General features: G+C 65.0%; 56 protein-coding genes (2 of these 56 cut by a window edge). 15 read left to right on the plus strand and 41 right to left on the minus strand.

What is annotated here, in order from left to right:
• Positions 1 to 387: the 3' portion of a cyclic di-GMP-binding domain-containing protein, MshE-related gene (locus AC07PE_RS14765; RefSeq protein ID WP_498765654.1), read on the plus strand. 366 nt of this gene lie to the left of the window's left edge; only the last 387 of its 753 coding nucleotides appear in the window; its start codon lies beyond the left edge, outside the window; its stop codon occupies positions 385 to 387.
• Between the two features lie 59 nt (positions 388 to 446).
• Here the strand turns inward: AC07PE_RS14765 and AC07PE_RS14770 are convergent, their stop codons facing one another.
• From AC07PE_RS14770 to flgB, 12 genes are all read right to left on the minus strand, one after another.
• Positions 447 to 1,496 carry a hypothetical protein gene (locus tag AC07PE_RS14770; protein WP_498765656.1) on the minus strand — a complete coding sequence of 350 codons (1,050 nt, stop codon included), beginning with the start codon at positions 1,494 to 1,496 and terminating at the stop codon, positions 447 to 449.
• A 5-nt stretch (positions 1,497 to 1,501) separates the two neighbouring features.
• Positions 1,502 to 2,413: a flagellar hook-associated protein FlgL gene (flgL, locus tag AC07PE_RS14775; protein ID WP_498765658.1), complete on the minus strand. Its 912-nt coding sequence runs from the start codon at positions 2,411 to 2,413 to the stop codon at positions 1,502 to 1,504.
• Positions 2,414 to 2,425: 12 nt separating this feature from the next.
• Positions 2,426 to 3,796 (minus strand): flagellar hook-associated protein FlgK, encoded by a 1,371-nt coding sequence (gene flgK, locus AC07PE_RS14780; protein ID WP_498765660.1) that lies wholly within the window; start codon positions 3,794 to 3,796, stop codon positions 2,426 to 2,428.
• 47 nt (positions 3,797 to 3,843) lie between these two features.
• Entirely contained in the window at positions 3,844 to 4,188 is a 345-nt protein-coding gene (locus AC07PE_RS14785; RefSeq protein ID WP_498765662.1) for a rod-binding protein, read from the minus strand.
• Between the two features lie 2 nt (positions 4,189 to 4,190).
• Positions 4,191 to 5,243 carry a flagellar basal body P-ring protein FlgI gene (locus tag AC07PE_RS14790; protein ID WP_498766069.1) on the minus strand — a complete coding sequence of 351 codons (1,053 nt, stop codon included), beginning with the start codon at positions 5,241 to 5,243 and terminating at the stop codon, positions 4,191 to 4,193.
• Positions 5,244 to 5,383: 140 nt separating this feature from the next.
• A complete protein-coding gene (gene flgH / locus AC07PE_RS14795) occupies positions 5,384 to 6,052 on the minus strand; it encodes a flagellar basal body L-ring protein FlgH (RefSeq protein WP_498765664.1) in 669 nt (222 codons plus the stop codon).
• 14 nt (positions 6,053 to 6,066) lie between these two features.
• Entirely contained in the window at positions 6,067 to 6,852 is a 786-nt protein-coding gene (gene flgG, locus AC07PE_RS14800; RefSeq protein ID WP_498765667.1) for a flagellar basal-body rod protein FlgG, read from the minus strand.
• 19 nt (positions 6,853 to 6,871) lie between these two features.
• Positions 6,872 to 7,597, minus strand: a complete 726-nt coding sequence (locus tag AC07PE_RS14805; RefSeq protein WP_498765669.1) for a flagellar basal body rod protein FlgF — start codon at positions 7,595 to 7,597, stop codon at positions 6,872 to 6,874.
• Between the two features lie 3 nt (positions 7,598 to 7,600).
• On the minus strand, positions 7,601 to 8,785 hold the full coding sequence (locus AC07PE_RS14810; RefSeq protein ID WP_498765671.1) for a flagellar hook protein FlgE: 1,185 nt from the start codon (positions 8,783 to 8,785) through the stop codon (positions 7,601 to 7,603).
• Between the two features lie 16 nt (positions 8,786 to 8,801).
• On the minus strand, positions 8,802 to 9,470 hold the full coding sequence (locus AC07PE_RS14815) for a flagellar hook capping FlgD N-terminal domain-containing protein (RefSeq protein WP_498765673.1): 669 nt from the start codon (positions 9,468 to 9,470) through the stop codon (positions 8,802 to 8,804).
• Positions 9,470 to 9,874, minus strand: coding sequence for a flagellar basal body rod protein FlgC (gene flgC / locus AC07PE_RS14820; protein ID WP_498765675.1), 405 nt, complete (start codon positions 9,872 to 9,874; stop codon positions 9,470 to 9,472). The genes AC07PE_RS14815 and flgC overlap by 1 nt, the downstream gene beginning before the upstream one ends.
• Positions 9,875 to 9,876: 2 nt before the next feature.
• Positions 9,877 to 10,236 carry a flagellar basal body rod protein FlgB gene (flgB, locus tag AC07PE_RS14825; RefSeq protein ID WP_498765677.1) on the minus strand — a complete coding sequence of 120 codons (360 nt, stop codon included), beginning with the start codon at positions 10,234 to 10,236 and terminating at the stop codon, positions 9,877 to 9,879.
• A 160-nt stretch (positions 10,237 to 10,396) separates the two neighbouring features.
• Between flgB and flgA the strand changes: the two genes are divergently transcribed.
• Positions 10,397 to 11,023 (plus strand): flagellar basal body P-ring formation chaperone FlgA, encoded by a 627-nt coding sequence (gene flgA / locus AC07PE_RS14830; protein WP_498765679.1) that lies wholly within the window; start codon positions 10,397 to 10,399, stop codon positions 11,021 to 11,023.
• Here the strand turns inward: flgA and AC07PE_RS14835 are convergent.
• Genes AC07PE_RS14835 through fliE form a run of 17 tightly spaced genes read right to left on the minus strand, consistent with a single transcriptional unit; the run spans position 11,013 to position 24,480 of the window.
• Positions 11,013 to 11,747 (minus strand): glycoside hydrolase family 73 protein, encoded by a 735-nt coding sequence (locus tag AC07PE_RS14835; RefSeq protein ID WP_498765681.1) that lies wholly within the window; start codon positions 11,745 to 11,747, stop codon positions 11,013 to 11,015. The genes flgA and AC07PE_RS14835 overlap by 11 nt on opposite strands.
• A complete protein-coding gene (gene flgN, locus AC07PE_RS14840) occupies positions 11,734 to 12,162 on the minus strand; it encodes a flagellar export chaperone FlgN (protein WP_498765683.1) in 429 nt (142 codons plus the stop codon). The genes AC07PE_RS14835 and flgN overlap by 14 nt, the downstream gene beginning before the upstream one ends.
• A gap of 2 nt (positions 12,163 to 12,164) precedes the next feature.
• Positions 12,165 to 12,449: a flagellar biosynthesis anti-sigma factor FlgM gene (gene flgM, locus AC07PE_RS14845; protein ID WP_498765685.1), complete on the minus strand. Its 285-nt coding sequence runs from the start codon at positions 12,447 to 12,449 to the stop codon at positions 12,165 to 12,167.
• A gap of 29 nt (positions 12,450 to 12,478) precedes the next feature.
• Entirely contained in the window at positions 12,479 to 13,444 is a 966-nt protein-coding gene (locus AC07PE_RS14850) for a flagellar motor protein MotB (protein WP_498765687.1), read from the minus strand.
• A 15-nt stretch (positions 13,445 to 13,459) separates the two neighbouring features.
• The gene (gene motA, locus AC07PE_RS14855) at positions 13,460 to 14,350 is read right to left on the minus strand and encodes a flagellar motor stator protein MotA (RefSeq protein ID WP_498765689.1); all 891 of its coding nucleotides are present in this window, start codon (positions 14,348 to 14,350) and stop codon (positions 13,460 to 13,462) included.
• A gap of 26 nt (positions 14,351 to 14,376) precedes the next feature.
• The gene (locus AC07PE_RS14860; protein ID WP_498766070.1) at positions 14,377 to 15,108 is read right to left on the minus strand and encodes a FliA/WhiG family RNA polymerase sigma factor; all 732 of its coding nucleotides are present in this window, start codon (positions 15,106 to 15,108) and stop codon (positions 14,377 to 14,379) included.
• Positions 15,109 to 15,142: 34 nt separating this feature from the next.
• Positions 15,143 to 15,598, minus strand: a complete 456-nt coding sequence (locus AC07PE_RS14865) for a flagellar basal body-associated FliL family protein (protein ID WP_498765691.1) — start codon at positions 15,596 to 15,598, stop codon at positions 15,143 to 15,145.
• Positions 15,599 to 15,613: 15 nt separating this feature from the next.
• Positions 15,614 to 16,813, minus strand: coding sequence for a flagellar hook-length control protein FliK (locus AC07PE_RS14870; protein ID WP_498765693.1), 1,200 nt, complete (start codon positions 16,811 to 16,813; stop codon positions 15,614 to 15,616).
• Positions 16,814 to 16,815: 2 nt separating this feature from the next.
• On the minus strand, positions 16,816 to 17,109 hold the full coding sequence (locus tag AC07PE_RS14875) for a hypothetical protein (RefSeq protein WP_498765695.1): 294 nt from the start codon (positions 17,107 to 17,109) through the stop codon (positions 16,816 to 16,818).
• On the minus strand, positions 17,102 to 17,491 hold the full coding sequence (gene fliS, locus AC07PE_RS14880; protein ID WP_498765697.1) for a flagellar export chaperone FliS: 390 nt from the start codon (positions 17,489 to 17,491) through the stop codon (positions 17,102 to 17,104). Before fliS ends, AC07PE_RS14875 begins: the two co-directional genes overlap by 8 nt.
• A gap of 11 nt (positions 17,492 to 17,502) precedes the next feature.
• Entirely contained in the window at positions 17,503 to 18,912 is a 1,410-nt protein-coding gene (fliD, locus tag AC07PE_RS14885) for a flagellar filament capping protein FliD (RefSeq protein WP_498765699.1), read from the minus strand.
• A gap of 9 nt (positions 18,913 to 18,921) precedes the next feature.
• Positions 18,922 to 19,377, minus strand: coding sequence for a flagellar FliJ family protein (locus tag AC07PE_RS14890; RefSeq protein ID WP_498765701.1), 456 nt, complete (start codon positions 19,375 to 19,377; stop codon positions 18,922 to 18,924).
• Positions 19,374 to 20,690, minus strand: coding sequence for a flagellar protein export ATPase FliI (gene fliI, locus AC07PE_RS14895; protein ID WP_498765703.1), 1,317 nt, complete (start codon positions 20,688 to 20,690; stop codon positions 19,374 to 19,376). Before fliI ends, AC07PE_RS14890 begins: the two co-directional genes overlap by 4 nt.
• A complete protein-coding gene (gene fliH, locus AC07PE_RS14900) occupies positions 20,687 to 21,379 on the minus strand; it encodes a flagellar assembly protein FliH (protein WP_498765705.1) in 693 nt (230 codons plus the stop codon). Before fliH ends, fliI begins: the two co-directional genes overlap by 4 nt.
• On the minus strand, positions 21,376 to 22,398 hold the full coding sequence (locus AC07PE_RS14905; RefSeq protein WP_498765707.1) for a FliG C-terminal domain-containing protein: 1,023 nt from the start codon (positions 22,396 to 22,398) through the stop codon (positions 21,376 to 21,378). Before AC07PE_RS14905 ends, fliH begins: the two co-directional genes overlap by 4 nt.
• Entirely contained in the window at positions 22,379 to 24,118 is a 1,740-nt protein-coding gene (gene fliF, locus AC07PE_RS14910) for a flagellar basal-body MS-ring/collar protein FliF (RefSeq protein WP_498765709.1), read from the minus strand. The genes AC07PE_RS14905 and fliF overlap by 20 nt, the downstream gene beginning before the upstream one ends.
• Positions 24,119 to 24,135: 17 nt before the next feature.
• On the minus strand, positions 24,136 to 24,480 hold the full coding sequence (fliE, locus tag AC07PE_RS14915) for a flagellar hook-basal body complex protein FliE (protein ID WP_498765711.1): 345 nt from the start codon (positions 24,478 to 24,480) through the stop codon (positions 24,136 to 24,138).
• 349 nt (positions 24,481 to 24,829) lie between these two features.
• Between fliE and AC07PE_RS14920 the strand changes: the two genes are divergently transcribed.
• Genes AC07PE_RS14920 through AC07PE_RS14950 form a run of 7 tightly spaced genes read left to right on the plus strand, consistent with a single transcriptional unit; the run spans position 24,830 to position 31,129 of the window.
• Positions 24,830 to 25,684, plus strand: coding sequence for a FliM/FliN family flagellar motor switch protein (locus AC07PE_RS14920; protein ID WP_498765713.1), 855 nt, complete (start codon positions 24,830 to 24,832; stop codon positions 25,682 to 25,684).
• Positions 25,685 to 26,041 (plus strand): FliM/FliN family flagellar motor switch protein, encoded by a 357-nt coding sequence (locus AC07PE_RS14925; RefSeq protein ID WP_498765715.1) that lies wholly within the window; start codon positions 25,685 to 25,687, stop codon positions 26,039 to 26,041.
• Positions 26,038 to 26,826: a flagellar type III secretion system pore protein FliP gene (gene fliP, locus AC07PE_RS14930; RefSeq protein WP_498765717.1), complete on the plus strand. Its 789-nt coding sequence runs from the start codon at positions 26,038 to 26,040 to the stop codon at positions 26,824 to 26,826. Before AC07PE_RS14925 ends, fliP begins: the two co-directional genes overlap by 4 nt.
• A 15-nt stretch (positions 26,827 to 26,841) precedes the next feature.
• On the plus strand, positions 26,842 to 27,111 hold the full coding sequence (gene fliQ, locus AC07PE_RS14935; protein ID WP_498765719.1) for a flagellar biosynthesis protein FliQ: 270 nt from the start codon (positions 26,842 to 26,844) through the stop codon (positions 27,109 to 27,111).
• Positions 27,112 to 27,124: 13 nt separating this feature from the next.
• Positions 27,125 to 27,904, plus strand: a complete 780-nt coding sequence (fliR, locus tag AC07PE_RS14940; protein WP_498765721.1) for a flagellar biosynthetic protein FliR — start codon at positions 27,125 to 27,127, stop codon at positions 27,902 to 27,904.
• Entirely contained in the window at positions 27,897 to 29,039 is a 1,143-nt protein-coding gene (locus AC07PE_RS14945; protein WP_498765723.1) for an EscU/YscU/HrcU family type III secretion system export apparatus switch protein, read from the plus strand. Before fliR ends, AC07PE_RS14945 begins: the two co-directional genes overlap by 8 nt.
• Complete coding sequence (locus AC07PE_RS14950; protein WP_498765725.1) at positions 29,036 to 31,129, plus strand: flagellar biosynthesis protein FlhA; 2,094 nt, start codon at positions 29,036 to 29,038, stop codon at positions 31,127 to 31,129. The genes AC07PE_RS14945 and AC07PE_RS14950 overlap by 4 nt, the downstream gene beginning before the upstream one ends.
• A gap of 43 nt (positions 31,130 to 31,172) precedes the next feature.
• Here AC07PE_RS14950 and AC07PE_RS14955 read toward each other — a convergent pair whose 3' ends face one another.
• Both AC07PE_RS14955 and AC07PE_RS14960 read right to left on the minus strand, forming a co-directional pair.
• Positions 31,173 to 31,991, minus strand: coding sequence for a hypothetical protein (locus tag AC07PE_RS14955; RefSeq protein ID WP_498765727.1), 819 nt, complete (start codon positions 31,989 to 31,991; stop codon positions 31,173 to 31,175).
• Between the two features lie 137 nt (positions 31,992 to 32,128).
• A complete protein-coding gene (locus tag AC07PE_RS14960; RefSeq protein ID WP_498765729.1) occupies positions 32,129 to 33,001 on the minus strand; it encodes a flagellin N-terminal helical domain-containing protein in 873 nt (290 codons plus the stop codon).
• A 277-nt stretch (positions 33,002 to 33,278) separates the two neighbouring features.
• On the opposite strand from AC07PE_RS14960, the gene AC07PE_RS14965 reads away from it, so the two are divergent.
• Together AC07PE_RS14965 and AC07PE_RS14970 are read left to right on the plus strand one after the other, a co-directional pair.
• Positions 33,279 to 35,513, plus strand: coding sequence for a tetratricopeptide repeat protein (locus AC07PE_RS14965; protein WP_498765731.1), 2,235 nt, complete (start codon positions 33,279 to 33,281; stop codon positions 35,511 to 35,513).
• A gap of 4 nt (positions 35,514 to 35,517) precedes the next feature.
• Positions 35,518 to 36,315, plus strand: coding sequence for an FkbM family methyltransferase (locus AC07PE_RS14970; protein ID WP_498765733.1), 798 nt, complete (start codon positions 35,518 to 35,520; stop codon positions 36,313 to 36,315).
• Between the two features lie 20 nt (positions 36,316 to 36,335).
• Here the strand turns inward: AC07PE_RS14970 and AC07PE_RS14975 are convergent, their stop codons facing one another.
• A complete protein-coding gene (locus AC07PE_RS14975) occupies positions 36,336 to 38,273 on the minus strand; it encodes a family 43 glycosylhydrolase (protein WP_498765735.1) in 1,938 nt (645 codons plus the stop codon).
• 235 nt (positions 38,274 to 38,508) lie between these two features.
• On the opposite strand from AC07PE_RS14975, the gene AC07PE_RS14980 reads away from it, so the two are divergent.
• Together AC07PE_RS14980 and AC07PE_RS14985 are read left to right on the plus strand one after the other, a co-directional pair.
• On the plus strand, positions 38,509 to 41,628 hold the full coding sequence (locus tag AC07PE_RS14980) for a TonB-dependent receptor (protein ID WP_498765737.1): 3,120 nt from the start codon (positions 38,509 to 38,511) through the stop codon (positions 41,626 to 41,628).
• Between the two features lie 83 nt (positions 41,629 to 41,711).
• Positions 41,712 to 43,382 (plus strand): GH35 family beta-galactosidase, encoded by a 1,671-nt coding sequence (locus AC07PE_RS14985; RefSeq protein WP_498765739.1) that lies wholly within the window; start codon positions 41,712 to 41,714, stop codon positions 43,380 to 43,382.
• Here AC07PE_RS14985 and AC07PE_RS14990 read toward each other — a convergent pair.
• The 6 genes from AC07PE_RS14990 to AC07PE_RS15015 form a co-directional block, all read right to left on the minus strand.
• The gene (locus AC07PE_RS14990; protein ID WP_498765741.1) at positions 43,373 to 44,404 is read right to left on the minus strand and encodes a glycoside hydrolase family 43 protein; all 1,032 of its coding nucleotides are present in this window, start codon (positions 44,402 to 44,404) and stop codon (positions 43,373 to 43,375) included. The genes AC07PE_RS14985 and AC07PE_RS14990 overlap by 10 nt on opposite strands.
• A 37-nt stretch (positions 44,405 to 44,441) precedes the next feature.
• The gene (locus AC07PE_RS14995) at positions 44,442 to 45,926 is read right to left on the minus strand and encodes an MFS transporter (protein WP_498765743.1); all 1,485 of its coding nucleotides are present in this window, start codon (positions 45,924 to 45,926) and stop codon (positions 44,442 to 44,444) included.
• A 225-nt stretch (positions 45,927 to 46,151) separates the two neighbouring features.
• The gene (locus tag AC07PE_RS15000; protein ID WP_498765745.1) at positions 46,152 to 47,969 is read right to left on the minus strand and encodes an EAL domain-containing protein; all 1,818 of its coding nucleotides are present in this window, start codon (positions 47,967 to 47,969) and stop codon (positions 46,152 to 46,154) included.
• A 99-nt stretch (positions 47,970 to 48,068) separates the two neighbouring features.
• Complete coding sequence (locus AC07PE_RS15005; protein ID WP_498765747.1) at positions 48,069 to 48,482, minus strand: putative quinol monooxygenase; 414 nt, start codon at positions 48,480 to 48,482, stop codon at positions 48,069 to 48,071.
• A gap of 49 nt (positions 48,483 to 48,531) precedes the next feature.
• The gene (locus AC07PE_RS15010) at positions 48,532 to 49,383 is read right to left on the minus strand and encodes a VOC family protein (RefSeq protein ID WP_498765749.1); all 852 of its coding nucleotides are present in this window, start codon (positions 49,381 to 49,383) and stop codon (positions 48,532 to 48,534) included.
• A 133-nt stretch (positions 49,384 to 49,516) separates the two neighbouring features.
• The gene (locus AC07PE_RS15015) at positions 49,517 to 50,122 is read right to left on the minus strand and encodes a hypothetical protein (protein WP_498765751.1); all 606 of its coding nucleotides are present in this window, start codon (positions 50,120 to 50,122) and stop codon (positions 49,517 to 49,519) included.
• Between the two features lie 193 nt (positions 50,123 to 50,315).
• Between AC07PE_RS15015 and AC07PE_RS15020 the strand changes: the two genes are divergently transcribed.
• The gene (locus AC07PE_RS15020) at positions 50,316 to 50,474 is read left to right on the plus strand and encodes a hypothetical protein (RefSeq protein WP_498765753.1); all 159 of its coding nucleotides are present in this window, start codon (positions 50,316 to 50,318) and stop codon (positions 50,472 to 50,474) included.
• On the opposite strand, the gene AC07PE_RS15025 is transcribed toward AC07PE_RS15020, so the two are convergent.
• Both AC07PE_RS15025 and AC07PE_RS15030 read right to left on the minus strand, forming a co-directional pair.
• Positions 50,461 to 51,444, minus strand: coding sequence for a proline iminopeptidase-family hydrolase (locus AC07PE_RS15025; protein WP_498765755.1), 984 nt, complete (start codon positions 51,442 to 51,444; stop codon positions 50,461 to 50,463). The two genes, AC07PE_RS15020 and AC07PE_RS15025, sit on opposite strands and share 14 nt — an antisense overlap.
• Positions 51,445 to 51,515: 71 nt before the next feature.
• Positions 51,516 to 53,537, minus strand: a complete 2,022-nt coding sequence (locus AC07PE_RS15030; protein ID WP_498765757.1) for a M13 family metallopeptidase — start codon at positions 53,535 to 53,537, stop codon at positions 51,516 to 51,518.
• 191 nt (positions 53,538 to 53,728) lie between these two features.
• Between AC07PE_RS15030 and AC07PE_RS15035 the strand changes: the two genes are divergently transcribed.
• A complete protein-coding gene (locus tag AC07PE_RS15035) occupies positions 53,729 to 54,661 on the plus strand; it encodes a LysR family transcriptional regulator (protein WP_498765759.1) in 933 nt (310 codons plus the stop codon).
• A gap of 4 nt (positions 54,662 to 54,665) precedes the next feature.
• On the opposite strand, the gene AC07PE_RS15040 is transcribed toward AC07PE_RS15035, so the two are convergent.
• Positions 54,666 to 55,311: the end of an ATP-binding protein gene (locus tag AC07PE_RS15040; protein ID WP_498765761.1), read on the minus strand. 2,216 nt of this gene lie beyond the right edge of the window; only the last 646 of its 2,862 coding nucleotides appear in the window; the start codon falls outside the window, past its right edge — the gene reads right to left on this strand; its stop codon occupies positions 54,666 to 54,668.

The following is a 55,311-nucleotide window of genomic DNA, read 5'->3' on the forward strand; positions in this document are numbered from 1 at the left end:
GACGACGCCCTGCGCGACCAGGCGCGCCAGCTCGACCAGCGCCTGGCCACGCTGACCAGCATGGCCGGTACGCAGGTGGCGCAGAACACCGCGCACGCGCTGCCGGACGGCGGCGTGCGCGTGCTGGGCGAGCTGGCCCAGGTCTTCAATCCGCTGGCCATGTTCCTGTCGGCCGATACCACGGTGCGCGACGTGACCTACGACGCCGCGAATTCGCATGCGGTGGTGAACAAGGACGGGTCGATCACGCTGCGCATGCCGAGCACGATCGGGGAGATCGCGTTCCGGAATATCCGGGTGGGCAGCGCGCCGGGGCCGAGCTTCGGCAGCGTGGAGATCAAGGATATCGACTTGCGGGGAACGACGATCAGCGTGAAGCCGCGCTGAAAATCGATGGCTCAAAAGTCGTCATCCCCGCTTTCGCGGGGACGACGGTATATTTAGTATTACTTCAAGCCCAACAAGGCCAGTACGCGCTCGCGGCTGACGCCGACGAGCGCCGAGGTCAGCGACAGCAGCGACTCGTAGTCGGGATTCGAGGCGGTGGTGGCGAATTCCTGTGCCGCTTCCGCGGCTTCCGGCGGCGGGGTGGTGGCCTGGGTCATTTCGACGGTGGCGGCCGACAGCGCGTTGCTGGCGGCGTCGCGCGAACGGCGCACGCGTTCCAGCGCCTGCACCACTTCGCGCAGGCTGGAGCGAAGGCCGTCGTTGCCGTTGCCATTGCCGGTCCACTGCTGCGGCGCGAGTTCGGCCGGGACTTCTTCGGTGGCCACTCGGCCGCGGCCGCTGATCGCGATGCTGTCCTTCACCGCCGGCCAGCTGGCTTCCGGCGTGCTGAACACAAAGCCGCCCTGGCCATCGAGGCCGGCGTTCACGCCCATCGGCGCCAGGGCCTGGTTGACGGCGGCGGCGATGTCTTCGTCGCTCTGGTCCGGGTCGATGTTCACCGACAGCTGCGGGCCGCCGACGCCGCCCACCGAGAAGGCCAGGCTTTGCGGGCCGGCGCTACGCAGCGAAGCCAGGTCCAGGCCGCGGATGCGGAAGCGCTGGGTGGCCGGCTTGCTGGTGAACGTCAGGTTGCTGTCGACGCTGCCGCCCGCTTTCCTGCGGCGCGATGCGAGGGTCGAGACCAGCTGGCGCACCTGGGTGTTCAGCTGGGCATCCGAGGCTTGCTGGCGGGAGGCGCTGCGGGCGCCGGCCAGCCTGGAACTCAGCTCGCTTTTCACGGCTTCCAGCTGGCTCGCCACCTGGTCGAGGTAATCGAGGGCCTGCTGGGCGCGCGCCACCTGGTCCTGCAGCGCCCCGCCGATGCTGGCGGCGTTGCTGCGCAGGGAAGCGGGGGCGGGCGCGTTGCCGCTTGCAGCTGCCTTGTCGGTGCTGTTTTCCGTCGTGGGTTCGGCCGCGCGGGACTGCACCAGTCGCGCCGACGCGTTGGCGCGCGTGCCGAGGGCGCTGCCGGTAGCGCCGGCAGACGTTGGTCGTAGTGTTGTATCCATTGCCATTAAAGCGCCGCGAACAGGGAGAGATTACCGATCTTGCTGTATGCCTTGTAGCTTGCCTGAAGGGCGGTCGAATAGCCATTCAAATCGATCGCGGCGGCGCCGACGTCCAGCTGGCCGATGTTGGTGATCGCCATCTTGTTCGACAGGCTGACGTTTTCGTGGTTGGCGTCGATCGTCTTGAGGATGTTCTGCTGGCCGCCGAGCACGGCGACCTTGTTCGACAACAGGTCCATCGCGTCGTCGAAGCCATCCAGATTGTTCGAGATGACGGTGCGCACGGCCGGGTCGTTCGGGCTCACGCCCGGCGTCGACAGGGTCGCGATGCTCTGGTCGATCTGGTTCAGCAGCTTTTCCAGTCCGTTCACGTTCTGGTTCGCGATCTGGGTGATGCCGTTGCCGACCACCACGGTCTGGTCGTTGGTATTGCCGGCGTAGCTGTAGCGCGAGCCCACCGGGGCGCTGGCGTTGTAGGCGATCGGGCGGGTATTGGTGACGGTGCCGGCGAAGATGGTGCGGCCTTCCTGGTCGACCGAATTGGCGGTGTACATCAGGCTGTCGCGCAGCGCGGTCAGCGAGGTCACCATCGCGTTCAGGTCGTCCGGGGCATTCGAGCCGTCGGCGGCCCAGACCAGCAGGTCGCGGCCCGAGCCCATGTCGTTGACCATATTGGTCAGGTAGCCTTCGTTCTTCGACATGCGCTGGCTGACCGCGGCGATGTTGTCGCGGTACTGGTCGATGGCAGCTTCTTCGCGCTTCAGGCGCGAGATGCGCACGCTGTCGACCGGGTCGTCGGACGGCAGCTGGATGCGGTTGCCGTTGGCCATCTGCTCGGTCAGCTCGGTGATGCGGGTCTGGTTCTTCTGCAGCGATGCATTCATCATCGCCTGGTATTGCGCGGTTGCGATACGCATGATCTTCTTCCTTTAGCCCATCATCGCCAGGGTGGCGTCGAACAGCGCGTTCGCGACCGACATCACCTTCATGTTGGCCTGGTACATGTTCTGGTATTCGACCAGGTTCACCGCTTCTTCGTCCTGATTGACGCCGCTGGTCGACTGCCAGTCCGCCTCGGCCTGCTGGCGCATGGTCTGGAAGGTGTCGAGCGCGCCCTTGTTCTGCTGGCTGTCGACCGCCAGCTTGCCGACCAGCTGGGTGTCGGCGTCGCTCAGCAGCACCGAACCGAGGCCGGTGAGGGTGAGGGTCTGGTTCTTGATGTCGGCCAGCTTCTGCAGGTTGCCGGTGTCGCCGGGCGTGCCGTCGCCGGAGAAGGCCAGGTCGGCGGTCTGGAAGCCGCTCGCCACCTGCAGCATGTTCGAGGTGCTGCCTGGGGTGTAGACGAACAGCGGCTTGCCCGGGTTGCCGTCCATGGTCTTGCCGAGCGCGAGCTGGGCGTTGACCTTGTCGGCGATCTGCTTGGCCATCTCGGCCACGTTGTTCTGCATCGGCAGCAGCACGTCCTTCTCGTAGGCCGAGAGGCCGCCCAACTGGCCGCCGGCGCGGGTCACGTCGAGGTCGAAGGTAGTGCCGGCGAAGGTCAGGCTGAAGGCCTGGTCGGCGCCGCCGCTGACCGACAGCTTGCCGGCCACGCCGCCCAGCACCAGCGATTGGCCGCTCTTCAGCGAGACGTTGCGGGTGCCGTCCGGCTGGTCGCTGACTTCGAGCGCCATCTGGCTGGCCAGGCTGTCGATCGCCTGGTCGCGCTGGTCGATCAGCGAAGAGGCGTTGCTGCCGGTGGCGTTGGCGTTGGCGATGCGGGCGTTCAGCGTGGCGATCGCGGCGATCGAGGTGTTGGCCGAGTCGACGATCGCGGTGCGCTGCTGGCGCACCGACTGCAGCTGAGAGTTGTAGACGTTGTTCAGGCTATTGAAGCGCTGGGACAGCAGGCCGGCCGCGGTCACGACCTGCTGGCGCAGCGGGGTCGAGGTCGGGTCGACGCCGGCCACCGCGTTCAGGGCCGCGAAGAATTTGTCGATGCCGCCGGAGAGGTTGGCGTCGTCGTTGCCCATGACCGTCTCGAGCTGGGTCATGTAGGGCTGGGTCTGGGAATGCTGGCCCAGGTCGGACGCGGTGCGCCACAGCTGCTGGGTCTTGTAGTTGTCCGAGAAGCGCAGCAGCGAGCTGATGCGCACGCCATTGCCGGCCTGGGTCGAGCCGGCCGCCGGCGCGACGGCGCTCAGCAGCGCGGCCTGGCGGGTGTAGCCCTTGGTCTGCAGGTTGGCGATGTTCTGGCTGCTCGAGGAGAGTGCCAGCTGGGAGGCCAGGGCGCCGGACAGTGCGTTGTTCAGGATGCTCATGGTGCGCGTCTTTATGTGCGGGATCAATAACTACAGGCGACCGTAAATCAGCCTTTATTAAGTCCTTGCGGCAACAATTGTTTGAGAATCGCGTCCGCCACGCCAAAAGCGCGCTGGCCCGCCATGTGGCCGGACAGCAGCTTGTCGGCCATGTCCAGCATGTCGCTGTTGACCGGGTCCTTGGTCGGGCTGTCTTCGGGCGCCAGGGTCTTCGCGCTTTCGCGCATCTGGTGCAGCATGTTCTGGATGAAGAAGCTTTCGAATTCGACCGCGGCCTTGGTCGCCTGCTTGACGTAAGCAGGATCCGGCTTGTCGGCGGCGGGCGCCACTTTTGCCAGGTCGGCGTCGGCGGCTTGCGCCTGTGCGTTCAGCGGGTTCAGTTTGTCGAGCATGATCAGATCACCACCAGTTCGCCTTCGATCGCGCCGGCCTGGTCCAGCGCCTGCAGAATCGACATGATGTCGTCGGGGGACGCGCCCAGGCTGTTGACCACGTCGATGATGGTCTGCAGCTTGGCGCCGGCCGGCCAGTGGAACATCTGGCCCGAGCCCTGGTCGACGGAGACTTTCGATTGCGGCGTGACCTGGGTCTGGCCCTTCGAGAAGGGGCCGGGCTGGCTGACCGCCGAGCTTTCCGAGATCACGACCTTGAGCGAGCCGTGGGTCACGGCGGCCGACTTCACGCGCAGGCCGTCGGAGATCACCACGGTGCCGGTGCGCGAGTTGAACACGACCTTCGGCGTTTCGATGCCGGCTTCGATCGGCATGTTTTCCAGCTTGGCGACGAAGGCCACGCGCTCGGTCGGATTGACGGGAGCAACCACTTCGACGCTGGTGCCGTCGGCGGTGGTGGCTACCTGGCCGAAGCGGCGGTTGATGGCGTCGACGACGTTGGTGGCGGTGTCGAAATTCGGGTGACGCAGGCGCAGCACGATCTGCTGGCGGGTGGCGAAATCGGTCGGGATCTCGCGCTCGATCATGGCGCCGTTCGGGATGCGGCCGCCGGTCGGGGTGTTCACCGTCACCGAGGAGCCGCTCTTGCCGGAGGCCGACAGGCCGCCGACCACCAGGTTGCCCTGGGCCAGTGCGTAGACTTCGTTGTCGGCCGCGCGCAGCTGGGTCAGCAGCAGAGTGCCGCCGCGCAGGCTTTTCGCATCGCCCAGCGAGGACACGGTGACGTCGATCGCCTGGCCGCGGCGGTAACCCGGCGGGAACACGGCCGACACCATCACGGCGGCGACGTTCTTGTTCTTCGCATCCTGGCCTTCCGGCAGCTTGACGCCGAACTGCTTGAGCATGTTGACGACCGACTGGCTCGAATACTTCACCTGGGTCGAGTCGCCGCTGCCGTTCAGGCCGACCACCAGGCCGTAGCCCACCAGCGGGTTCTCGCGCACGCCTTCGACGCTGGCCAAGTTGCGCAGCGGCTGCACGCGGGTCTGCGGCATGGCGGCTGCTGCTGCGGCTGCCGGGCGCGCCACGGACGCGGCAGGCGCGGCCAGCGCGGGCAGGGCAAGCGCTGCCGCCAGCAGCGCGGAAGCGATACGGAAAATCGAACCTGTTGCGGAAATTCGAATCATGTTAAGCCTTAGAAGGGCATCAGCGGACCGGTGAAGAACCGGGTCAGCCAGCCGGGCTGGTTGGCATCGGCCAGCGAACCCTGGCCGGAGTAGGCGATGCGGGCGTTGGCCACGCGCAGCGAGGACACCTGGTTGTCGTTGTCGATGTCGGCGGCGCGCAGGTAGCCGGCCAGGCGCAGGAATTCCTCGCCCTGGTTCAGCTGCAGGCGCTTTTCGCCGGCCACGCGCAGGAGGCCGTTCGGCAGCACTTCCTGCACGATCACGGTGACGGCGCCGGTCAGCGCGTTCTGCTGGGTGCTGGTGGCGTCACCCTGGAAACCGCGGTCGGCGTTGATGCCGACGCCGGTGCGGCCGAAGCTCTTGCCGAGGGCCTTGAGCGGATCGACCGTGACGTCCGAGGTCTTCGAGAAGCTGGTGCCGGCCTTCTTGCTGGCCTGGGTGGTTTCCTGCAGCAGGACGGTGACGACGTCGCCGACGCGGAAGGCGCGCGCGTCCGAGGTCAGCGACACGGTGTCGGCCGAGAACACGCCGCCGGAGACGCCGGCGCGGGCCGCCGACGCCTTCGGCAGGGCCAGCGCTTCGTCGACCGGCTTCGGGTTGTTCAGCGGGACTTTCGAGGCGCAGCCCGCGAGCAGTAGTGCAAATGCGGCGACTGCCGCGGTGGTCAAGCGGATCATGTTCAACTTAATGGTTAGCGCGATGCGGAAGCCAGGTACTGCAGCATATTGTCGGCGGCCGACAGCACCTTGGTGTTCATCTCGTAGGTGCGCTGGGCGGCGATCATGTCGACCATCTCTTCGACGACCTGCACGTTCGAGCCTTCCAGTGCGCCCTGTTTCAGGGTGCCGAAGCCGCCGGTGCCGGGCTGGCCCTGGTTCGGGTTGCCGCTGGCGGTGGTTTCCTGGAACAGGTTCTCGCCGAGTGCCAGCATGCCGGCCGGGTTGACGAAGGTGGTCAGCGTCAGCTGGCCGAGTTCCTGCGGCGCGGTCTGGCCCGGCATGGTCGCGCTGACCATGCCGTTGGCGCCGATCGTCAGGCCGGTGGCGGTGTTCGGCACCGTGATCTGCGGCACCAGGGGCAGGCCCTGGGCGTTGGTCAGCACGCCGTTGGCGTCGACCTGCAGCTGGCCGGCGCGGGTGTAGGCCGGCTGGCCATCCGGACGGCGCACTTCCAGGAAGCCGTTGCCGGAGATCGCCACGTCGAGCGACTGGCCGGTGGTCTGGATGCTGCCGTTGGTGAAGACCTTCTGGGTGCCGACGATGTGCGTACCGTTGCCGAGCTGGACGCCGTTCGAGACGGTGTTGTCCGCGGTCTGGGCGCCCGGCTGCTTGTCGACCTGGTAGAACAGGTCTTCGAAGACCACGCGGTCGCGCTTGAAGCCGACGGTGTTCACGTTCGCCAGGTTGTTGGCGATGGCCTGCAGTTTTGCGTCCTGGGCCTGCACACCGGTCTTGCTGATCCACATTGCTGGATTCATGGTCTACTCCTTTGTATTTTTAAGCGCCAATGAGGCGGTTGCCCGCTTCATTCATGCTGTCGCTGGCCTTGAACAGGCGCATCTGGATTTCGAAACTGCGGTTCAGGCTCATGGTCGCAACCATTTCCTCGACCGCCGACACGTTGCTGCCTTCGAGGGCGCGCGGCTTGACCTTGACCGCCGGGTCGGCCGCCAGGTTGGCGCCGTCGCGGGTGACGATCAGGCCGGCCTCGTTCTTGGTCAGCTCCGCGCCTTCGGCGTTCACGAGCTTCAGCTTGTCGACCACCTGCATCTGGGTCGCGCCTTCGGTCAGCACCGAGATGGTGCCGTCGGTGCCGATCTCCACCGCGGTGTGCGGCGGCAGGGTGATCGGGCCGCCTTCGCCGAGCAGCGCGCGGCCGCGCACCGACAGCGCACCCTCGGCGTCGACCTCGATCTCGCCCGAGCGGGTATAGGCTTCGTTGTCGCCGTACTGCACGGCCAGATAACCCTGGCCGCCGATGGCGACATCCAGCGGACGCCCGGTTTCGCGCACGCTGCCGGCGCGGGTCGAGACGGTGTCGGCCTGCATGGTCGACAGGTGACGGTCATCGTAGCCGAAGCCGGCCAGTTCCTTGTTGCCGGCCACTTCCATGCTCGCGCGGAAGCCCGAGGTGTCCATGTTCGCCAGGTTGTTGGCGTGGACCTGCTGCGATCGCAGCAGGCGCTCGGCGCCGGAGACTGCCGTGAAGATCAGCTTGTCCATGAATTACAGCGCCTGCATCAGCGATTGCATCATCTGGCTCTCGGTGGTCAGCACCTTCGAGTTGGCCTGGTAGTTGCGCTGCGAGGTCATCAGGCCGACCAGTTCCGAGGTGATGTCGACGTTCGAGCCTTCCAGCGCGCCGGTGGTCAGTTTGCCCGACAGGCCCACGCCCGGGGTGTTGTACAGGGCGGCGCCGGAATCGGCGTTGGCGGTCCAGCTGGTGTCGCTGATGGACTGCAGCGCGCCTTCGTTGGCGAAGGTGGCGATGGCCAGGGTGCCGACCACCTGCGACTGGTCGTTGCTGTACTTGGCCACCAGCGAGCCGTCCGATGCCAGTTCGACGCCGACGAAGGCGCCCGAGGCATAACCGTCGCTGCGGTTGGTGGTGGTGGTGGCTTCGCCGGCGAAGCGGGTGGTGCCGGTGTAGTCGATGGTGACGCTGCCGGCGGCTGCGCCGCCGGTCGCCGGAATCGCCAGGTTCGCGCTGGTGGCGCCGCTCAGCTTGCCGTCGTTGCCGAAGGTGAGGGTGGTGCTCGGCGTTGCCGACGGCGTGGCGCCGTCGAGCGAGTAGAAGACGTCGACGTTGTTCGCGTCCTTCTTGACGAAGTACTGCGACACGGTGTGCTGGGTGCCGAGCGAGTCGAACACCACCGACTGCTTGACCATGTTGTAGGTGCTCGACTTGGTCGCGTCGAAGGCGGTGGCCGGCTTGGTCCAGTCGGCCGACAGGTTGCCGACGTAGTCGATGCCGGTGGTGGCAACGGCCGGGATCTGGCCGGTCGGTACCTGGATGTCGCCCATCGCGCCCAGTGCGCCGCCGTTGGCCGGGCCGTAGCCCTGGACCTTCTTGCCGTTGCTGTCGACCAGATAGCCCTTGGTGTCGGTCGAGAAGATGCCGACGCGGGAATAGGTCATGCCGCCCTGCGGGTCGCGGCTGACGAAGAAGCCGCGGCCGTCGATGGCGGCGTCGAGGCCGCGGCCGGTGGTCTGGGTCGAGCCGTTCTGGCCGATGGTCTGGGTCAGCGAGCCGACCGTCACGCCGTTCGCCTGGGTGCCGGCATAGACCGACGCGAAGTTCGCGCGGCTGCTCTTGAAGCCGTAGGTGGCGGCGTTGGCGATGTTGTTGGAGGTCGTGTTCAGCGATTCGTTGATGGCCTGGATGCCGGAGAGTGCGATGTCGAAGCTCATGTCGATTCCTTGTTCTTTAAGATTCGGTTTTACCGTTGAAGCCGGTGATGGACGAGGGGTTGACCTCGCCGATGTTCGCCACCTGCAGCACCACGCCGCCGTTCGCGACGCGCACGCTGTTCAGGCGTGCGGCGACTTCGATCTGCGGGGAGGTGCCGTCCGACGGCTTGGCCTGGATCGCATAGGTTCCCGGAGGCAGGCCAAGGGCATCCGGATCGATCGTGAAGCTTTGCGAACCGGAGCCGTGGGCGCCCAATTCGATCGTGTGCTGCTGGCCATCCTGGCCGGTCAGTACCAGCGAGGTGGCGCTGCTGGCGCCGTTCAGCTGGATACTGCCGCGGACCGTGCCGCCATCCAGCTTGAGGGTATTGGTGGCCACCGTGACTTCCGAGCCGACCTGGCTGCCCATGGCCAGCGTCTGCATGCTCTGCAGGATGCTGGCGTTGGCGCTGGTCATCTGCGACAGGTTCTGCAGCGACTCGGTCTGGGACAGCTGCGACAGCTGGTTGACGTAGGTGGTCGGGTCCTGCGGCGCCAGCGGATCCTGGTTCTGGATCTGCGCGACCAGCAGCTTGGTGAACATGTCGCGGTTCTCGTTCGTGGTCGCCTGGGTCGCCACCTTGTCGGTCGCCTGGGCGCTGGCGGTGTTGAACTGGCTGTTGGTGGTGGAGGTGGTCGTGACCATCAGCCTTCTCCCAGCTTCAGCAGCGACTGCTGCATGCCCTTGATGCGGCCCAGCACTTCGACGTTGGTCTCGAAGGCACGCGATGCCGACATCATGTCGGCCATCTCGGCGACTTCGTTGACGTTGGTGTAATAGACCATGCCTTCGGCGTCGGCCTTGGGGTTGTCCGGCTCGTGCACGCGGCGCAGCGGCTCGGCGCTTTGCACCACGTCCAGCACGCGCACGCCGCCGCCGGCGGCATTGTCCATCACGGCCGCGAACACCGGCTTGCGGGCGCGGTAGGCTTCGGCTTCCGAGCCGGCCGAGACGTCGGCATTGGCCAGGTTGCTGGCGATCGTGTTGAGGCGCACCGATTGCGCCGCCATCGCCGAACCGGCGATCTGGGAGATGTCTTTAAAGCCCATGCTTATTGTCCATTGATGGCCTTGGCGAGGCCGCGCAGCTGCATGTTGATGAAGGTAAGGCTGGTATTGAAATCCGAGGCGTTCTGCGAGAACGCGGCCTGCTCGACGCCGATTTCGACGGTGTTGCCGTCGGCGCTGGGGTGGTAGGGCACGCGGTAGAGCGGCGAATCTTCGCTCAGGCTCAGCTGGCCGTTGTCGGCATCCTGGCGTTCCTGCAGCATGGCGCCGAAATCGAGGTCGCGCGCGGTGAAGCCTGGCGTGCTCTCGTTCGCGATGTTGGCGGCCAACACCTTGGTGCGCTCGGCGCGCAACTCGAGCGCGTCGGCATGCACCCCGAGCGCGTCCTTGAAGTTAATTGTCATGTGCAGAAACCTCCGTGATGGAAAATCAGTGTGATTGGTTAGAATCAGGTTTTTTCGCTGACGCTATTCTCTAATGATTGCTTTCTGTAAGGCAACCCTTGTTGCTTCGACATTTGCGCTATTTTGTGTGCCGGCGCAAGCCGCGGCCTTATCGATTCCCTTGCAAATCGAACAAGCCGCACGCGCCGAGCTCGACCGGCAGCTGGCTGCCGCCGGCTTGACCGAACCGCAATTCGAAGTCGCCGTCGTTGCCGCTCGCGCCGCGCCGCCGTGTTCGCAAAGCGTGTCCATCGAGCCCCTCGATACCCGTTCTCCCCAGCGGATGCGCTTCCTGGCGCGCTGTAATGACACGCCCGGGTGGAGGTACGAGTACATCGTCCGGGCCCGCGTGACGGCCATGGTGGCGATCGCTGCGGCGCCGGTGGCGGCCAACGAAGCCTTGACGGATGCACAAGTCACAATCGAGCGCCGTGATATTTCCAACATTGCCGATCCGATCAGTTCGCCTGAAGAAGCTGTCGGACAAATGTCACGCCGCATGTTGCGTCCAGGAGACATTTTGCGCAGCGGGCAGCTCAGCAGCCCGGTTCTGGTCAAGCGCGGCGATGCAGTACTCATGATTGCGCGGCGCGAAGGAATCGAAGTCAGCACGGCCGGCGAGGCGCTGGACGCCGGCGCGCGCGGCGCCGTGGTCCGGGTGCGCAACGCCGGCAGCGGGCAGGTCGTGCGCATGCGTGTGTCCGGGCAGGGGACTGTCGAGCCCATCGACAACGGGCTCAGCCACTGATTCCTTGCAGTCTTCCGGCCAGGCGCGACAGCTTGGCCGCATAGGCCGGGTCGGTCGCGTAGCCACCCTTGGCCAGCCCGGAGGCGAAGGCATGGGCGTCGCTGCCGGTGCCCAGGGCGCCGCGGAAGCGCGGGTTATCGATCAGCATCTGCGCATAGTCGCGGAAGGCGCTGGCCTGGTCCGGATAGGCACGGAAGCGCGCACTCGTCTTGAGCGCCGCGCCGCCGACGTATTCGGTGGTGGCGGATTCGGCAACGTCGCCGGACCAGCTCTTGCCGGCCTTGATGCCAAACAGGTTATGCGTCGAGCTGCCGTCGGCATTCTTCAGCGGGCGCTGGCCCCAGCCCGATTCCAGCGCGGCGTGGGCCGACACCAGTTCCGGCGCCACGCCCAGCTTGTCGGCCGCTTCCTTGGCCCACGGGGCGATGCTTTCCAGGAAAGCCTGCTGGTCGGGCGATTTATTGTCGTCGCCATCGCCGACGATGGCGTTGGCGGCCTGGCTGGCGCGCGCCTGCCACATGCTGCCTTCGGGGCTCAGGGCGGCGCTGCCGCCGGCGCTGAAGGCGTCGCCGCCGCCGTTCTGGATGAAGGACGATACCTCTTCCTGCACCGAACCGAATACGCCGCCAAAGCCGCTGCCGCCGCCGATGCCGGCGGTGGGGCGGGTCGGGGCGGTGGGCGCCGTCGCCGGGGTGAACGCGGTGTTGAGGTCAGCGTGGCGCATACAGCTGGTCCTCGCCGTGCAGCACGCGCTGCATCACGGTGTATTGGTCGGCCATCAGATTGCCGTTGCGGGCGGTGGCCTCTTTGCAGTCGCGCACCAGCTGTTCCAGGCGCGCCCAGTCGGCGCTGGCGCTGCTGCGCTGGGCGGTGGGGAGACCGTTCAGCAGCATGTTCATGCCGGCGCCGGCGCCGTACAGGGCGCGCACCAGCTGCACGCGCTGCTGGCGGCGCTGTTCCATGCCGTCCAGCTGGGGCATGAGTTCTTCGGCAAGGCTGCTCAATTCGGCGGCGCGGTGGCGCAGCGCGGCCTGGAACTGGCGCTCCAGCAGTGCGCGGATGTCGGTGCAGGCTTGCAGGTCGGCCTGGATGCCGTCCAGCAGGCGGCTCACGGCCTGGTCGCGGGTCAGACGGCTCATGCTCAGCCCTGGCTGCCGTGGAAGCGCTGGATCAGGCCCGCCAGGCGGCCGGCGTCGAACGGCAGCTCGCCCTTCTGCAGGGCGTCGCGCAGCTCGGCGACCTTGGCGGCGTCGAAGTCGGGCAGGGCTTTCAGCGCGCTTTGCGCCGGCTGCAGCACCGCCGATTCGAGGGCTTCGTTGGGGCGGTCCGGCGTACCGGCGGACGGCGCGACGGCCGGCGCGGCCGCGGGGCCGCCGGCTTGCGGCGTGATCGTGATGGAAGGAGTGGAGGCGCCAGTGATTTTCATGCGGGATCCTCGGGATTTGGATTGAATCGTCATGGTTTTTTCGGCAGTTGGCTGCGCAGTTCCTTGAGCGCGTCCTCGCCCGGCTTGGTGATCGACACGTCCTTGCGCAGCTCTTCGGTCTGGGCGGGCGTGCCGAACATCGCGGTGATGGCGGCGGCCTGTTTGGTAGTCAGGATCAGCAATTCGATACGGCGATTGACGGCGGCGTCGGGTTTGGCGGCGTCGACCGGGGCACGGTCGGCCATGCCGACCACCTGCAGGACGCTTTCCTTGTGCATGCCGCCGATCAGGAGCTGGGAGCGCGCAGCCAGCGCGCGGTGAGCCGACAGGCTCCAGTTGGAGTAGCTGTTCGGGTCCTTGCTAGTGTACTGCAAGGCGTCCGTATGACCTACGATCAGCATCTGATTTTCCATTTTTTCGAACAGCGGCGCCATTGCGCGCAACAGTTTTGAAAAACGGTCAACGGGAATCGGGCTGCCGCGCACGAACATGCCCTGGCGGTCGGTATCGTGCAGCATCACGCGCAGGCCTTCCGGCGTGATCACGGTGGCAAGGTTCGATGCCAGGCCGGCATCGGCGCTCATCTGCTGCAGCGAATGGGCCAGCGCCGCCAGCTCGGACGGCGATTCGTACTTGGTGCGGACCGTGTCGACGCTGGACTTGCCGCCGCCGTTGGGACCTTGCGCGCCGCCGTTCGCCCGCGGCAGTTGGAAGCGTTCGATCAGGCTGCCGCTCGGGTTGCCGGCGATTTCGGGCTTGCCGCCGCTGCCTTCGATCAGGCCGGCGGCGGTATTGTCGCGCACGATGTTCTTCAGCGCCGACGACTCGCGCGCCGCGATGAGCCACAGCACCAGGAACAGCGCCATCAGCGCCATGCAGAAGTCGGCGAACGCGACTTTCCAGGCGCCGCCGTGCTCGTCGTCGTGGTGCTTGCCGCCGCCACGCTTGACGATGGTTTCGCCGTGGTGCTTGTCGCCCTTTTTTTCTGCTTGCATTCTGGTGCTTCCTGCTTATGCGCGCTTCTTGGCGGCGCTGGCGTCTTCGCCGTCGGCCATCGCGTTGATCCAGGCTTCCAGCTGGGCGAAGCTCGGCTTGGTGTTCAGCTGGATCAGGCGGCGCCCGGCGTCGATCGCCAGCAGCGGCGGCTTGCCGGCCACGTGGGTGACCAGCACGACCTTCACGGTCTCCATGGTCGAGGCTTCGGAATTGACCAGCTGCTTCATCATCCCGGAGATCGGATCCAGCACGCCGTAGCAGAAGAAGATACCGATGAAGGTGCCGACCATCGCGGCGCCGATGTGTTCCGCGATCTCGGCGGTGTCGGCGCCTTCGCCGACCGAGTTCATGGTGATGACGATGCCCAGCACCGCGGCCAGGATGCCGAAGCCCGGCATCGCCTCGGCCACCTTGTGCAGCGATTTCGACGGCTGGGTCAGTTCTTCGTGGATGGCGTCGAGCTCCTGTTCGAGCACGCCTTCCAGTTCGTGGGCGTTGATCTTACCCATCGCCATCAGGCGGAAGTTGTCGACGATGAAAGCCAGCAGCTTGGGCTCTTCCAGGATCAGCGGATAGCGCTGGAACATCGGGCTTTCCTTGGGCGCCTCGACGTGGGCGTCGAGCGCCTTCAGGCCGCCGGCGGCGGTCTGCAGCAGTTCGTACATCAGCAGCAGCAGCTGGCGCTGGAACTCGGAGTCGTGCTTGTGCTTGCCGACGATCTTCTTCATCTGGCCCAGCATTTCGACCAGCACGTGCTTCGGGTTGGCCAGCACGATGGCGCCGAGGGCGGCGCCGCAGATGACGATCAGTTCGTTGGGCTGCCAGATGGCGAGGGCGGTACCGCCCATCATCATGTAGCCGCCGAACACGGCGCCCAGCACGATCAGGATGCCAAGGATTTGCATTTGTAATACCTTTCTAGTCGGGTCGTTCAGGCCTGTGCCAGCGCCGCCTTCATCTTGGCCAGCGCGCTCTTGTTGAGCTGGCAGACGCGGGCGTCGGACAGGTCGAGCACGGCAGCGATTTCCTTGTAGCTGAGCTCGAATTCATAAATCATCTGGATCACGCGCTGCTCGCGTTCGGACAGCGCGCCCAGCGCCTGCTCCAGGCTGCGGCGCACCATGAACTGTTCTTCCGGGCCGGGCGCGTTGTGGGCGCGGTCGGTCGCTTCCTGCAGCACGTCGTCGAAGCTGAGCAGCTCCTCGGCGACGTCGTCCAGCAGGAACTGGCGCCATTCTTCCTGGTCGATGCCGAGCGCCTCCGCGGCTTCCTTGTCGTTCGGCTCGCGGCCCAGCTTGCGGGTGAGGGCGCGCACGGCGTCGCGCATCTTGTGGCTGTCCTGGCGCACCGCGCGCGGACGCCAGTCCTGGCGGCGCAGTTCGTCGAGGATGGCGCCGCGCACGCGCAAGGACGCATAGCTGGCGAAGCCGGTGTCGGGCGTGCCGTAGCGGCGCAGCGCTTCCAGCAGGCCCATCAGCCCGATCTGCTCCATGTCCTCGCGGCCCATCGCACCCGAGACCTGCGAGTTGAGCTGGCGCGCGATGCGCTTGACCAGCGGCGCATAGGCGACCAGGTGGCGCTGCTCGTCCTTGGCGCTCATCGCCGCGTGGATGGCGGCGCCGGCGTATTCGGTACTGGCGTAGCTGTCGGCGTAGTCGGTCATGTAACCCACGTTATCCCCTGCGTTTCGCAACCCATTATTCGATGATCAGCTTGCCGATCATGACTTCCGCGAACGGCTTTTCCGCATGCGTGCGCTCATACTCGGCATTGAAGGAGTGGTTCAGCTGCTCGGCGTACTTCTCGACGGTCATGGTCGAGGCCTGCTCCATCGTGTAGCTCGACAGCGTGCGCACGGCCAGGCTGCGCAGCAGCGGCAGGTTTTCCTTGGTTTCCTTTTCCTTGGCCGGCTCGGTGGCCAGCACCAGGTCGGTCGACAGGTAATGGCTCTCGTTTTCGTTCGGGCCGCGGCGCAGCATCACGATCACCTTGTCGAGGGTGACGTACTTGACCGGCTTGGCTTCCTTCTTCTCGGCCTCTTTCTTTTCCGTGCCCGCGGCGGCGGCCGGCTTGGGCATGAACCACCAGACGGCGCCCCCGGCGCCGGCGGCAGCGATGATCACGGCGCCTGCGATGGCGATGATTTTTTTCATTTTGCTCATGGTTGGTTAAGCCTGGTCGCGTCCACCAAGGGAGAACGCGGATCCATTGTTGCCTGCCTCGGCCAGTGCGCGGCCGGGCTGGTTCTCTTCCTGTTCGCGGTCCTGCTGGCGGCCGCGGCCCTGTTGCGGATCGCCGAAGGGCGCCGCGCCGTTCTTCGGCGTCGGCGTCACCGTCACGGCGACCTCGGTGAACTGGCGCTGCGACAGGTCGCTGCGCAGGTTGTCGCTGACGGTCTGCAGCTGGCGCAGCACCTCGCTGTTGGATGCCGAGATGTTCACTTCCAGCGAACCGGCGCTGTGGCGGATCGCGATGTCGATGCGGCCCAGCTGCGGCGGCTCGAGGCGGATCACGGCCTGCTCGATGCCCTTGCCGACCTGGAGGTGCATGCGCTCGCCGAGGGCTTCCTGCAGGCTCTGACGCCAGGCGGTCGGCGGGCCGGCCAGCTTGACGGTGTCGGCGGCCGGCGCGCCCGTCGACGGCTGGCTTGCGGCGGCGCCGGCGATCGCGGCGGCCGATGCGGCATTGCCGTTGCCATTGCTGTTGGCAGCATGCTCGCCGCCGTCCTGGGCGCCGCTGTTGGCGCCGGCGTCAGCCTGCGCGTGGGCGGCGATGCGGATCGCGGGCGCGGCGTCGGCCGGGACCGCGGCCGGACGTGCGCTCGGGGCGGCGCCGCTGTCCGGCGCCTGGGGCAGGCCCAGGCCACGGTCGGTCGTCGCAGCGCGGCGGCCGGCGTCGTCGCCTGCGATGGCTTGCGTGGCGGCGGCCGGCGCCTCGCCATTCGATTGCACGGCGGTGGGCTGCGCGGCCTGCACGGCCTGTGCCACCTGCATCGGGGTCAGGGGCATCAGCGGCATCGCCATCGCGGCCAGCAGCGCGCCGTCCTGGGGCTGGGCGGCAGTGCTTTCTTCGCCCGTGCCATCCTTGGCGGCGTCGGCGTCGGCGTCAGGCGTCTTTGCAGCGTCCTGGACGGCGCCATCCACCGGCAGGCCGGCCTTGGCCGCCAGCACGGCGGCCTGGGCCTGGTTGCCGAGCCAGGCGGCAAAGGGCTGGGCAGGATTGCCCGCTTCCGCGCCGGCCGGGGCACCCGTCTGGGCAGCATTCGGCTGCGCGGCTGCGCCTTGCGCGTCCGCGGCCTGGACCGGCTGGGGCGCGTCGGCGCTCTTTGCCGCAGCGGCAGCGGATTGGGTCACGGTATTCATCATCATCTTCATGCTTCCTGCATCGCGTAGGCGATCCAGCCATCCTTGTTGTCGCGCATGTCGTCCATGCGGGTCTTCAGCGCATCGGCCGCGGCGGCGACCGCATCGGCGGCGTGGTCGTGGGCTTCGCGCAAGCGCTGCAGTGCGCTGCGTTCGGCGCTGCTCAGCGTGCCGCCGGCGGCCAGCGCGTCGAGCTGCGGCGCCAGCGCGCGCGTCATCTGCGCCAGCTGTTCCCATGCGGCGCCGTCGGCGGCGCTGCGCAGCGAGTCGGCGACCCGGAGGATGGCGGCCGACTTATCCATTGCGCGCCTGCACGCCGGCCCAGCCCTGGCGAATGGTGGTCATGATCTTCACGACTTCGTCGACCATCTTCGGATCCTGCTTGACGCCGGCCGCGTTCAGGTGCGTGGCGCAGAACTCGTACAGGTTGGCGAGGTTCGACACCACCTGGCCGCCGCTGTCGAAATCGAGGGAGCTGGAGAGGCCGTTGATGATGTCGACGCACTTGTTGATGCTCGCGGCGCGGGCTTCGTAGCGCTTGCCGACGATGTGGGCGCGGGCGCGGGCCAGCTCTTCGAGCAGGCCGTCGGTCAGGAGCAGCACCAGCTCGATCGGCGAGGCGCGCGAGGTCTGCGCATCCAGGTTGGTCGCGTGGTAGCTGCTGTAGGCTTCTTGATAGGACATCGGAATACCTCTTAATTGGACTTGTCGCTGCTGAAGATCGCGTCGAACATCGACACATTGCTGTTCATGGTCGACTGCAGCGTCTGCAGCTGGGTGAATTGTTTCAGGTAGTTGTTGTAGGCAGAGTCGAACTGCGCGTCCAGGTCGGTCTGGCGCTTGCTCAGCGTCGACTGCAGCTTGGTGACGGCCTCGTTGCGCTGCTTGATCTGGCCGGTGGCGCTGTTGCTCCACAGGTTCAGATAGGTATTCATCGAACCGGCGATGCCCTTCGGCGCACTCGAGCTGGCCGAGCCGATCAGATCGTCGAGGCCGTTCGGATTGGCGCTCAGCTGCTTGTTCAGGCGCGTCGAGTCCAGGCTCAGCGTGCCGTCGCGGGTGGCGACGATGCCGTAGCTGGCCAGCGAGGAAGCGCCGGTGGAGCGCACCATGCTCACCAGGCGGCTCTGCAGGGCCTTGATGCCGGCGTCGTGCGCGAACGCGCCCGCGGCCTGGCTCTTGCCCGGATCGCCGGCGTCGACCAGAGTGTCGATCGCGCTTTTCAGCTTGTTGTAGGCGTCGACGAAGGCCTGCACGTTGGACACCGTGCCGTTGGTATCGCCGGCCACCTTCAGCGTGATGTCGTTCTCGGTGGCCGCCTGGGCGCGCGTGAAGGTCATCGACACGCCGTCGATGTTGGTGAAGGTATTCGAGGACTGCTTGATCGCGGTGCCGCTGGCCTGGCCACCCAGCTTGACGATCGCGTCCTGCGCCGTCGCGATGGTGCTGCGCACGCCGAGGCCGGACTTGAGCGCGCCATCGGTCACGCCGGAAGCGTCCAGCGACACGGTGTTGGCCACGCCGGTGTTCTTCGAGGTCAGGACCAGGCGCGTTTCGGTGCCGATGGTGACCACGCCGGCCGAGACCAGGCCGTTGTTCCCGCTCGAGCGGTTGATCGCGGCCGCCACTTCGCGGATGCTCAGCGCGCCGTCCTTGTCGGTGTCGGCGCTCGCGGCCGACAGATCGACGTTGAAGCTGGAGGTAGTGGTGCCCGCGACTTCGTCGGCCAGCTTGACGGTCAGGGTGCCGCCGGCGGTGCGGCCGTCCGAAAGATTGTTGTACGAGACCTGGCTGGAGGTGGCCAGCTGCTGCACGAACAGGCTGTAGCTGCCGCTCGGCGCGCCGGCCTTGGCGGTGGCGGTGCCGATGCCGGTATCGGACAGGGTCGCGGTCTGCGCCAGCACCGATTTACCGAGGCCGGTCAGGGAGCTCAGGCTGGACTGGAAGGCGGAGATCGCCGAACCCAGTTTCGACAGGCCGGTCGAGGTGGTGCCGGCGGTCTTGGTCTGGTTGGTCAGGATTTCCTGCGCAGCAGCCGTCGTCTTCTGCGCCATCGCCTGTGCAGTGGTGGTCGGATCGTAGCTTGGGGCGTTAATGCTGGACATGCTTGCTCCTTATTGATTTGCCAGCCACGATTGCGTGGCGATGTCGTCTTCACGTTTGCGCTGGGCGAGGTCCTGCTCGCGCGCATGCGCGGCCTCGTGCTGGGCCAGCACCTTGCCGAGCAGCTCGCGCTTGGTCCAGGCCTGGGTCAGGTTGCGCTGCGAGACCGCCATATTGGCTTCGTGCAGGTGCAGGTCGGTGCGCTGGGTGTCGGCCAGCGCGAACACGGCCTGCTTGTAGTTGCCGCAGTTGGCGGCCAGCGCCGGCGACAGCTTCAGGCCGGGCTGGGCCGACGGGCCGCTGCCGACTGCGAGGTCGGTCAGGCGGCTGACGGTGGCCTGGTAGCGCGCGCGCATCGCTTCCTGTTTGGCCATGTCGGCCTGCAGGCGTTCGACTTCGGTGCTGCGCAGGCGCACCAGGGTGCCCAGGCTGTCTATGGTGTCGCTTTTGTTCTTCAGATTGCTCATGTCATCATCGCCATCAGCTGGTCGACACAGGGCGCGAAGGGCGCATCTTCCTTGGTGCCCTGGCACAGGAAGGCCTCGATATGCGGATGCAGCTTCACCGCGCGGTCGGTTTCCGGATCGGCGCCCGGCTGGTAGGCGCCGAGCGGGATCAGGTCGCGCACGCGGGCGTGTTTCGCCATCGCGGCCTTCAGCTTGCGCGCCGCCTGCGAGTGCTCCGGCGACACCACCTGGGCCATGCAGCGGCTGATCGACTGGGCGACGTCGATGGCCGGGTAGTGGCCGCGCTCGGCCAGCTCGCGGGTCAGGACGATGTGGCCGTCCAGGATCGCGCGGGCGCTGTCGACCACCGGATCCTGCTGGTCGTCGCCTTCCGCCAGCACGGTATAAATGGCGCTCATGCTGCCGTTGGGGTTCTCGCCGTTGCCGGCCGATTCGCACAGCTGCGGCAGGTTCGAGAATACCGACGGCGGGTAGCCGCGCGTGGCCGGCGGTTCGCCCAGCGACAGCGCGACTTCGCGCAGCGCCATCGCATAGCGGGTCAGCGAGTCGCACAGCAGCAGCACGTTCTGGCCGCGGTCGCGGAAGTGGGCCGCGATCGAGTGGCACATTTCGGTGGCCATCACGCGCATCAAGGGCGATTCGTCGGCCGGCGCCACCACCAGCACGGCGCGTTTCAGGCCTTCCGGACCGAGCGACTTCTCGACGAATTCGCGCACCTCGCGGTTACGTTCGCCGATCAGACCGACCACGATCACGTCGGCCACGGTCTGGCGCGTGATCAGGCCGAGCAGCACCGATTTACCGACGCCCGAACCGGCCATCAGGCCGACGCGCTGGCCCTTGCCGATGGTGAGCATCGAATTGATGGCGCGCACGCCGACGTCCAGCGCTTCTTCGACCGGCGCTTTGCGCAAGGGGTTGACCTTGGGCGGCGTGGTCGACAAGGTCTGGTCGCCGCCGAGGCGGCCCAGGCCGTCGATCGGCTCGCCGAGTCCGTTCACCATGCGTCCCATCCACGACGGGCCGATCTGGATGCTGGACTGGCCGGTGACCGGCAGCACGCGGGCGCCGGTGACCAGGCCGTCGGCCTTCTTGAAGGGCATCAGGTAGGTGATCTTGTCGCGGAAGCCGACGACCTGCGCATCGAGCCACTCGCCGTCCACCAGTTCGACGCGGCAGCGCTGGCCGGTGTGCAGGCGCACGCCGACGCTTTCGAGCAGCAGGCCCTGCACCGCGACCAGGCGCCCGGTGGGCGTGGCCACCGGCACCGCGCCGATGTCGAGCGAACGAAGGGTTTCGGCCAGTGCGGTCACGCAGCTTCCTCCTGGTCGGCGGCGGCGAGGCCTTCACGCACCTGCTCCATGCAGGCAGCAAGGCGGCCCTGGCAGCCGGCGTCGACTTCGTGGTCGCCGGCCTTGACGCGGCATTCGCCCGGTTCCAGGCGCGGGTCGGCCAGCAGGTTCCATTTCTTGGCCCGCTTCGGATCCAGTTCCTGGATGCGTTTCATTTCTTCGGGGTTCAGCATGACCTCGACGTCGTCGCGGGTCGGCGGCATGGCGGACAAGGCTTCGTCGACCAGTGCCAGCATCTGCACCGGCTGCAGTGCCAGTTCGGCGCGGATCACCTGGCGCGCGATCTTGCCGACCAGGTCCACGACTTCCTTGCGCTGGGCATTCTTGTATTCGGTCTTCAGCTTCTTCAGACCGCGCAGCATGGCGTCGACCGGCTTGGCCATTGCCTCCAGCTCGGCCAGAGCCTGCTGGCGGCCTTCCTCGATGCCGCGCGCCAGGCCTTCGGCGTGGCCGGCGTCATAGCCATCGCTGCGGCCCTGCTCGACGCCGACGTCGTAGCCGTCCTGCTGGCCCTGGCGGAAGCCGTCGGCCATCGCACCCTGCCAGTCCTCTTCCGCGGTGGACGAGGACAAGGAGGGCGCATTGCCTTCGCGGCTGGCCGCAATGAACTGCGCCAGGGGCGGGAAGTGATAAGGCCGGAACTGCTTCATTCGGCAGTCGCCTCGGCGAACAGCTGGACTTCGATTTCACCGTTGTCGGCCAGGTCCTTCACGGAAGCCATGATCTCGCGGCGGGTCTGCTCGATGCGCGACATCGGCACCGGGCCGGAACGGCGCATCAGGTCTTCGAAGCTCTGGGCCTGGCGCTTCGGCATGGCGCCAAGGATGACGTCGCGCAGCGCAGGCTCGGCGCCCTTGAGGGCGACGGCCCACTGCTCCAGCGGGATCTCGTCCAGCAGGCGCGTGATGGTCTGTTCGGTCTGTTTCGACAGGATGAAGAAGTCGTACATCGACATCTCGATCTGCGACACGACCTCCGGATCGTGGGCGCGCAGCAGCTCGACCATTTCGGCACGGTTGTTCGGCAGGCGGTTCAGGATCTCGGCCGCCTGGCGCACGCCTTCCACCGCGGCGCTCTGGGTGTCGAGCGCGGACAGGCAACGCTGCACCAGCTCTTCCAGCTCGGCCAGCAGTTCGCGGTCGATCTCTTCCAGGCGCGCCAGGTTCAGCAGCACCAGTTCGCGGCCTTCGGCCGGCAGCGCGTCGATGATCTGGCCGGCCAGCGCGGGCGGCAGGAAGGCCAGGAACACGGCCTGCATCTGCACGTGCTCGGCGGCGATGTAGTCCGCCAGCCATTTCGGCGACGCGTACTGCAGACGCGCCATCATCGGACGGATCGCATCGCCGTAGATCGTGTTCAGCACCGAGTTCGCGATCTCGCTGCCCAGCGCCAGGTCGAGCGAGCGCTTGAGGTAGCTGCGCGAGGCGCCATGCAGGCCGCTTTGCTGGCGATAGTCGTCGAAGAACTTGTGGACCGCGTTCTTGACCGCGTCGACCTTGATGCCGCTCATCCGGCTCATCACCTGGGTCAGCTCGATCAATTCCTCGCGCTCGAGGCAGCGCAGCACGGCGGCCGCCGGTTCTTCGCCGATCGACAGCAGCACGATCGCAGCCTGTTCGACCGGGGTCAGCGCCACTTCCTGCACGTCGTTATTGTTCAGATCCGCCATTTTTTTTCTGCACCCATTGTTTGACCACTTCTGCCACCCGTTCCGGCTCTTTACCTGCCAGGACCCTCAGATGGTCGACCATTACGTCCACGGCCGAACCGGCCGGTGGCAAATCATAGTTTTCCAGCAGCGGCTGGACCGTCATTGCGCCGCCCAGCGAGCCCGCGGCCGCCGGAATGGCCGCCGCCGCGTTTCCCGGCAGTGCCTGGGCATTCGGTGCGGCCAGCGCACCGGCGCCGCCGCCGGCAGCAGCGCCGCCCGGCAGCTGGGCCTGGGCCGTCGTCTTGCCGCCTTGCTGCTTGCCGCCGGTGAGCATGCGCATTAGCGGGCGCAGCACGGCGAACCAGGCGAACAGGGCGCCGACGAGCCAGGCCGCATAGCCGGTCATGTCGACCACGTTGTCGCGCTGCTCGTACCACGGCTCGGCCGGGGCCGGGGCCGGGAAGCTCAGCGAGGACACCGCCAGTACGTCGCCGCGGTTGGTGTCGATGCCCAGGCCGCCGCGCAGGATCTTGTCGATGTTGGCGATCTCGCTCGGGGTCCAGCCGGTCTTCGGCACCGAGGCCTTGGCGTTGTTCAGCACCACCGCCACCGACAGCTTCTTCAGGCGGCCACGCGAGCGCTTGATCTGGGTGATCGCACGGTCGTAGGCGTACTGGCGGGTGGTGGCGTTCTTGCGCGCGCTGCCGTCGTCGGCCTTGGCGTTGGCATCGCCGGCGGCGTTGGCTGCGGCCGGGTTGTTCGGGTCTGCCGGAGCGGCGGCCACCGGAGGACGGTTCGACAGGGTGCCGGGCACGCCCAGCGCCATGCGGTTCTTCTCCATCTCTTCGCGCATCGCTTCGCTGGTGACCTTCGGCGCTTCGCCGTACTTCTCCTGGGTCTCTTCGATCTTGTCGTTGTCGACGTCGGCGGTCACGCTGACCTTGAAGTTGTCGGCGCCGAGGACGGGACCGAGCAGCTCGTTGACGTTGTTGCGGACTTCGTCCTGGAAGCGCTTGGCGGCGGTATCGCCCTGGGCGGCGCCGTCGAAGCCGTCGGTCAGGTCGACACGCGAGGACAGGTAGTTACCGTTCTGGTCGACCAGCGAGACGCGGTTCGGCGCCAGGCTGGCGACGCTGCCCGAGACCAGGTTCACGATCGCGGCGATCTGCTCGTTCGACAGGGTGCGGCCCGGCTTGACCGCGACCACCACCGACGCCGACGACTTCTCGCCGTCGCTGGCGACGAAGGAGGTCGACTTGGCGATCGCCAGGTGCACGCGTGCCGAGGCGATCGCATCGATCGTCAGGATCGACTGCGACAGCTCGCCTTCCAGGCCGCGGCGGAAGCGCACGTCCTGCACGAATTGGGAGACCCCCAGCGGGTCGCTCTTGTCCATCAGCTCCAGGCCGGCCGGCAGCTGCGCAGTCACGCCCTTGGCGGCCAACAGCATGCGCACCTTGCCGAGCTGGGAAGAGGGGACGAGCACCTGGCCGCTGTCCGGGTGAACGCGGTAGGGCACGTGCTCGGCTTCCAGCACGGACATCATGTCGGAAGCGGCGACTTTTTCGCGTGCGCCGAAGACCGCCTTGTAGTCGGCCTGGTCTTTCCACATGAAGAGGGTGACCGCGGCGGTGATGGCAATCGCCAGCACCAGCATCGGGGTCAGGTTTTTCGACAGCGCCGGCGGCAGTGCCGGGAGGCGTTTTCCGCCGATGGCGGATTTGAGGGCAGCAATCACGGTGAGATTCTTCCTGATCAGACGGGGAGCTTGAGCAGTTCGTCGACGGCGCCCATGACCTTGTTACGGACCTGCATCAGCATCGAGAACGACAGGTTGGCCTGCTGCGAGGACAGCATCGCGCCGACCAGGTCGTCGCTCTTGCCGCTGTCGACCGCGGCCATCTTGTCGGTGGCGGCGCGCTCTTCGCCATCGACGTGGGCGAGGGCGTCCTTCATGCTCTGCGCGAACGAGAAATTACCGGCGGCGTTGTCCTGAGCCGGCAGCCCCATGTCGATAGACGGCGCCACGGAAAGGCGGCTGGCGTCATTGGTCAGGGCGGCCAGATCGGCGCGGATCAGACCAGCAAGTTCAGTTCCCATCGTATTTCCCACTCCCATGCGTAAATATCATGTGTAACGGTTGGTAGCGATTTGACAGTGTTTCCAGGTGTCAATGTGTCGCAATTTTGATTGCTCTTTGGAAATTGTTAAATTTTTAGGTTCTTCCTGACGCTTGGTTTCCATCGCGGAACCGGAGAGAATACCAGCTTCATCTCTTGTTACCCAGGATGAATTTCTCTAGTTCGGCGCGGAATACGAGCATCTTACCGTACGGCAATGACGAATTCAAAGAGGAATCTCAAGTGCTGTGACACAATTTAGCAGGTATAATAGTTGCCCATGGGAATGAAAAGAATGCATTCTCACTTAATAGATTGTTAATTTGAACATGCCGATCGCAACCCCTGACTCCACCTCGCAGCACCAAGTGCTCGACCCCTGCCTGCTGGGGCGTCCGGTACACCTGTTACCGCAGTTCGCGGTACGCCTTCAGGACGACCTCGACACGGCAATGCAGGGTCCGGCACGCCGTTATTGGGGCGGCTGGCGCCTCGACAGTGTCGAATTCGGACGCGCTCCGCAGGATGCCGGCTTGCGTTGGATGGCTGCAACGGGCACTCTGGGCACGGTATCGGTGGCCTTCGAGCGTGGCTTATTACTGACACTATTGGAGCGGCGCTACGGTGGACGTGGCGCTGGCGCAACTCAGCGGGACCCGGGCAGCGAACGTATTACAGCCACTGAAGAGCGTCTCGTCGTCGTATTGACGCAACAGATGGTCGACCTGTTGTATGCACGCGTCGCTGCCAGTGTGGCAATGGAAGTGGCGCCGAATCCGGTGCCGGCCGGCGCCGTGGCCGCTTCGACAATGCCGGGCAAGAGCGCCTGGACGGTCTGTGCGACGCTGCGCGATGCCAATGGTGCAACGGGCCGGTTCTGGATCGCGCCGGACCAGGGCCTGATGGCGACGATCCTCGGCAGCCTGCGTCCGGAGCAGCCGCGTACCCATGCGGCGCGCGGCCCTGCCGAGCCGCTGTCGTCGAAGCTGCAGGTCAAGCTCGACGGACGGCTGGTCAGCAAGGAAATCACGCTGGGTGCGCTGTTCGACCTGAAAGTTGGGGACGTGATCTCGGTCAATGTGGGCCGGACCGACGTCCTGCTCGACGAAGCGCGCTTGTTTACAGCCGCCGTCGCCGAGCACAAGGGAAAGCTGTGTTTAACCTCTTTTGAAGATGCGGAATAAATGGACATGAACCTCAACGAGCAAATCGCCGGTGGCGACATCATCATCGACGACCTGGAAGGCGCCGATACCCCGGTTGCCGCAGCGCCGGCCAAGTCGGCCCGCCTGCCGCAGATGATGCGCCGGATCCCGGTGACCCTGACGCTGGAAGTGGGCTCGGCCCGCATCTCGCTGCAGGAGCTGATGGAGATCGGCCCGTCTTCCGTGCTGCCGCTGGACGCGCTGGCAGGGGAGCCGCTGGTCATCAAGGTCAATGGCGCCGCCATCGGCCGCGCCGAAGTGGTGGTCGCAGGCGAGCAGTACGGCCTGAAGGTGATCGATCTCGACGGTCTCAACCTGGACCTGATCGCACCATGACGTTTGCACGCCGCGGCGCCGGGGTGTTCGCACCCTTGCGCCGTTATACGCCGGCGCTTGCCGGCGTGTCCCTTTTGCTGATCGCCGGCGCGGCCGCCGCTGCGCCGCAGAATCCCGACCTCCTGCCCGGGATCATTCCCGGCGCCGGCAGCGGCCTGACCGTGAAGTCGCAGATCCTGGTCCTGATGACCATCCTCGGGCTGCTGCCCGTGATGGTCATGATGATGACCAGCTTCACGCGCTTCGTGATCGTGCTCTCGCTGCTGCGCCAGGCGCTCGGCCTGCAATCGGGCCTGCCGAACCGGATCGTCACCGGGGTCGCCTTGATTCTGACCTTGCTGGTGATGCGCCCGGTCGGCGAGCAGATCTGGAAGGAAGCCTTCGTCCCCTACGACAAGGACAAGATCACGCTCGAGCAGGCGCTCAAGACCGCCGAGGTGCCCCTGTCGCGCTTCATGCTGGCCCAGACCAGCAAGGCGGCGCTGGCCCAGGTCGCGCACCTTGCCGGCGAACCGGCCGAGATGGCGCCGATGGCGCGCGGCTTCACCGTCAAGCTGGCGGCCTTCGTGCTGTCGGAGCTGAAGAGCGCCTTCCAGATCGGCTGCATGCTGTTCATTCCCTTCCTGATCATCGACCTGGTAGTGTCCTCGGTACTGATGGCGATGGGCATGATGATGCTGTCGCCGCTGGTGATTTCGCTGCCTTTCAAGCTGCTGCTGTTCGTGCTGGTCGACGGCTGGACCCTGACCGTGAACACGCTGGTCGGCAGCATCCACGGCTACTAGACACTAATTAGAGATATGACTCCCGATATCGCGGTCGACATCATGATCGAGGCCCTGCAGCTGGTGATGCTGCTGGCCGCCGTGCTGGTGCTCCCGGGCCTGATCACCGGCGTGATCGTCGCCGTGTTCCAGGCCGCCACCTCGATCAACGAACAGACCCTGAGCTTTTTGCCGCGCCTGCTGGTGACGCTGCTGGCGCTGATCGTGGCCGGCCACTGGATGACCGGCAAACTGATGGACTACTGCGTGCACGTGTTCCAGCAGGCCGCGCAGCTGGTCGTGTAGGCCCTCGCGCCCGATGATCGACCTCGTCAACTTCTTGCTGCCGCTGATCGGCGCCTTGTGGTGGCCCTTCGCCCGCTGCATGGCGATGTTCACCACCGCGCCGGTGCTGGGCGAGGCCTACGTGCCGCTGCCGGTGCGCGCGCTGCTGTCGGTGGCGCTGGCCTTCATGATGCTGCCGATGACGAAAGGCGCTCCGATGCCGGACCCGTTCTCGCTGGCCGGCGTGGTGGCGATGGTGGAGCAGGCCGTGATTGGCGGCGCGATCGGCCTGGCGATGCAGCTGACGATGGCGGTGGTGGGCATGCTGGGCTTCCTGGCCTCGAGCCAGATCGGCTTTTCGATGGCGCAGATGAACGACCCGATCAACGGCCAGCAGTCGGACGTGGTGTCCGGCATGCTGGGGCTGGTGGCGATCCTGGTGTTCTTCGCCATCGACGGCCACCTGGTGCTGGTGGGCGTGCTGGGACAGAGCCTGCGCGCCTGGCCGGTCGGCGGCGGGTACAACCCCATCCTGCTGCACACGATTGCGCTGAACGTGGGCTGGGTGTTCGCCGCGGCGATCCTGCTGGCGCTGCCGATCATCTTTTCGACGCTGGTGGTGCAGATCGGCCTGGGCTTCCTGAACCGCGTGGCGCCCTCGCTGAACCTGTTCTCGCTGGGCTTTTCGCTGGTGACCCTGTTCGGCCTGATGATGCTGGCCCAGGTGGTGCGCTTCGTTCCCGAGCATTACGTGCAGATGACCAACCAGGTGCTGGAGATGCTCCAGCAGCAGATGAGGGCTGCCCATGGCTGATACCGGCACCGGCGGCGATAAGACAGAAAAGGCCTCAGCGCAAAAGCTGAGGAAGGCGCGCGAGCAGGGTCAGGTGGTCCGCTCGAAGGACCTGGCCACGGCGGTCGGCATCCTGGCCAGCCTGAAGCTGCTCGTGTTCCTGATGCCGGACTACCTGGAGTCCTTCCGCGCGCTGTTCCGCATGGTGTTCGTGCCGGTGGGCGAGGCGGGCGCCATCGAGAACGCGCTGTCGATCGTGTTCAGCGCCGCCGCCATGCTGCTCATCAAGATGGTGCTGCCGCTGTTCGGCGTGACCCTGGCGGTGGTGCTCACCAGCCTGGTGCCGGGCGGCTGGAACATCTCGACCGCGGCGCTGATGCCGAATTTCGGCCGCTTCTCGCCGGTGTCCAACCTCGGCAAGCTCGCCACCGGCAAGCACTGGAGCGAGTTCGGCATCTCGATCGCGAAGGCGATCGTGCTGGGGATCGTGCTGTGGTACGTGGTGCGTTCCGCCGCGATGAGCTGGATCGACCTGCAACGCATGCCGCTGCCGGACGCCATGCTGCGCGGCGTCTCGCAAGTGTTCGACGCGTTGATGGCGCTGATCTCGGTGTTCCTGCTGTTCGCCCTGATCGACGTGCCGCTGCAGGCCTTCCTGTTCGCGCGCAGCCAGCGCATGAGCAAGCAGGAAGTGAAGGAAGAATACAAGAGCTCCGAGGGCAAGCCCGAGGTGAAGCAGCGCATCCGCCAGATCCAGCAGCAGCTGGCGCGCCGCAACGTGAACAAGACCGTGCCGGGCGCCGACGTCGTGATCGTCAACCCCGAGCACTACGCGGTCGCCCTGAAGTACGATACCAGCCGCGCCGAGGCGCCATTCGTGGTGGCCAAGGGCATCGACGAGATGGCCCTGTACATCAAGGCGGTCGCGGCCAAGCACCAGATCGAAACGGTCACGCTGCCGCCGCTGGCGCGCGCGATCTACAACACCAGCCAGGTCCAGCAGCAGATCCCGGCGCAGCTCTACCAGGCGGTATCGCAGGTGCTGAACTATGTGCTGCAACTGAATGCATTCCGTGACGGCCGGCGCCAGGCGCCCCCACGGTTCCCGAACGAAGTCGTCGTCCCTAGCCACTTGAGTGAGGTATCCGCAACATGAACTTGATTAACAGCTTGATGGCCGAGCTGCGCCGCCAGAAGTTCGCCACCCCGGCGTTCCTGCTGACGCTTCTCGCGATGATCATGCTGCCACTGCCACCGGTGCTGCTGGACGTGCTGTTCACGTTCAACATCGTGCTGGCCCTGATCGTGATCCTGGTGTCCGTGTCGTCCAAGCGTCCGCTGGACTTCTCGGTGTTCCCGACCGTGATCCTGGGCACCACCCTGATGCGCCTGGCGCTGAACGTGGCCTCGACCCGTGTGGTGCTGCTGCGCGGCCACGAGGGCACGGCCGCCGCCGGTCACGTGATCGAGGCCTTCGGTAACGTCGTCATCGGCGGTAACTACGTGGTCGGTATCGTGGTGTTCGTGATCCTCATGATCATCAACTTCATCGTGGTCACGAAGGGCGCCGAGCGTATCTCCGAAGTCTCGGCGCGTTTCACCCTCGATGCGCTGCCCGGCAAGCAGATGGCGATCGACGCCGACCTGAACGCGGGCCTGATCAACCAGGAAAAGGCGCAGGAGCGCCGCAAGGACGTGTCCAACGAAGCGGACTTCTACGGCGCCATGGACGGCGCTTCGAAGTTCGTGCGCGGCGACGCCGTCGCCTCGATCCTCATCCTGCTGATCAACATGATCGGCGGCGTCGCCATCGGCGCGGTGATGCACAACATGTCGATGGGCGAAGCCTTCCGCCAGTACGCGCTGCTGACCATCGGCGATGGCCTGGTGGCGCAGATCCCGGCGCTGCTGCTGTCGGCCGCCGCGGCGATCCTGGTGACCCGCGTCAGCGATTCCGGCGACCTCGAAAAGCAGGTCGGCGGCCAGCTGCTGGCGCAGCCGGGCGTGCTGTTCTCGGCCTCCGGCGTGATGATCGTCCTCGGCCTGGTGCCGGGCATGCCGTGGTTCTTCTTCTTCATCTTTGCCGGTGTGCTGGGCTATGTCGGCTACCGCCAGACGCGCCAGATCAAGGAGCCCGACCGCGAGAACGTGGCGGCAATCGAAGCCGCGCTGCGCGACGACCGCGTGCCGGACCTCGACTGGCAGCAGCTGCCGGTGGTGCAGCCGATCTCGGTGGCCGTCGGCTACAAGCTGGTGCACCTCGTGGATAAAGCCCAGGGCGAGCCTTTACCTAAGCGCATCAAGGGCGTGCGCCAGAGCCTGTCCGAGCAAATGGGCCTGCTGCTGCCCGCCATCGGTGTGCGCGACGACCTGACCTTGCGCCCGAACCAGTATTCGATCTCGGTGAACGGCACCGTGGTGGCCGAAGGCGAAGTGGTGCCGGAAGCGCTGATGGCGATCCCGTCGCCGACCGTGTACGGCCAGCTGGACGGCGTGCCCGGCATCGAGCCGGCCTTCGGCATGGCCATCACCTGGATCGACCCGGAGCAGAAGGCGCATGCGCTGGGCCAGGGCTACCAGGTGGTCGAGGTGGCGAGCGCGATCGCGACCCACGCCTCGAAGATCGCCAAGGATTACCTGTCGGAGCTGTTCCGTCACGAAGACGTGCCGGCGATGATGGAGCGCCTGACGGCGCTGTCGCCGAAGCTGGCCTCGGCGCTGGACAAGGCCCTGACCCACACCCAGCTGCTGCGCGTGTTCCGGGTGCTGCTGGCCGAGAACGTGTCGCTGAAGGACATCGTCGTCATCGCCACCACGCTGCTGGACAGCTCGGAGTCGACCAAGGATCCGATCCTGCTGGCGGCCGAGGTGCGCTGCGCGCTGCGGCGCCAGATCGTGTCCGGCCTGTACGGGAAGAAGAAGGACATGCCGGCCTTTAACCTGTCCGGGGACCTCGAGAACATGCTGCTCGGCTCCCTGAACCAGGCGCGCCAGAACAATGGCGGCAAGGTGGCATTGGATAATTATCCGATCGATCCGCAGCTGCTGTCGCAGCTGCAGCTGAACATGCCGGTGGCGCGCGAGCAGATGAAACAGCAGCACACGCCGCCGCTGCTGCTGGTGCTGCCGCAGATCCGTCCGCTGCTGGCCCGCTACGCGCGCCTGTTCGCGCCGGGGCTGCATGTGCTGTCCTATAACGAGATTCCGGAGAACCGCGAAGTCTCGATTATCGGTACAGTCGGTTAAATCGGTCGAGGGATCGTGGGCACCCCGTGCCCACGCAAACTTTCTAATGCGCTGGTAAAACCAGCGCCAATTCCGCCATCGCCCTGAAAACGGGCAAACTCAAAGCCGACGCCGCATCCGTCGACGGCAGCCGGATATGCGCCGGCCCCATCGGCAAACTGTCGCGGTACTTCCATCCCAGCACGCGCAAGCCCGCGCGAGCCACCGCCGTCTCGAGTTCCGGCTGCAGCGCGCGCAGGCGCGCCAGGCTGGCCGCATCCGGCGCACACAATTCCAGGCGCACGCCGTCGGCCAGGGGCTCGGCCTGCACCGTCACCACGGTGCCGTCCTGCAGCACCAGTTCCAGGCGCAGGGCCGCGCGCGCACGGCGCTTTCGCTGCTGCTGTTGCTGGGCTTCCTGATCCTCTTGCACCACCCGTAGATGCTGGTCGTGGGCGCTGCCCGCATGCACCGTGAAGCGCCAGGCGTCGAAGGGCGCGTTCTGCTGGTCGGCCTGGCGCAATACCCGTGGATCCTGGCCGGCCTGCAGCATCGCCATCGGCAGCTGGCCCGGGCGCGCCTGCAGTTCGCGGTTCGCGAGTTGGGCGCCATAGCTGCGCACCATGCCGCGCCAGGAATCGGCCAGCGCGCCGCCGTCCCGGTTCGGCCAGGTCAGCTGGCGCGCCATCACCAGCTGGTCCGGGCGCATTGCCGCGCCTTCCTGCATCGCATCGGCAGTTGCCCCAGCGGCGGCTGGCGCCGAGGCCGGCGCGCCGGGCAAGGGCAGGGGCAGGTTGTCCAGCTCGGCCAGCAGCGCGGCCGGGGCGACGGCGGCCACGGGGCCGACCGGCAGCGCAGGCCCGGCGGGGACCGCGGGCAACACCTTTGATGCGAGAGGAGGGAAGGACAGGGAGGCCATGGTAAATGCAGAGTAGCAAGTAAAAAGGCCAACCGCAAGGCTGGCCTTTGGAGTTTCCCGGCTGTGTTAGCCCGGGAAGGTGGCCGTAACCGGCTCGGGAATTACTGCAACAGGGACATGACCATCGACGACATGCTGTTGGTCTGCTTCAGCATGGCGGTCGAGGCTTGCAGCAGCATCTGGTTCGAGGTCATCGAGGCGCTTTCCGAAGCGAAGTCGACGTCCATGATGCGGCCGGTTGCAGCCTTGGTGTTGCTGGTGATGTTCTGCAGGTTGTTGTAGACGTGGTCCAGACGGTTGGCGGTTGCACCCAGGCTCGAACGCACCGAGCTGATCTTGTCGATGGCGGTCGAGATCAGGTTGATGGTGGCGTTGGCGCTCGAGGTCAGCTCGGTGCCGGCAGTGGCGGTCGAGGCGGTGGCGCCGGCGTAGGCCGATGCGCTGCCCAGTGCGGTCAGCACGGTGCCCGAGGCGCCCATTTCAGTGGACAGGTCCAGGGTCATCTTCTCCGACGAATCGGCGCCGATCTGGAAGGTGATCGAGCTGGAGATGGTGCCCGACTTCAGCAGCGACTGGCCGCCGAACTTGGTGTTCGACATGATGTTCTGGATTTCTTTGCCCAAGTTGTCGTATTCCGACTGCATCGCGGTCTTGTCGTCGGTGCTCGACGAAGCGTCCGAAGCCTGGGTTGCCAGGTCTTTCATGCGGACGAGCATGTTGCCGACTTCGTCCAGCGCGCCTTCGGCGGTCTGCAGCATCGAGGTCGAGTTCTGGGTGTTGCGCATTGCGACGGCCATGCCGCTGGTCTGTGCTTTCAGACGGGTGGCGATCTGCAGGCCGGCTGCGTCGTCCATTGCCGAGTTGATGCGATAGCCGGTCGACAGACGGGTCATCGAGGTGGTCAGCGAAGTCTGGGTCTTCGACAGGGAAGATTGGGCGGACAGGGCGGCGTTGTTGGTGTGAAGGCTCAGCATGATTAACTCTCCTGATGGGGTGTTCTATTCGGGTTCGTGTCGTTGGAGCCGCGGTTCGTCGCGCTCTCACAAGTACAAGACGACCACTTTCGCGGGTTCATTAAATTCCACATGGAAATTTTTTGAATTTTTTTTGCAGCCCGTTTCATGGTTCCGATGTCGGCGCCATGCCACAGTCCTGCTTGATATTTCTTGCGCTGCCGCCACATTTTTGCTCTACGGCAAGTATTAAACGTATACTCGGCCTATCTCACATATCTATATAGAGGTCGTTTCCATGACGGAGTCAGCCCAGCTTTCCATCGCCGAGTCCGCCCCGGTGGATGTCCACAGCCTGTTTGCCGCAGGCCTGGCCCTGCACCGCGAGCAGCAGCTGGAAAAGGCGATGGCGATCTACGAGCAGGTACTGCGCCGGATGCCGAAGCACGCGGGCGCGCTGCACCACGTCGGCCTGATCGCCTTCGCGGCCGGTAATTACAATATCGCCGCCGGCTTCATCCGCGGCGCCCTGGCGATCGTCCCTTCGAGCGCCGCGCACGGCGATCTCGGTAACGCCTATAAAGAGCTGGGCCGCATCGAGGATGCGCTGGCCTGCTATGACCAGGCGCTGGCGCTGGACGCCGGCAATCCCGACCTGCACTACAACCGCGCCACCGCTTTGCAGGCGCTGGGCAGCTTCGAGGCCGCGCTGGCCGGCTACGATGCCGCGCTGGCCCTGAACCCGAACGATCCTGAAGCCCGCAACAACCGCGGCGTGGCGCTGAAGGAGCTGGGCAGGTACGAAGAAGCGCTGGACAGCTTCGAGCTCGCGCTGGCGATGGTGCCCGGCTATGCCGACGCCCACAACAACCGCGGCAACGTGTTCATCGAACTGAAACGCTTCGACGAGGCCCTGGCCTGCTACGACACTGTGGTGGCGCTCGGCGCTGCATCGGGTGAGACCCACTTCAACCGCGCCCGCGTGCTGCAGACCCGCGACGAGGACGCCGCGCTGGCCGCCTACGACCAGGCGATCGCCCTCGATCCGAACCTGGCCAAGGCCTACAACAACCGAGCACTGATCCTGCGCCGGCAAAAGCGCTATGAAGAAGCGCTGCGCGACTGCGAGATGTCGATCGCGCTCTCGCCGGACTACCAGGAAGCCCACATCGGCGCCGGCAACGTGCTGCGCGACCTGAAGCGCCACGAGGCCGCGCTGGCCTGCTACGACGAGGCGCTGCGCCACGGCGAGCGAGATGCCGGCCTGGTCGACCTGCGCGGCATGACCCTGCGCGAGCTGCGCCGCTACGACGAAGCCCTGGCAGCGCACGAAGAAGCCCTGAAATCCGACCCCAACCTGGCGAATGCGCTGCAAAACCGCGGCAACGTGCTGCGCGACCTGGGACGCTTCGACGAAGCCCTGGCCTGTTTCGACCAAGCGCTGCAGATGGAGCCGGACAGCGCCCAGGCCTGGGTCAACCAGGGTGCGATCCTGGCGGCGATGGGCGATTACGAGGCTGCCCTCTCCAAATATGACCGCGCGATCGCGATCGATCCAGAACTGTCGGTGGCTTACTGGAACCGCAGCCTGCTGCATCTCGAGCACGGCAATTTCAAGGATGGCTGGGCGGACCACGAATGGCGCTGGCAGACCCCGCACTTCCTGAATTCGCCGGACATCCGCCCCTTCGAGGCGCCGCTGTGGCTGGGCCAGGAAGACATCGCCGGCAAGAGCATCCTGCTGTATTCGGAGCAGGGCTTCGGCGACGTGCTGCAGTGCGCACGCTATGTGCCGCTGCTGGCGGCGCGCGGCGCCACCGTGATCCTGGAGACGCACGGTCCGCTGGCCGGCCTGCTGGCGGGCCTGGACGGCGTCGCGCAGCTGGTCCCGCGCGGCCAGCCGGTGCCGGTGACGGACTGGCGCTGCCCGATGATGAGCCTTCCGCTGGCCTTCGGCACCGAACTGGCCACCATCCCGGCGCCGCAGCACTACCTGCGCGCCGATCCGGCAAAGGTCGATGCATGGCGCGAGGTGCTGGGTCCGGCCAAGAAGCCGCGCGTGGGCCTGGTCTGGAGCGGCAACCCGACCCATGGCAACGACAACAACCGCAGCCTGGCCTTCGAGCAGATGACGGCGCTGCTGTCCGACCGCTTCGAATTCTTCACCCTGCAGCGCGACGTGCGCCCAGCCGACCAGGCCGCGCTCGAGCTGGACGGCCGCGTGCGCGGCTTCGGCCACCAGTTGAAAGATTTCAGCGACACCGCCGCCCTGTCCGAGCTGATGGACGTGGTGGTGACGGTCGATACCAGCGTGGCCCATCTGGCCGGCGCCCTCGGCCGCCCGACCTGGATCCTGCTGCCGGCGGTGGCCGACTGGCGCTGGCTGCGCGAGCGCGGCGACAGCCCCTGGTATCCGTCGGCGCGCCTGTTCCGCCAGCCGGCGGCGGGGCGCTGGGACCTGGCGCTGGAGCAGGTGCGCGCCGATCTCGAGCGCTTCGCCAGCGGAGACATTTTCTCAACCACTAAGAAATAAGAACATGAATAAATCGACCCTGCGTCCTACCGCTTTCATCCTGGTCTCCACCAACCACGGCAGCATGCTCGTCAACCGTCATGACTACCGCCTGGTCGAAGGGGGCGCCTATGGGGTCGGGCACCAGCTGTTGTCGACGTCCTCCTTCGACCAGGAAGAAGTCGACGTCGCGCTGAAGCTGCTGCACGCGCGCCGCCAGCATTTCGGCGACGGCGTGGTCGCCATCGACTGCGGCGCCAACATCGGCGTGCACACCATCGAGTGGGCCCGGTTCATGTACGGCTGGGGCGAAGTGGTCGCCTTCGAAGCCCAGGAACGCGTGTACTACGCGCTGTGCGGGAACATTACGATGAACAACTGCTTTAACGCGCACGCGGTGTGGGCGGCGGTGGGCGCAGAGGACGGCCAGATCGCGGTGCCGGTGCCGGATTACTTCACGCCCTCGAGCTTCGGCAGCCTCGAGCTGCGCCAGCGCGAGAACAACGAATTCATCGGCCAGGCCGTCGACTATTCGCCCGGGAAGACCAAGGCCACGCCGCTGCTGGCGCTGGACGGCCTCGACATGCAGCGCCTCGACTTCATGAAGATCGACATCGAAGGCATGGAGATGGAAGCACTGAGCGGCGCCCGCCGGCAGATCGAGCGCTTCAAGCCTCAGCTGATGATCGAGAAGATCAAGTCGAACGAAGCCGAGATTGCCGGTTTCCTCGCAAACCTCGGCTACAAGACCTTCCCGCTGGGCCTGAACCTGCTGGCTGTGCACGAGAGCGATCCGGTGGCTGCGGAAATCCGCATCGGCTGACTGATCGGCTTAGTTATCGGCTACGTTTCCGGGGTCCACACGAAGCGGACCCCGTCTTTTCCATCGTTGGCCGGTCCGGCGCTGTCGGCCCTGAACGCGCCAGCCGTCCCGTTCATGCGGAGGAAGCGCTTGGTAGCGAGCGACATCAGCACCAGTTCGCCGGTCGGGGTTTCGCTCCACTGAAAACTCTGCGCCGTGCCGGGACGCGCCGCGTCGAAGCCGGCGCCGCCGTCGGCGCCGATCGTCAGGTAGCCGGCGTCCGACTTCAGCGCCACCCGGCCCAGGCCCATGTCCTCGACCAGAAACACGCCCAGCCCGACCCCGGTCCCGTAGGCAGCGAGCCGGATCCGCTTCCCGTAGGGGACAGGCCGCATGAAGCCGTGCGGATAGGGCTGCTGGACGTCGACGCTGTCGAAATCGGCGTAGCCGCCTTCCTTGCCTTGCGTGTTGTAGCTGAACAGCGCATAGCGCACGCCCTGGAAGGTCGTCAGCTGGAACACCATCTTGAATTCCTCGCCGATCCGGTGGAACTCCCGGCCGTCGACTGAATAGCTGAACCTCGCCTTCTCGGTTAGGAAATCGCAGTCCGCGCGCAGCCACAGGCGCGATGCATCGACCCGGGTCCGGGTATGCCTGTCCGCCGCCTGGTCGAACAAATCGAGCGTCAGGCCGCCGGCGCTTTTTTCGGCGCCCAGCGCGGCATAGGGCAGGTTGAGCAGGGCCAGCCCGGCCACGTCGCCGTCCTGCAGGCCGGCCGCATCCAGGATCACCGTCGGCGAGGAGATGGGGCCGATCGCGCGCTGGGTCAGGCTGTTGCGGGCGTCCCAGAAAGCCTTGGCCGGGAGGGCGTGAAGCCGCAGGAAGCCCGGACGCTCGCTCAGCGACCATTTGCCGTCCACCGGCACGTGGTTCCACTGCCAGATTGGCTTGAGCGCCGGCGCGGAAAAATCGTCGCTGCGCTCGAAAGGCACCGTAATCGGCTGCGCCTGCGCCGTCTTCGGCTTGGTCCAGGTGCGCGGCGTCCGCCCCAGGTTGCCGGGCAGGCCGAACCAGGGCCAGCCATCTTTCCAGGTGACCGGGGACAGGCCGAGCAGGCGTCCGACCGAATTGAAGTCCATCATCGAGAAACCCCACCATTCGCCGGCCGGGGTCAGGACGATGCCGCCCTGGTGCAGCGAGCCGGCGGCCATGCCGAAGGTTTCGTCCTTGCTGATGGCCTGGTTCACTTCATAGGGACCGTAGACATGGTCGGCGCGCGCCGCCGGCATGCGGAAGCCGCCGGCGTAGTTGGCGCTGATGATGTAGTACTTCCCGTTGATCTTGTAGAAGTGCGCGCCTTCGCCCATGCCGTCGGTCTTAGAGAACAGCACCTTCTCGGTGCCCGGCACGATGTCGGTGAGGTCTTCGGTCAGCTGGGCCAGGTGCATGGTCTGGTGGTCCCAGACGGCATATGCCTTGCCGTCGTCGTCGAACAGCACGGACAGGTCGTGCAGGCTGCGCTTCATTTCGCGGTGCGTCCACGGGCCGCGCGGATCGGTGGCGCTATAGATCTGGGTGCCGCGCCCGTTCACGTTGCTGAAGATGTAGAAGGTCCCCTTGTGGTAGCGCAGGCTGGGCGCCCAGATGCCGCGCCCGTAGATGTTCTTGCCGTCTTCCAGCCGGTAGGCGGGCCCGAAATCCAGTTTGTCCATCGCATAGCTCAGGAATTCCCAGTTGACGAGATCTTTCGAGCGCAGCACCGGCAGCCCCGGCATGGCGTGCATGGTGGTGCCGGTAAGGTAGAACCAGTCGCCTACGCGGATCAGGTCCGGGTCCGAGAACTCGTCATAGAAGATCGGGTTGGTGTAGGTGCCGTTGCCGTTGTCCGCGGTCCAGGTTGGGGATGCGGGGCCGGCGGCGACCACGCTGGCGCAGGCGAGGAGAGCGAGGGCGGCGATGCGGAGCAGGAAGGATGGCACTGAATCTCCTTGGCGGTACTTGCGGGCGCTTGGATGCGAAATTGGTATCGATCAATACAAAAAAGCGATTGGCTCTTCAGTAAATACTTGGATAAATTTCAATCTTGCCTTGATGATTGCGTATATCAAAAATGTTAGCGCAATGTTAGCAACTAGGGCAAGAAATAAAAAATATACAAGACATAAAACAGAGGAGACTATGAAAAAATACCTGAATTCTCGGGCGCCACGCCCTATGGCGTCGCGGGGAGACCTGTTCGTCATGACCGTGATTGCGGGCCTCATTTCGAACGCCTACGCGCAAACCGAACCGGCGCAGCCCGCACCGGCCGCCCAAGCCGACCAAGCGGCTACCCAGCCCGACAAGAAGATCGAGAACACCGTGGTGGTGTCCGGCTTCCGTAGTTCGCTGATGCTGTCGACCAACGAAAAGCGCGACAACAACGGCCTGACCGACTCCGTGTTCTCCGAGGACATGGGCAAATTCCCCGAGCCGAACATCGCCGACGCACTGTCGCGCGTGCCGGGCGTGCAGGTCCAGCGCGGCGAACTCGATGGCGAAGGCATGCGGATCTCGATTCGCGGCATGGGCCCGGCCTTTACCCGCGTGCTGCTCAACGGCGCGCCGATGGCATCGGCGTCGGCCGGCAGCTGGGGCGGCAACATCAGCGCCAACCGCGAAGTCGACATGGACTTCCTGCCTTCGGAACTGTTCCGCCGCGCGACCGTGTACAAGAGCCAGCAGGCCGACCTCATCGAAGGCGGCGTGGCCGGCACCGTGAACATGGTCACCGTGCGTCCCTTCGACAAGGACGGCCTGCGCTCGGCCTTCACCCTGAACGGCAATTTCGCCGACAAGGATCGCAAGTGGGGCAACACCGGCTCCGCCCTGATCAGCAACACCTGGCAGACCCGCTGGGGCAAGGTCGGCGCGCTTGCAGGCTTTGCCTGGAAGGACACCAAATTCCTCACCGACGTGTTCCAGACCGTCGACATGCGTAACGTTCGCCTGAATGCGAACCAGCGCAACGCCTCCGACCCAGCTTCCCTCGCCGGCGACTATTTCAACACCCCCGCCACCGTGCCATCGGGCCTGCCGAACAACCTGCTGCCGGCCTATGCGCAGTCGGTGCTGGTGCCGGGCAAGGCGATCGACCGCGCGATGCTGCTGGCGCTGAATCCGGGCGCCACCCTGCAGCAGATCGACAACGGCCTGATGGGCCGCCTGCCGCGCTACCTGGTGTACCAGGGCGAGCGCAAGAGCCGCGGTGAAGTGCTGAGCTTCCAGTGGCAGCCGAACGACCAGCTGGACTTCTACCTCGACACCGTGTTCGCGCAGAAGGGCATGAAGGGTACGCAGCAGGACATGAGCGTCGGCATGCGCTCCGGCGTCCCGATCCCGATCGGCCTGGAATTCGACAAGAGCGACTGCTCGGCCTACTGCGCGATCACCAAGGGCACCTTCGCCAACACCTTCTGGGCGCTCGAATATCGTCCGATGAAGGAAAACACGCACTTCCGCAGCCTCAACCCCGGCTTCGAATGGCGTGCGGCCGACAAGCTGACCATCGACGGCCACGTCAACTACACCGATAGCCAGTTCTATCGCGACATGCCGACCGTGCTGGCGGCGACCCAGTCGGCGCCGTCGGTGGTCAACTACGACAACACCACGCCGGGCCAGATCCCCAAGATGAGCGGCAACATCGACATCAACAACCCCAGCGCCTTCGGCTGGTACCAGTCGGGGCAGGGTCTGTCGACGCTGCGCATGGACCTGTACGAGCGCAAGAACACGACCAAGGGCACGCGCCTGAACGCCAACTGGGGCGACGAGGCCTTCGCGATCAAGATCGGCGGCTCCTTCGACGACATCGAGCGCCGCTATACCGACTACAACAACGCCGACGCCTGGATCAACTACACCTGCGCCAACGACGTCAGCTACCCCTTCATGCAGCCCAACACCGCGGTGCAGGGCGGCTGCGACGGCCGCTCCACCCCGGGTGTGTCGGTGGCCTCGCTGTATCCGGGCTACGGCACCGGATCGACCGCGGGCCAGACGGCGCCGCTGACCTACCTGGGTTCCGCGGTGACGAACGCGGCGCTGCAGAATTTCCTGCATCCGAGCGACCAGGGTTTCATCACGGTCGACTGGAACAAGTTCGCGGATGCGTCGAAGTACCAGTACTACCGCGACCACCTGACCGACGTGCCGACCACCAATGGCGGCTACCTGCGTGAAAAGGTGACCGGTTTCTATGTCGAGACCAACGGCCGCCTGCCGGTGTTCGGTCGCACCTTCCGCTATAACGCCGGCGTGCGCTACGCCCAGACCGAGCAGACCATCGGCGCACCGATGAACCCGGCCGATCCGCGCAATGCGCAGCAGAACCTGGGCAACGGCGGCCGCTACCTGAACCAGCAGACCTGGGTGTATGAGACGACCAAGTTCCACAACGTGCTGCCGTCCATGAACCTGTCGTACAACTTGATGAAGGACCTGATCGCCCGCGTGTCGGCATCGAAGTCGATGACCCGCGCCAATCCGGCCGACCTGCACCAGACCCAGTTGTCGCTCGGCGACCAGAGCCTGGCGCAGGGCAGCGTGTCGAATCCGAACCTGAAGCCCTTCAAGGCCAATAACCTCGACATCGGCCTGGAGTACTACACCGGCCGCGAAGGTTTCGTGGCGCTGTCGGCCTTCGCCAAGGACATCGTCAGCCGTCCGGGGGTGAAGTTTTCCGACTACACGCTGGCCCAGCTGGACCAGATCTTCGGCACCGTGGGCATGACCGCGGCGCAGCAGGCAGTGGTGGACAATGCCGGGGGCCGCGACAAGGTGCACATCCTGATCCAGGAGCCGATCAACATCGACGACAAGCTCAAGGTGCGCGGCCTGGAATTCACCTGGCAGCAGCCGCTGGACATGCTGCCGGTGAAAGGCTTCGGCTTCACGGGTAACGTCACCTATACCAAGCAGACCGACACGGTGAAAAACTCGCCGCCGGTGGCCGGCGTGCCGGAGCGCACCAACAACCTGACGATCTACTACGAACGCAATGGCCTGAACGTGCGTGTGATGCGTCAGTACAATTCGAGCTTCATCTCAAACACCGGCACCGGCCTCGCCCCGGGCGCCTACGCCTACTTCACTTCGCGTTCGCAGATCGACATGTCGGCCGGCGTGAACCTGCAGAAGATGTTCGGCTTCCGCTACAACACGGACCTGAACGTCAGCGCCTGGAACGTGAACAACGCGAAGAGCCAGAACTACACGGTGGACAGCAACGCGGTCTTCGACCAGAACGCACCGGGCCGCAAGTACAACGTGACCCTCAGCACCAAGTTCTAATTGCCTTGTCTCTTACCGCGTTATCGGCGCGTTACTGTATCGGCGTGCCGGCGACGCGGTTTTTTTTCGTTTTCAAGGACGCCGTGAAAACAAATCCACACATGATGTCGCGTCTTGCCCTGTCCCTGCTGTGCGGCTGGCTCCTGGCCGGCGCTGCGGCGGCGGCCACGGCGGACTCGCTGCCGCGCCTGCAACAGCAGGGCAGCGCAAGCCGGCTGCTCGTCGACGGCCGGCCCTTCCTGGTGCTGGGCGGCGAACTGCACAACTCCTCGGCGTCGAACCTGCGCTATCTGGACGGGCTGTGGCCGCGCCTGACAAAGGCAGGTCTGAACACCGTGATCGCGCCGATCGAATGGGACCAGATCGAGCCGACCCAGGGCCGCTATGACTTCACGGTGCTCGACGGGATACTGAAGCAGGCCCGCGCGAACAACATGAAGCTGGTGCTGCTGTGGTTCGGCGCGTGGAAGAATTCGATGTCGACCTATGTGCCGGACTACGTCAAGCTCGACGCCCGACGCTACGCGCGCGCCCGCACCCGCGCCGGCGCGGCGCAGGAAATCCTGACGCCCTTCGACCCCGATACGCTGGCGGCCGACAAGGCGGCGCTGGCCGCGACCATGCGTCACCTGGCCGCCGTCGACCGCGAGCACACGGTGCTCATGCTGCAGATCGAGAACGAGATCGGCATGCTGCCCGAAGTGCGCGACTACAGCCCGCAGGCCGAGCAGGCATGGCAAGGGCAGGTGCCGCCGGCCCTGATCGCCTATCTGCAGGCGCACGCCACCCGGCAACAGCCCGCCTTGCAGCCGGAGCTGCGGCGCCTGTGGGAAGAGCATGGCGCCAGGTCCGCCGGAACGTGGTCCGAAGTGTTCGGCGACTCCGTCGCGGCGCAGGAGGTGTTCCAGGCCTGGGGCTACGCAGCCTTCGTGGAAGAACTGGCGCGCGCCGGCAAGGCCGAATATGCGATCCCGTACTACATCAATGTCGCGCTGAACCGGCCGGGCCGCAAGCCGGGCGAATATCCCAGCGCCGGTCCGCTGCCGCACCTGTTCGATGTCTGGAAGGCGGGCGCGCCCAGCGTCGACCTGATCGGCATGGACATCTATTTCAACAGCTTCCAGGAGTGGGCGCGCAAGTTTAAGCGGGCCGACAATCCGCTGTTCATCCCGGAAGCGAACCGCGCCAACCGCGAAGACTCGGCTACGAATGCCTTGTGGGCGATCGCCGAACTGGACGCCATCGGCTATTCGCCCTTCGGCATCGAAGACATCGCGGAAGGGGCGAAGGACGGACTGCCCGGCGCCTACAGGCTCCTGCGGCAGCTTGCGCCGCTGATCCTGGATGCCCAGGGCCGCGGACGGATGCGCGGCTTCAAGGCGCCGGCATCCTACGACGGGGTCATCGACCGCAAGCCGCAGGAAGCGCTGCTGGGGCGCTATCTGGTGAACGTCAGCTTCGCCAGCCAGTGGGGGACGACGACGGATGCCGAGATCGACCGCCGCGGCGGCCTGGTGATCCAGCTTGGCGAGGACGAGTACCTGATCGCCGGCCGCGGGATCATCGTCACTTTCGCCGATCCGGCCGGCCGCGATTCGGTTGGATTCCTGCGCCTCGCCGAGGGCAGCTTTGAGAGCGGCGGCTGGGTGGAAGGCCGCCTGCTGAATGGGGATGAGAGCCACCAGGGCCGCCACGTCCGGCTGGAGCCGGACGGTTTCACGGTGCAGCGCGTGAAGCTCTACCGCTATCGCTGAGCGGGTTCGTCGCCGTAGGGCGAGATGGTGAGGATGTCGCCGTTCTCGTCGTAGTGGAGTTCCGTGACCTTCACGCTGCGCAGGTGGGTCACGCCTTCCGACAGGCTGCTGTCGTGGTAGAACAGGTAGCTCTTGCCTTCGAAGCTGCAGATCGAATGGTGGGTGGTCCAGCCGATCACCGGGGTCATGATCTGGCCGCGGTAGGTGAAGGGGCCGTAGGGGCTGTCGCCGACCGCATAGCAGAGGAAGTGCGTGTTCCCGGTCGAATACGAGAAGTAGTATTTGCCCTCGTGCTTGTGCAGCCACGGCGCTTCGAAGTAACGGCGATCGTGGTCACCGGCGAGCAGGGGCTGGCCTTGCTCGTCGAGGATCTGCACGGCGCGCGGCGTTTCGGCAAACTGCTTCATGTCTGCCGACAGCTTCGCCACGCGCGGCGGCAGCGCTTCCTGGTCCGCCGGCGGTTCCTGGTTCGCGGCGTCGTACACGTTGTCGCGGTAGTTCTGCAACTGCCCGCCCCAGATGCCGCCGAAAACCATGTAGAAGGCGCCATCGCCGTCTTCGAACACGGCAGGATCGATCGAATAGCTGCCTTCGATCGGCGTGGGCTCGGGCTGGAAGGGACCGGCCGGATGGTCGCTCACGGCGACGCCGATCTGGAAGATGCCGTCCGCGCGCTTGGCCGGGAAGTACAGGTAATACTTGCCGTCCTTGCAGGCGGCATCCGGCGCCCACATCTGGCGCTCTGCCCATGGCACATCCCTGACGTGGAGGGCGACGCCATGGTCGACCGCGTTCGCGCCGGGATGGTCGAGCGAGAGGACGCGGTAGTCCTCCATCGCGAAATGGTCGCCGTTGTCGTTGAAGGGAATGCCGGCCTCAATGTCGTGCGACGGATAGATGTAGATCCTGCCGTCGAACACGTGGGCCGAGGGGTCGGCGGTATAGATGTGGCTTACCAGTGGTTGGGAGATGGCGCGCGCCTTCAGTTCCTGCACGCGCTCCTTGTCGATGATCTCGGACATGTCTGGCCTGATGAAAAGTGGGTCGTTGAAGAATGGTTCAGCGCTGGACGGAGGCGCGGCGTTCGCCGAGTTCGCGCTCGATCTGCAGCTCGGTCGTCTTCCGGATGTCATACAGCATCAGGCTGGCGACGCCGAGCAGGAAGGGAATCGATGCCCACACGCTGACTGACAGCAGAATGCCGTTCGCCGTTTCAGGCGCCTGCACCGGGAGCGAGGCTTCGTAGCCATATGCGGACAGCAGGGCCGCCACCAGGGCGCCGCCGATGCTCAGGCCTGCCTTGAGGCCGAAGATCATCGCGGAAAACAGCAGGGCGGTTGCGCGGCGGTTGTTCTTCCATTCCGAATAGTCGGCCACGTCGGCGATCATGGCCCACAGCAGCGGGATCGTGATGCCGTAGAAGAAGCCGTGCAGCAGCTGGCAGACGAAGACCGGGGCAATCGAGGTGGGGGCGAAGAAGTACAGCGCCAGCATGAACAGCGTCGAGACCAGCAGTGCGGCGCCGAACACGTCGCGCTTGCCGAAGCGGTCGGCCAGCGGCTTGGAGAAGCTGATCCCGATGATCATCATGATGATGCCGACGGCGTTGAACAGGCTGAAGCCCGAGGTGGCGGCATCTTCCGGCCAGTGGAATGCGGTCAGCCCGAGGCCCGCCAGCATCGCGTTCAGTCCGCCGATGAAAGCGTTGAAGCCGATGCCGTTCAGGAAGGCGGCCAGCTGGGCTTCGTTCAGGTAGGTCTTGAAATAGAAGACGTACATGCCGCCCTTCAGTGCGAGCGTCACGAACACCAGGATGGTCAGCACCAGCATGATCACCCAGGGCTTGTTGCCCAGCAGGTCGGCGATATCCTGGCGGATGCTGGAACGCTGCGAGGGCGCCGGCACGATACGCTCGCGGGTGGTGAAGAAGGTAATCAGGAAGAACACGGTGCCGACCAGCGCGAACACGGTCATGATGTTCTTGAAGCCCAGCGCCTTGTCGTCGCCGCCCAGGATCAGCACCAGCGGCAGCAGCAATACCTGGATGATGAACTGGGCTACCATCACGGCGGTGAAGCGGTAGGCCGACAGGCTGTTGCGCTCCGCCATGCTGCCGGTCAGCACGCCGCTCAGGGCGGAGTAGGGCAGGTTGTTGGCCGAGTACACCAGCATCAGCATGATGTAGGTGAGCAGGGCATAGATGATCTTGCCGTGCTCGCCGAGGTCGGGCGTGCTGAAGGCCAGCAGCGCCGTGAGGCCGAAGGGAATCGAGGTCCACAGGATCCAGGGGCGGAATTTGCCCCAGCGTGTGACGGTACGATCCGCCAGCAGGCCCATCAGCGGGTTGAAGCAGGCGCCGACGATGCCGCCGACGAAGATGATGGAAGCTGCCGTGCCCGGTGGAATCTTGTACACGTCGGTGTAGAAGAAGGCGATGAAGGTCAGCAGGGTCTGGAAGATCAGGTTGGCGGCCAGGTCGCCCAGGCTGTAGCCGACCTTTTCGATCACGCTCAGACGTGACGAAGTAGGTTCAGAATGACTCATTGTGTCTCACCGATCGTTATATTTATCCGGTCAGCGATATCGCGAACCGGTTTCTATCATAGTTATATCATAAAATGTAATACGCAATCATTTTTTTGTTGCGTGGGGTTTTCGGTGGCAGGATTCGTCGGGTCAAGCGGATGCCTGCGATTTGATTATTAGCGGCGGCAATATCGATGCCAGGCTGCTCAGCAGGTTGATTAGCGGAACGTCGCGTTGAACCGCCTACAGGGCCACGAAATTCTCGCTGGGCCGCACTACTTTCTCGATGGTTTCTCGCAGCTGAATATGGTTCAACACCTGTGCCGGATGGGCCAGGTGTCGGATTGCCTCGATCGCTTGCGAAGGCGGCAAGGCGCGGCTGAAGTACCAGCCCTGGAATCGCGCAAGCCCGTGCTCTGTGAGCCAATGGAGATCCTGGAACTGTTCCACGCCTTCACAGATGATCTCGGCGTCGAACAGACGGGCGATGTCGATAATCAGCCGAAGCAGTTCAGCAAGCCTGGGGTCGGTAGCGACGCCATTGATGAATTGCCGGTCGACCTTCAGCTTGTCGAAGGTGAGCTCGCATATCGTTTCGAAATTCGAATGACCGGTACCGAAATCGTCGATCGCGACCCGCATACCCAGTGAGCGCAAGCCGAGCAGGCAGGTCTGCAAGCGCTTTGTGTCGACTGCGCTGCTCTCGGTGATCTCGCATTCGAGGTGGCGCCCGTCGATCCCGAAGAAAGCCAGTTGCTCCTGGATTTTCTCCACAATGCCCTCGACGAGCAAGGACTCGCGTGCGAAATTCAGCGCGATCGGGACCGCCGTCACGCCGGCGGCGCGCCATGCCTGGATATCCTGGCAGACGAGTCGCAATACAAACATGTCCAGATAAGACATCTTTCCCACCTGTTCCAGGAAGGGCACGAAGTCTTTCGGGAAGACGAGGCCGGCGACAGGGTGGCGCCACCGCACGAGGGCTTCCATCGAGGTCATGCATCCATTTACCAGGTCGAACTGCGGTTCGTAATGCACCTCGAGCATGCCCTGGCCTCCCTCGTCGCACAAAAGTTCGGACAAGCCAATCAGCATCTCCGACTTCAAACGCGAGGCCGGTTGGTAAAGGTAAGCTGAGGTCAGGGTTGCGGAAGTCGAGGCGCTCGACGCTTCCTGGAGAACGACGGACGGGTCAAGGCCGCAATGTGCAGACACCACCCGCAGGCCGAGACGAGCACGCACGGAATGCTGGCGCCCGCAGCTGAGCGGGATTGTCCGGCTTATCGCCCTCTGCAGGGAAATAAGGCGTTCGGAACTGAGGTCGAGCTTGCCTGGCAGCGCAAACGCGAATCGGTCGCCCCCGAGGTGGCCAACGATCGCATCGGAATCCGACCAAATGACCAGACGCTTGGCCAGCGCACTCAGCAGTTCACGTCCTGCGTTATGGCCGTAAGCGTTGTTCAGGCGCTGGAAAGCCCATAGGTTGATATAGCCGACCGTGACGCCGGCGTCGGAGACGCCGAGCATGTGTCCAAGAGCCTGAATGAAGTGGGTCTCGTTGGCGACACCCGTCGCGACGTTACAATACTTGAGTTCCAGTATTTCCTTGAACAGGCTGGCGAACGTGCGCAGAGCATTGCGTTCCCGTTTTCCTACGCGGCCGGGGTTCTTCCACAGGAGCCATATGAATCCCTGCATCTGGATTGAATCGATACGGATCGGAACCGCCGCGTAATGGCGGCAGGCTGCTTGAGCATGATCGCAAGGAAGGCTCGTGAAGCGGCTATCGGCAGCAATATCATCGATTTCAAACCAATCCTCGACGGCGTTCAAAACACCATCGTCCAGGGAAGCGTCAATGCCGAGGTGCGCGGCAAGTGGACCGAGAAAGCCAGTGGACCAGGTTTCCTTATCCTGTGCAATGTGAATCCCGGCGGCCGCAGCACCGGCATCCTTGGCCAAGCTGCCTACCAGCTGTGTCAGGCGATCGTCATCCAGGCCCGGCAGGCGAGGGAATCGCCATTCGCAATCGCGCGTACCGGGAGACGGATCAAGATTCATATGAATTTGGACTAGTTAGCGATACACGCGACATCCGGCAGCCTCCAGCCGGATGTCGCCAATTTCATGAAAAACTACGGCTTCATGCCGTTTTCCTCTCTACGGTTTGGACAGCACCTGCATTCGCATCGCTTCGACACCGCCCTGGGCAAGTTCCGGCAGCTTGGCGAACCACGCTTTCACGTAGGGCATGGCGTTATGGGCCTCGAAATCCTGTTTCGAAGCGAACACCTCATAGAAAATAAAATGGCCTGGCGCCTCGCGGTCTTCCTGAAGAAAGTAGACGAGGTTCTTGGGGTCGCTGCGCACGAGCGCAATCAGGGGGAGCGTCGCCTGGCGCAAGGCCGCTTCCTTGCCGGGTTTTGCGCGCACTTGGGCAACCACGGAATAGGCGCCGGGAGGGACATCCTGGTAGCGAACCCCTTCTTTTGCAGGCGGATTGGGGGCGGCCGAGACAGCGGTGCTGCCCGCCAGCAGAATAGCCGCTGCGGCGGAATAGATCATTTCACGCATTGCTGCATCCTTTCGTCGTGTTCGGTTCGGTTCGGAGCAAAGGCAAGGCTCAGGCGGCGCCTTGCTGGCGCTTCCTGAGAGCGTCGGCGAAACGCTGCTTGACGGGACCAAGGGCTTTCACGAATTCCAGTTGTTCGCCTTCGGGACCCTTGCAGTAGATGAGTTCCCAACCATCGGAGGGTGCAACCGTGACCTTGTTGGTGTTTGTGCTCTGCGGCGCTTCGAGACGCGCTTTTTCGCTGGTGAGGCGGATGGTACGGTTGGCTCGCACCTGGGTCATGCCGCGACGCCTGGATTCGGCTTCGAGATCGGTGATGAATTTGTTGAAATCGACATCATCCCTGACGTAAAAACAGATGTGCATCATGCGTGGAAACGCTGGACTCATATGCTGCACAGGTTCGGCGAACGACTTCGAACTGCCCATGGGCTGTTCCGCGTCCCGGTATTGCAGAAGCTCGATGACGACGTTGTCGAACTGGACGAAGCGGACGTCGAGTCGCTGCGAACCACCTCGCAGATCGGGCACCCCGATGGTACGGGGGTTGACGCCCAGCTCGGTGGCGCGAATTTCCTGGTCCGCGAGCAGGGTATTCTGCACCGTATCGCCTTGAAAGTCGCCGTGGCGGAAGACTTCGGTGCCGCCAAGGACCTGCGTATAGAACTCGAAAGCGCGCTCCATGTTCTGCACCGTGAGTCCGAAGTGCTGAATGCCCTGCAGGCGTGCGCCTAGTGCGCCATTGCTACGTGTTGCAGTGGAAGTCTTGCTGCCTGCCTGGACTTGGGCCGCGGCCGGAGTGAGGGCTGAGGAACCGACAAGGCCTGCGGCCAGGGCGCCGCCCATGGTTTGCATGGCTTCACGCCGCTGCTTGTTTTCTGGATTCTTTGGACTGCTCGACATGATTGCTCCACTAAAGATTGATTCGAAGATTCCACTTTGGATACTGATAGCAGCGCATTACGTGTACGTTGCTACAGCCGGGGAATGTATTGAAGTGGCGCGCTGATCGGTAGTAAAAATCGGTAAAGTGCAGTCAAGCGTCTTGAGAATCGGAAGTTGCCTCGTTAACGGGGCCGCCGGTTTTTGGCTGTCCGGATTCAGGGGGCCGCTTCGCTGGTTGCATTTCCTGCTGCGGCATCCATACCGCCAGGTCCCAGGCATTGCGGGCACCGACGATCAACAGGAAAACCATGGTCGCTCCAAGAGCGGGCAGTGCGAACGCCGCATCGCGCAGCATGAATATACTTGCCGCGACTGTCAGGACATAGGCAGCATATGGCAGGGCGATGTACCAGATCCAGTCCATCGCTGACAGATTCTTTTCGCGCCAGCGGCGCGGCGCGCGTGTCCACCACATATAGACAATCGACAGCAATGCGCCAAGGCATAAGGTCCATCCTGTCAGCTCGCGCGGGATTCCCGAGCCCAACAGCAAGTGGGATACAGCCAGGACCGCACAAAAATGCACCGCATTTGGCGAAATGAATGCCCGTACACCCGTCTTGTTTTCGGAAGCGATAATCGAGGGGCCGAGTGAAATAACGACGAACAGCGCACCCATGAGAGTCGCCGCCGCTGTACCGCTGAGTACAAAAAATTCGTGCCAATGTTCCAGTTGGTCAGACCAGGATGCTTCCATGAATTCTCCGAATGATAGTGGCGATCTCGTGCGATCGCGCCGCGATTACAGCACGGACGCTATGGGGAACGCGACCCGATTAACGTCTATTAACCAGTCTTAACCATGGCGCCGGACAGATTTTCGAAGCCGCTGCATTAAACTTGCGGTATGCATCGTCGAATCTTGGCCGCGGTATTACCGGAAGAAGACCATGAACGCATCGCTACCATCGATTACCGCCATGGCGGACATGCGCTTGACGCGGCTTGTGGCAATGCTGTTGCGCATGACCGGTGCCGATGCGGGAGGCCTCAGCATCGTGTACCGCGACGAGATCTGGCGGCCCAGTACACGGCTCAGACTTGCCTGAGGAAGGTGAGCAGGTAAGTGAAATAGTCGGCCTGCGCATCCCACATCGACAAATGACTGCCCGTGACGCAGACTTCCGCCCTGGCGTTCGGCATCATCGATGCCATCTTCCGGATGTCGGCGGGATCCATTTCGTCGTGGGTCGCGCCGATGGCAAGTGTGCGCACCTTGATCTCATGCAGCCGGTCCCAGCGCTCCCAATCCTTCATGTTGCCATCGATGACAAATTCGCTTTTTCCCTGCATCCGGTTATAAATCGCGGGGTTGATGCGGGCAAAGGCGCGCGTGACCGGCTCGGGCCATGGCTGGAGCCGGCAGATCACTTTCGGATACAGATGTTCCATCATGATGGCTTCGTATTCCGGAGCATCGTAAGCCTTGCGGGCTTCGAGGGCTTCGAGCTGTGTGCGGACGGCCGGCGGCAGCTCGCGCTTGATCGCGGCAAGGCGTTTCAGCACCGACTGTATGCCGGCAGTCATGTTGGAGACGACCATGCCGCGCAGGCGCTGCGGATGGTGCAACGCATACTCGATGGCCAGCATGCCGCCCCACGAATGACCGTACAACACGAATTGATCCAGACCGAGACCCGCGCGCACTTCTTCCAGCTCTTCCAGGTAGCGCGGCAGCGTCCACAGAGCGGGGTCGTCGGGACGGTCGGAGTTGCCGCAACCGAGCTGGTCGTAATAGATCATTTCGATTCCCGCCTGCGGCAGGAACGATTCCATCGCTTCGAGGTAGTCGTGGGAGAACCCCGGGCCGCCATGCAGCAACAGCACTTTGACCGGTCCGCTGCCGATACGCTTGGTCCAGACCTTGTATTTTCCGCCAACGACGGGAAGCATCTTGATGCCGGCCGTGCGGATGCCGGGCGGATTCAGGCCATCCGGCTTCATGGTAGCGATCAGGGGTGAGGCAGGGGGTGTTTGCGCGGCACGGGCGGGAGCCGATGGCAGGACGCTGGCGGACATGGCGGCGCTGGTGACTAGAAAATCTCGGCGATGCATAAGGTTTTGTGACTCCGGAATAAATTGGTGGGAACTCACCAGAAGTGAATGCGCTTCGATGGTGGAAGATAGAGAGCGTTACCAGGCTTGACGCCGAAGGCCGTGTACCAGGCGTCGACATTGCGCAGTGCGCCATTGATCCTGAACACTGGCGGCGCATGCGTATCGACCAGCACCAGCTGGCGTAGCGCCTCTTCCTTGATGACGGTACGGCGGCCCTGGGCATAAGCAAGGAAAAACCGTTGCTCGCCGCTCAGGCCGGCAATGCGTTTGGCCTTGCCGTGCCTTGCCTGATATGCCTGGTAAGCCGCATAGGCAGCTTCGATGCCGCTCAGATCCGCCATGTTTTCACCGAGCGTGAGCCTGCCGTTGACGGGGACGCCGGGAAATACGCGATAGCCGTCATATTGTGTGGCCAGCGCGTCTGCACGCCTGCGGAAGGCCTGCGCCGCGGATGCCGACCACCACGCTTCGGTGCGCCCGTCGGGACCGAATTGACGACCCTGGTCATCGAAGGCATGCCCGATCTCGTGCCCTATCAGCACGCCGATTGCACCGTAATTGACGGCGGCGTCCGCGTCGGGATCGAACAGAGGCGGTTGAAGGATGGCAGCCGGAAATACAATGGCGTTCGCATGCTGGTCGTAGTAGGCATTCATTTGCTGGGGCGTCGTGACCCAAAGCGCACGGTCGACCGGCCGGTGCAGGCGCTCGGCCTCGATGCGCCGGGCGAATTCGCGTGCGCGCAGCATATTGCCGAGCAAATCGTCAGGCGCGATGTCCAGCGCAGCCTGGTCGGGATAGTGGTCCGGCCGGCCGATGAGCAGCTTCAACGCATCGAGCTTGGCGAGCGCGCGCCGCCGTGTTGCCGCATCCATCCAGCGCGCGCCGGCAATGCGAACCCGAAAAGCAGCCTGCACGTCGGCGACGAGTTCACGGGCCTGCCTGTCGGCAGCGGCTGAATAATGGCGCGCTGCGTAAATCCTGCCGACCGCCGCGTCGAGCGTGCCGTTGACAAGACGTATGCCGCGCCGCCAGCGTTCCGGCTGCACCTGCATGCCGGACAGCGTCCCGCCGTGGAAGGCGAAGCTGGCGTCCGCCAGCCGCTTTGGCAAATACGCCGCGTGGTCGGCGACAAAGCGGTAGCCGAGGTAATCCTTCCATGTTTGCAGCGGCACCGTGTGGAGCAGAGCGCCCAGGGCGGCGACGGCGCTTTTCTGCAGCACCAGCACGCGGGCGTCGGGCGCCAGCCCATAGTCGGCCAGCAGGCGGTCCCAGTCCAAGCCCGGCAGCACCTGCGCCAGGTCGGCGCGCCGCTCGATACCGCTGGCGCCGTCCGACTCGCGCGACTGTGCCCTGGACCAGTGCAGGCGCGCCATCGCCGTCTCGAGCGCGATGATGGCGTCCGTGCGGGCCTCGGCATCGCTGATTCCCGCGAGCTGGTGCATCGCAAGTACATGGGAACGGTAGGCGGCGCGGACCCGGCGATCATGCTCGCCATCGCCCACATAAAAATCGCGCGGCATGCCGAGGCTGCCCTGGCCGATCGTCAGGACATAGGCGGCCGGGTTGTCCGGATCGGTGTCGATACCGAGCTCGATCGGCGACGCAAGGTAGGGCAGGGCCATCGTGGCTTGCAGGCCGACGGTGTCCTGGATCGCGGCTATCCGGGCCAGCCAGGGCGACAGGACGGCATTGCCGCGCGCTTCGATGCCGGCTTCGTCCATCCAGCTCCGGTACAGGGCGCCGACCTGCCGTTCGCCGCGGTCGAGGGACGGTTTGCTTGCCATGTCTTCGATGATCTGCCTGACGTCGGCCTCGACCGTCTGGCGCATGGCGACGCTGACGCCGGCCGCATCGCTGTCGCTGGCGATCCTGATGCGTCGCGCCCACCCGCCATTGGCGTAGGACCAGAAATCGTCGCCAGGGAGGATATCCGTCGCACGGGCGCCGAGATCGATGCCGAAGCTGCCATACACGGGCTGCGCGGCGGTGGCCGGTTTGGTAGCGACAAGGGAAAGCGCGAGCAGCGCGGCAAAGCAGGATTTGGCTGGCATGGTGGCATGGGTGTGATCGGGCGGCCGCAACTATAGAGATTGCGGCGCGCTGCGGCCAGAGGCGGCCGGTTAAATCTTGTAAATCCCCAGGTGTGCCGGACGCGCTTTACCACTATTTACCAAAATTTCCTGGCGGAATTTCGGCCGTGCCGGAAAATGCACGCTTTTGCCTTCAGAAATGCATATGAACCATGCCGGGTGAACGACCGGAAACCAACGTGCCCGGCGCGCGGCTGCGCGGCGCCGACCTGCCGCTTCTGGTCTCGCTGGATATGCTGCTGGAAGAGTGCAACGTCACACGTGCGGCGGCAAGGCTGCACCTGAGCCAGCCGGCGTTGTCGGCGCAGCTGTCCCGGCTGCGCCGTTTGTTCGGCGATCCTTTGCTCATCCCTTCCGCGAACGGCAGGGGGCTGGTACGGTCGCCTTTCGCGGCGCGCCTGCAGAGGCGGCTGCGGCCTGCGCTGACCGCGCTGTCGGAGGCCTTGCACGCCGACGAGTTCCGTCCCGAGCGCAGCACGCGCTGCTTCAATATCGCCGCGACCGGCGCCGCCGCGGCCATGGTCGTGCCGGCGCTGATCGCTCGCATCCGTGCCGCGGGCTGCAAGGATCTGCGCTTCGTCACTGCCACGCTGGACCAGGCGAAGCTGGCCTTCCAACTCGAGCGCGGCGAGGTCGACCTCTGCCTGGGACCGGCGTGCATGCTGCCGCCCGGCCTGCGCAGTGTCGAGCTGCTGGACACGCCGCACGTACTGGTCCAGCGCCGCGGGCATCCACGAAGCATGGCGCCGGTTGCGATCGCCGAGTATTGCGCTGCGCTCGAGCACGCGAATGTCGGCGGACTGCACGGCTATCTCGACGAGCAGCTCTACCGCCAGGGCCATACGCGCCATGTCGGGATAGCCTTGCGCGATTTCAGCCTGGTGCCGCCCTTGCTGCGGTCCAGCGACCTCGTATGTACCCTGCCGGAGAAGCTGGCCAAGGTGCTGGATGGAAGCCTGGAGCGGGTCGAGCTCGGTTTTTCCATGCCGTCGTATGTGCTGTGCATGGCTTGGCATGCGCGCAGCGAAGAGGATCCGGGCGTCGCATGGCTGCGTGGCGAAGCGGCGGCGGCAGTCGCCGCATAGCACGTCAGGCGATACCGCCGTCCATCAACTGCCGCGCCTGCTGCAGGTCGGCGCTATCGAAGCCTTCGTCGAAGCTTGCAAATACATCCGCCAGGGTCGCCAGGCCGGCGCCGCTGCGGCCGCGCTGCCGGTCAAGGCGCACCAGGCTGGCGGCGGCGCGGAGCGACCACAGCCGCGCCTGCTGGCGCGCGGATACCTCGAGGGCTTGTGCAAAACACTGCTCGGCAGCCGGCGCAGCGTCCTTCGCCAGCAGTTCACCCTTGATGCGCCACAGCTCGGCGAGGCACCAGCCTTCGTCACGGCCTTCCGCGAAAGCCAGGGCCTGGCCGATGAGTTCCAAGGCTTCGGTCCGGCGTCCGTTCCGGCCCAGCGCTTCCGCGAGCATGCCCATGTAAATGGAATAGCGGTACTGGAAACCGGTACGGCGCATTTCGTCGAGCGCAGCATAAATGTCGGCGGCACTCGCCAAATGACCGCTGCGGAGATCGAGCAAGGCGAGCAGCGAGCGCCGCATGCCGTCGAGTACGGCGATTGCATTGCGGCTCAGGAGCTCGCCAAGCTCGCCGAGCAGGCTTTCAGCCTCGTCCGCGCAGCTGCGCACAGCCAGGCATGCCGCGTTCGCCAATGCGCCCAGCAGCGAGAGCGCATGG

Source organism: Telluria sp. GW821-FHT07G12, assembly GCF_059418525.1.

Bases quoted from the DNA above. Each gene is read 5' to 3' on its own strand.
- AC07PE_RS15030 (WP_498765757.1), bottom strand. From the start codon at position 53,537: ATGCCAGCCAAATCCTGCTTTGCCGCGCTGCTCGCGCTTTCCCTTGTC.
- AC07PE_RS14970 (WP_498765733.1), top strand. From the start codon at position 35,518: ATGAATAAATCGACCCTGCGTCCTACCGCTTTCATCCTGGTCTCCACC.
- AC07PE_RS14850 (WP_498765687.1), bottom strand. From the start codon at position 13,444: ATGCAAGCAGAAAAAAAGGGCGACAAGCACCACGGCGAAACCATCGTC.
- AC07PE_RS14995 (WP_498765743.1), bottom strand. From the start codon at position 45,926: ATGAGTCATTCTGAACCTACTTCGTCACGTCTGAGCGTGATCGAAAAG.
- AC07PE_RS14965 (WP_498765731.1), top strand. From the start codon at position 33,279: ATGACGGAGTCAGCCCAGCTTTCCATCGCCGAGTCCGCCCCGGTGGAT.
- fliP (WP_498765717.1), top strand. From the start codon at position 26,038: ATGACGTTTGCACGCCGCGGCGCCGGGGTGTTCGCACCCTTGCGCCGT.
- fliS (WP_498765697.1), bottom strand. From the start codon at position 17,491: ATGTCCTATCAAGAAGCCTACAGCAGCTACCACGCGACCAACCTGGAT.
- AC07PE_RS14770 (WP_498765656.1), bottom strand. From the start codon at position 1,496: ATGGATACAACACTACGACCAACGTCTGCCGGCGCTACCGGCAGCGCC.
- AC07PE_RS14870 (WP_498765693.1), bottom strand. From the start codon at position 16,813: ATGATGATGAATACCGTGACCCAATCCGCTGCCGCTGCGGCAAAGAGC.
- AC07PE_RS14945 (WP_498765723.1), top strand. From the start codon at position 27,897: ATGGCTGATACCGGCACCGGCGGCGATAAGACAGAAAAGGCCTCAGCG.
- fliR (WP_498765721.1), top strand. From the start codon at position 27,125: ATGATCGACCTCGTCAACTTCTTGCTGCCGCTGATCGGCGCCTTGTGG.
- flgM (WP_498765685.1), bottom strand. From the start codon at position 12,449: ATGAAAATCACTGGCGCCTCCACTCCTTCCATCACGATCACGCCGCAA.
- AC07PE_RS14860 (WP_498766070.1), bottom strand. From the start codon at position 15,108: ATGACCGACTACGCCGACAGCTACGCCAGTACCGAATACGCCGGCGCC.
- flgB (WP_498765677.1), bottom strand. From the start codon at position 10,236: ATGACAATTAACTTCAAGGACGCGCTCGGGGTGCATGCCGACGCGCTC.
- fliD (WP_498765699.1), bottom strand. From the start codon at position 18,912: ATGTCCAGCATTAACGCCCCAAGCTACGATCCGACCACCACTGCACAG.
- AC07PE_RS15035 (WP_498765759.1), top strand. From the start codon at position 53,729: ATGCCGGGTGAACGACCGGAAACCAACGTGCCCGGCGCGCGGCTGCGC.
- AC07PE_RS14785 (WP_498765662.1), bottom strand. From the start codon at position 4,188: ATGCTCGACAAACTGAACCCGCTGAACGCACAGGCGCAAGCCGCCGAC.
- AC07PE_RS15010 (WP_498765749.1), bottom strand. From the start codon at position 49,383: ATGTCGAGCAGTCCAAAGAATCCAGAAAACAAGCAGCGGCGTGAAGCC.
- motA (WP_498765689.1), bottom strand. From the start codon at position 14,350: ATGCAAATCCTTGGCATCCTGATCGTGCTGGGCGCCGTGTTCGGCGGC.
- AC07PE_RS15020 (WP_498765753.1), top strand. From the start codon at position 50,316: ATGAACGCATCGCTACCATCGATTACCGCCATGGCGGACATGCGCTTG.
- AC07PE_RS15005 (WP_498765747.1), bottom strand. From the start codon at position 48,482: ATGCGTGAAATGATCTATTCCGCCGCAGCGGCTATTCTGCTGGCGGGC.
- flgN (WP_498765683.1), bottom strand. From the start codon at position 12,162: ATGAGCCGTCTGACCCGCGACCAGGCCGTGAGCCGCCTGCTGGACGGC.
- AC07PE_RS14875 (WP_498765695.1), bottom strand. From the start codon at position 17,109: ATGGATAAGTCGGCCGCCATCCTCCGGGTCGCCGACTCGCTGCGCAGC.
- AC07PE_RS14925 (WP_498765715.1), top strand. From the start codon at position 25,685: ATGGACATGAACCTCAACGAGCAAATCGCCGGTGGCGACATCATCATC.
- AC07PE_RS14920 (WP_498765713.1), top strand. From the start codon at position 24,830: ATGCCGATCGCAACCCCTGACTCCACCTCGCAGCACCAAGTGCTCGAC.
- AC07PE_RS15015 (WP_498765751.1), bottom strand. From the start codon at position 50,122: ATGGAAGCATCCTGGTCTGACCAACTGGAACATTGGCACGAATTTTTT.
- AC07PE_RS14890 (WP_498765701.1), bottom strand. From the start codon at position 19,377: ATGAGCAATCTGAAGAACAAAAGCGACACCATAGACAGCCTGGGCACC.
- fliQ (WP_498765719.1), top strand. From the start codon at position 26,842: ATGACTCCCGATATCGCGGTCGACATCATGATCGAGGCCCTGCAGCTG.
- AC07PE_RS14990 (WP_498765741.1), bottom strand. From the start codon at position 44,404: ATGTCCGAGATCATCGACAAGGAGCGCGTGCAGGAACTGAAGGCGCGC.
- AC07PE_RS14905 (WP_498765707.1), bottom strand. From the start codon at position 22,398: ATGGCGGATCTGAACAATAACGACGTGCAGGAAGTGGCGCTGACCCCG.
- AC07PE_RS14815 (WP_498765673.1), bottom strand. From the start codon at position 9,470: ATGGTCACGACCACCTCCACCACCAACAGCCAGTTCAACACCGCCAGC.
- flgK (WP_498765660.1), bottom strand. From the start codon at position 3,796: ATGAGCATCCTGAACAACGCACTGTCCGGCGCCCTGGCCTCCCAGCTG.
- flgG (WP_498765667.1), bottom strand. From the start codon at position 6,852: ATGAATCCAGCAATGTGGATCAGCAAGACCGGTGTGCAGGCCCAGGAC.
- AC07PE_RS15025 (WP_498765755.1), bottom strand. From the start codon at position 51,444: ATGTCCGCCAGCGTCCTGCCATCGGCTCCCGCCCGTGCCGCGCAAACA.
- AC07PE_RS14980 (WP_498765737.1), top strand. From the start codon at position 38,509: ATGGCGTCGCGGGGAGACCTGTTCGTCATGACCGTGATTGCGGGCCTC.
- fliE (WP_498765711.1), bottom strand. From the start codon at position 24,480: ATGGGAACTGAACTTGCTGGTCTGATCCGCGCCGATCTGGCCGCCCTG.
- AC07PE_RS14865 (WP_498765691.1), bottom strand. From the start codon at position 15,598: ATGAAAAAAATCATCGCCATCGCAGGCGCCGTGATCATCGCTGCCGCC.
- flgH (WP_498765664.1), bottom strand. From the start codon at position 6,052: ATGATCCGCTTGACCACCGCGGCAGTCGCCGCATTTGCACTACTGCTC.
- AC07PE_RS14805 (WP_498765669.1), bottom strand. From the start codon at position 7,597: ATGGACAAGCTGATCTTCACGGCAGTCTCCGGCGCCGAGCGCCTGCTG.
- AC07PE_RS14950 (WP_498765725.1), top strand. From the start codon at position 29,036: ATGAACTTGATTAACAGCTTGATGGCCGAGCTGCGCCGCCAGAAGTTC.
- flgL (WP_498765658.1), bottom strand. From the start codon at position 2,413: ATGCGTATCGCAACCGCGCAATACCAGGCGATGATGAATGCATCGCTG.
- flgC (WP_498765675.1), bottom strand. From the start codon at position 9,874: ATGGGCTTTAAAGACATCTCCCAGATCGCCGGTTCGGCGATGGCGGCG.
- AC07PE_RS14960 (WP_498765729.1), bottom strand. From the start codon at position 33,001: ATGCTGAGCCTTCACACCAACAACGCCGCCCTGTCCGCCCAATCTTCC.
- AC07PE_RS14810 (WP_498765671.1), bottom strand. From the start codon at position 8,785: ATGAGCTTCGACATCGCACTCTCCGGCATCCAGGCCATCAACGAATCG.
- fliH (WP_498765705.1), bottom strand. From the start codon at position 21,379: ATGAAGCAGTTCCGGCCTTATCACTTCCCGCCCCTGGCGCAGTTCATT.
- AC07PE_RS14835 (WP_498765681.1), bottom strand. From the start codon at position 11,747: ATGCGCCACGCTGACCTCAACACCGCGTTCACCCCGGCGACGGCGCCC.
- AC07PE_RS14790 (WP_498766069.1), bottom strand. From the start codon at position 5,243: ATGCCGCAGACCCGCGTGCAGCCGCTGCGCAACTTGGCCAGCGTCGAA.
- AC07PE_RS15000 (WP_498765745.1), bottom strand. From the start codon at position 47,969: ATGAATCTTGATCCGTCTCCCGGTACGCGCGATTGCGAATGGCGATTC.